Raw genomic sequence first — 53,426 nt, 5'->3', positions numbered from 1 at the left:
GCCGGTGGCTCCGGTGGGGCCTGCGGTGCCCGTGGCGCCCGTTCCCGCGGGTCCGGTCGCGCCCGTGGCGCCCGCAGGGCCCGTCGCCCCCGTCGCACCGGCCGGGCCGGTCGCGCCGATCACGCTGGCGCTGCAATTGCCGAGTACGCCGCCGGGGCCGTGGCACACCAGCGTCCCCTGCGAGGGCGCCGTGGCGAGACCCGGCACGGTCACGGTGCCCGACGCCTCGTCGACGCGCAGGCGGATCTGGGCCTTGTCGCTGCTGGTGACCGACAAACCGCCGTTGGGCGGAGGCGCGAGCACGATATCGGCCGCCAGGGCGGCGTGGGCGTGCAGTGCGCCCGCGCAGAGGATGGCGATGAAGCGCTTGCGTTGCGGAGGAAGAAAAGACATGGCGTCCCCGACGGAAGAATCGCCGGAGTGTAGGGAGGCCCGCAGCAAAATGCAGTTTTCTGTAATGCGTTGTATTAAGCTTTCTTTCAACGTTCCGAAAACGGCTCAACCGTAGGGCCAAACTCCACGGCTTCGGGCCTCGCCAGGTTCCCGGTCCGGCACGGGGCGTCCGTGCGCCTGCGCAGGCAAAAAAAAGCGAGGCCCGGACAGGGCCTCGCTGAAGACATGCGCCATCGGGCGCGCAGCGTCCGCGGCGCATCCGGCGGACGGTGTCTTGGGTACGGTCAGGCGCTCAGCTTCATCTGCCGGGGCGTGCCGGTCAGGTAGCCCACGGCGGAGCCGAACTTGTCCTTGTAGTTGGCGCGGATCAGCGGATCGAGCTGGTCCTTCACCTTGGAGTGGATGCTGCCCCAGTCACCGGCGTGCTGGAAGTTGCTCATGATGTAGGTGAAGCCGTTGATCTCGTCCACGGCGTGCAGGCCGGTGGATTCGCCGCCCGCGGGCACCGACATGACGCGCGAGAGCTGCTTCGTGTCCACGTTGTAGGCCCAGAGGAAGTTGTTCACGTGCTGGCTGCTGTCCTCGCCGATGAACAGCGTGCGCAGCTTCTCGGAGAACTTCAGGTTGTCCGGGTTGGCGATGTTGTTGGGGTTGGCCGTGTTGCCCAGGGCGTCGGCGGAGATGTCCTCGCCCGCCAGCAGGGCCTTGGTGTCCACGGGCATCCACTCGCTGTTGATCGCGTTGCCCTGGGTGTCCTTCTGGCCGCCGCGCAGGTTGAGCGCCATCACCGCGCCCGCCACGAGCTGCTTGGGCACCGAGATGCCGTTGCCCGGCACGTTGGCGGCGTTGCCGGCCACCATCGACGACTGCACGTTCTGCAGCGCCGAGTAGGCGACCTTGTCGCGGGCGTTGACGGTGGTGCCTTCCATCTTCGTGAAGCCCAGGCTCGCGCCGGCGAACGCGGCGTAGCGGTGGGTTTCCAGGAAGGCGGCGGCCTTCTCCATGCCGGGGTTGATCTTGATCCACTCGGTCTTGCCGTTGGCGACGATCTTCGTGTAGCCCGCGTCCTTCGGATCGGTGGAGGTCACGGACATGATGTCGGTCGGCTTGAGCGTGTTGGCCAGGTTCTCGATCTCCGCGCTGGTGGCCGAGCCGAGCTTGATCCAGGTGAGCGGGGCCGCCGAGTTCGCGGCCGGGTCGATCGAGAAGCCGGAGCCGACCTTGGCCGCGTACAGCGTGCCGGAGGACAGGTCTTTTTCCTTGTCGGCCACGAAGACGAAGTAGCCGCTGTTGGTGGCGTCGTCGCCCATCAGGGCCGTGCGCTGGTCGGGCATTACCTGCACCAGCTCATGGGAGATGCGGCCCATGCAGAAATGCTTCTTGATGGAGGCGGTGCCGTCCGCGTTCACCGTCACTTCGGGCATGTGGCCGTAGTGGTAGGGATTGGCGGCCGTCTCGCTGCCGTACAGGTTCTTGCTGTAGGCCTTGAACTGCGCGTTCGAGGCGGCGCTGAACGCATCGGGTTCGTACTCCTCGCTGGAGAGGTGCGTGCCCCAGGGCGACAGGCTGGCGCCGCAGGTGATCCACAGGCCGTGCACCTTGGAGGTGTCGACGTTGTGGTACTTCACGAGCGAGAGCTTGCCGGTGGCGGGGTCCTGGTCGAGCGAGAGCACCGCGATCGGGGAGGGCAGCTTGCCGTACATGTCGGTCTTGCCGTCCTGCGCCCAGGTGGTGTATTCGAACTGCACCACCGCGAACACGGGATTGCCCTTCACGCCGTCGACCTTGGCATTGGGCACGGTCAGCAGCGAGGTGCCGTCCGGCGAATCGGAGAAGAACTGGCGCTCCTTGCCGGCCACGGTCGCGTCGATGATGGGCTTGTTGTTGATGTCCACATAGCCGCCGGCCAGGATCGTGCCGCCCTTGCCGTCGGACACGCGGTCGCCCGTGACGAAGAAGGGCTGGTAGGCGAGCTGGTAGCTCTGCACCGAGTCGTCGCTGAACTTGACGTTCAGCGTGGAGCCGACGGTGGTCGTCGCCATCGCGGCGGGGTTGGACAGCGAGGGCGCGGCCATCGACGTGAAGCTGGCGGACGCGAAGGCGGGGTTGATGCCGCCGCTGCCGCCGCCGCAGGCGGCCAGCAGGGAAGCGGCGGATGCGCTGGCGCCCAGCGGCAGCAGCGGCACGCCGGCCAGGAATTGCAGGGCCTTGCGGCGGGAGGGCATCGGGGTGTGGGACATCGTGGATTCCGGGTGGGTCGGTCTGCGGTGCGGCGCCGCCGCCGTCGCCTTCGCGGGGAAGGCCGTGGGGCGGGCTCTCGATGGGCGGGCCGGGCGATGCCGTGCCTGCCTCCGGACCGGGATGCTAGGAACCCGTGATGACAGTGGTTTGACGGTTGCATGACGGCGCCGTGACGTGCGCCGTGGCGGCCCCGGGCCCGCTGCCCGTCAGGCCGCGGTCGGGCCCGCGCCTTCTTCCACGGCGGGCAGCCGCTCGGGCGGCTCGAAGCAGTCGCGGAACGAGAACACGACCGAAGTGAAGAACATGGCGGCCAGCAGCATCGCGGTGCCCACCATGATGCCCGCCGCGAGCGCCGAGCCCAGGCCCAGCAGCGCCAGCAGCGTCACCGCCACGCTGGCGGCGATCCCCGCACCCAGGAAGACGCCCGTCCATGCCAGGCCGTACACCGTGAACGCGCCGATGTTGCGCAGGCACGCCACGATGCTGAAGAACAGCGCCTTCACGGGCGGGACGCCGTGCCAGTGCACGAGGCCCGGCGCATGCCAGAACAGCAGCGACAGCGGCAGGTAGAGCGCCAGCGAGAGCCACATCGCCGCCTGGAACTGCGGCAGCTCCGCCACTGCGCGGGTGAGTTCCTCGCCGCCGAGGTAGACGCGCGCGAACTGCCCGCCGTCCAGCAGCGCCGAAATGCCCATGACGCCCAGGAAGCCCAGGGCGTAGAGCGCGCCCAGCAGCAGCATGGAGCGCAGCCGCTGGCGCCCGGTGCGGAACGCCACCAGCAGCAGCGCCGGCGTGGGGAAGCGCCCCTGCGTCGCGTCGCCGGCCGCCACCATCATGGCCAGCGTGGCCGAGGGCAGCAGGGCCAGCGCCACGGCCGGGCCCACGAGCGGCAGCAGGGTGGCGATCGACATCGCCATCATCGTCATGAAGAACAGCGCCGCGAGCGCCATGGGCTGGCGCCAGAACACGCGGATGCCGAGGCGGACCCATTCCAGGCCGGCGCGGGCGGGGACGATGTGCAGTTTCATGGCGGTGCGGTGTGCGGGGTTCTCTCACACCTTCTCAGATGCGAGGAGCCGGGCGCTTCGTGGAAGCAGTGGATGCTTGGGGCAGGTGGGCGGCGAAAGGGGTTTCGGCAGGCACGGGGCAAGCGGCATTCCACCGCCTGCGTGCTCTGGGGCATTGTCGCGCCGAAGCCACCTGGAGGCGCTGGATAACGCCGATTTCCGGGGGCTTGCGGAGGTCATGGTGGCGGCGAGGCCACACTCGGTGCGCGCGAAGGCGGAAAGGGCGCGGTGCCGGCTCAGCCGTCGATGCCGCCGCCCGCGCGCGCATGCAGCGGCCGCGCGATCCGCCCGCGCAGCACCCGCTCGAAATGCGTGGGGTCGTGCGGCGTGAGCAGGCTGGCCTCGCGCGGCAGGTGGAAGTCCCACAGCCGGGAGATCCAGAACCGCAGCGCGCCGGCGCGCAGCATGGCCGGCAGCAGGGCGCGTTCGTCGGCGGTGAGGGGGCGCACGGCCTGGTAGGCGTCCAGCAGGGCCGCGGCGCGCGCGGGCTCGTGCGTGCCGGTCGGCAGGTCGATGCTCCAGTCGTTCAGGCACACGGCCAGATCGAACAGCCAGGTGTCGGTCCCCGCGAAGTAGAAGTCGAAGAAGCCGGTGAGCGTCTCGCCATCGAACATCGCGTTGTCGCGGAACAGGTCGGCATGCACCGGCCCCCGCGGCAGCCCCGCGTACGCCGCCGAGGCCGCGACATGGTTCTGGTAGGCCAGCTCGGAGCGCAGCAGGGTGGCCTGCGCGGCATCGAGGTGGGGCAGCACCACGGGCACCGTCTCGTTCCACCAGGCCAGGCCGCGCAGGTTGGGCTGGCGGCGTTCGTAGTCGCGGCCGGCCAGGTGCATGCGGGCGAGCATGTCGCCCAGCGCGGCGCAGTGCACCGGTTCGGGCGCGAGCTGGCTCTTGCCCGCCAGCTTGTTGACCACGGCCGCGGGCTTGCCTGCCACCGTGTGGAGGATGTGGCCGTGCCGGTCGCCGCGCGGATCGGGCACGGGAATGCCCGCGCGGGCCAGGTGCTGCATCAGGTGCAGGTAGAACGGCAACTGCTCGGCCGTGAGGCGCTCGAACAGCGTGAGCACGTACTCGCCCTGGTCGCTGGTGAGGAAGTAATTGGTGTTCTCGATCCCGCCCTCGATCCCGCGCAGCGACACCAGGCTGCCCAGTTGCACACGGCGCAGCAGATCGCGCGCCTCTTTCTTGGAGACTTCGGTGAAAACAGCCATTGCCGGGCGACGGAAGCGTCAGAGGGGGAAGAAGAGGGGACGGGGAAGGGAAGAAGGAAGCGGCGAAGCGCGAGGGGGCACACGCTGCGGGCTGCGCGCCCGGTGCCGCGCGCGTGCGGGCGGGCGGAACCAGCCTGGGCGGCGCGGCGCGGGAGCGGGGCTGGCGCCCTCAGAACTTCATGACGTTCCAGACGCGCGGGCCGGTGATGGTTTCCGAGCCGTTGCGGCCGCCGGGCTGGGCGCGCGCGCCGTCGGACGGCTGCACCTCGTATTCGGGCATCGTGCTGCCGGCCTTGGGCTGCACCGTGATGCTCTGCGTCTGCCCGCCCACGCGCACCTCGTCCACGCGGCTGCCGCCGTCCTCGATGCGGATGCGTTCCACGCGCTGGTTCAGGCGGCCCGGTTCCGTGCCCGTGGCGCCGGCCTGGCCGTCCGCGGCCACCGGGGCCTGGGCCGGTGCGGCCTGCGGAGCGGGTGCCGGTGCGGCGGTCTGGGCGAAGGCCGGGGCGGAGGCCAGGGCCAGGAGGGAGAGGAGATGGGCGGCGCGCATGGGCGGATTGTAGGCCCGGGCGGGCGCCGGCGGCCGCCGGCGGGCACAATCCCGGACCATGAGCAAACCCAAGACCCTGGTGCTGGTGGACGGCTCCAGCTACCTCTACCGCGCCTTCCATGCGATGCCCGACCTGCGGGCGGTGCCCGGCGATCCGGCCAGTCCCGCCACGGGGGCCATCCGCGGCATGATCAACATGCTGCAGGCGCTGCGCAGGGACTACCCCGCCGACTACGCCGCGTGCGTGTTCGACGCGAGCGGGCCGACCTTCCGCGACACGCTCTACCCCGAATACAAGGCGCACCGCGCGCCCATGCCCGACGACCTGCGCGCGCAGATCGAGCCCATCCACGAAGTGGTGCGCCTGCTCGGCTGGCCGGTGGTCTGCGTGCCGGGCGTCGAGGCGGACGACGTCATCGGCACCCTGGCGGCCAGCGCGGCGCGCCAGGGCATCGACGTCATCGTCTCCAGCGGCGACAAGGACCTCTCGCAGCTGGTCGACGAGCACATCACCATCATCGACACCATGAGCGGCAAGCGCCGCGACGTGGCCGGCGTCACCGCCGAGTTCGGCGTGCCGCCCTCGCTCATGGTCGATTACCAGACCCTGGTGGGCGACGCGGTGGACAACGTTCCGGGCGTGCCCAAGGTCGGCCCCAAGACCGCCGCCAAGTGGCTGAACGAATACGGCTCGCTCGACGGCCTGCTGGCGCGCGCGGGCGAGATCAAGGGCGTGGCGGGCGAGAACCTGCGCAATGCGCTCGACTGGCTGCCCAAGGGCCGCGAGCTGGTCACCATCCGCACCGATTGCGACCTGGCCGGGCACGTGGAAGGCCTGCCGGCGCTCGACGGCATCACGGCCGGCGCGCTGGAGACGGCGCAGCTGCGCGAGTTCTACGAAAAATTCGGCTTCAAGGGGCTGGCACGTGCGCTGGAGGACACCACGCCCGCCAACGCCACGGCCACGCTGCCCGGTGCGAGCGGCGACCTGTTCGCCGACAGCGGCCCGACCTTCGTGGCCGAGGCCGCGCAGGGGCGCGAGGTGGCCTACGACACGATCCTCACCTGGGAGGAGTTCGACCGCTGGTTCGCCCGCATCCAGGCCGCGGACCTGGTCGCGCTCGATACCGAGACCAACTCGCTCGACGAACTGCGCGCCCGGATCGTGGGCCTGAGCTTCAGCGTGGAGCCCGGCGCCGCCGCGTACATTCCGCTCGCGCATTCCGGCCCCGACGCGCCCGAGCAGCTGCCGCTGGATACCGTGCTGGAACGCCTGAAGCCCTGGCTGGAGGATGCCGCGCGGCCGAAGCTGGGCCAGCACGTCAAGTACGACCGCCACGTGTTCGCCAACCACGGCATCGACGTGCGCGGCTATGCGCACGACACCATGCTGCAGAGCTATGTGCTGGAAGTGCACCGGCCGCACAACCTCGCGAGCCTGGCCGAGCGCCACACGGGCCGCTCCGGCATCAGCTACGAAGACCTCTGCGGCAAGGGCGCGAAGCAGATTCCGTTCGCGCAGGTGCCGGTCGACCAGGCCGCCGCCTATTCCTGCGAGGACTCGGACCAGACGCTCGACGTGCACCGCGTGCTGTGGCCGCTGATCGAGGCCGACGAGAAGCTCTCCGCCATCTACGCGCTGGAGATGGCCAGCAGCGAAGTGCTGTTCCGCATCGAGCGCAACGGCGTGCTGATCGACACGGCCACGCTGCAGCAGCAGAGCCACGACCTGGGCCAGCGCATCCTCAAGCTGGAGCAGGAGGCCTACGACATCGCCGGGCAGCCGTTCAACCTCGGCAGCCCCAAGCAGCTCGGCGAGATCTTCTTCGACAAGCTCGGCCTGCCGGTCGTGAAGAAGACCGCCACCGGCGCGCGCAGCACCGACGAAGAGGTGCTGGAGAAGCTCGCCGAGGACTACCCGCTGCCCGCGAAGATCCTGGAGCACCGCAGCCTCTCCAAGCTCAAGGGCACCTACACCGACAAGCTCGGCCAGCTGGCCGACCCGCGCACGGGCCGCGTGCACACGCACTACGCGCAGGCCGTGGCGGTGACGGGGCGGCTGTCGAGCAACGAGCCCAACCTGCAGAACATCCCCATCCGCACGGCCGAGGGCCGGCGCGTGCGCGAGGCCTTCGTGGCCCCGCCGGGCCGCGTGATCGCGAGCGCCGACTACAGCCAGATCGAGCTGCGCATCATGGCCCACCTGAGCGGCGACGACGCGCTGCTGCGCGCCTTCACCGAAGGGCTGGACGTGCACCGCGCCACCGCGGCCGAGGTGTTCGGCGTCTCGGTGGACCAGGTGAGCAGCGAGCAGCGCCGCTATGCCAAGGTGATCAACTTCGGGCTGATCTACGGCATGAGCAGCTTCGGCCTGGCGCGCAACCTGGGCATCGACAACAAGGCCGCGGCCGCCTACATCGACCGCTACTTCCAGCGCTACCCCGGCGTGAAGCAGTACATGGACGAGACCAAGGCCGCCGCCAAGACGCGCGGCTACGTCGAGACCGTCTTCGGCCGCCGGCTCTACCTGCCCGAGATCAACTCGCCCAACGGCCCGCGGCGCGGCGCCGCAGAGCGCGCGGCCATCAACGCACCCATGCAGGGCACCGCGGCCGACCTGATCAAGAAGGCGATGGTGGCCGTGCAGGACGTGCTGGACGCCGAAAAGCCCGGCGTGCTGATGATCATGCAGGTGCACGACGAACTGGTGTTCGAGTTGCCGGAGGAGGAAGCTGGCTGGCTGCGCACGGAGATTCCGCGGCTCATGGCGGGCGTGGCCGAACTCAAGGTGCCGCTGCTGGCCGAGGTGGGCATGGGGCCGAACTGGGAGAAGGCGCACTGACGGGGCCGTTAGAGGCCCGCGGTACTTGGCCGGGGAAGGAGGACTGTGCCACGGTCCCGGTGAATGGTCGGGCCTGGTATGGAAAGCGGTGAACGAGGCCTCTGTTTTGGCGGCCTGCGAGGGGCGCACCGTTCTACACTGGGATACGCTTCTCCCCGTTTGCTCCGATCACTGTCCTGGCACCATGCAACACACTCTCCGCGCTCTGGCGTTGTCCGCCCTGCTCCTGCCGGCATTCGCCGGCGCCGCCACGATCGTCAGCTGTCCATCGAGTCCCAGCACGACCGGCGACAACATCAGTCGTTCCTTCTATCTGCCCAACTACGGCGGCACCACGCTCGATACGGTGACGGTCAACTATGGCACGAATACCGGCGGCAGCTATACCGTCGCGCTCGAGGCACGGCTGAACGCCTTCGACGGCACGCTGGTCGGCACCGTGAACTCGACCGCCAACATCGCCGCGAACACGGCCGGCGGCACGCCCGTCACCTTCAGCTTCAACAATGCGGTGATTCCCGCCGGCTCCACGGTCACGTTCAAGCAGACCCTGGTCAGCGGCCCGGGCGCCCTGTTCATCAACACGGGCCAGGCACCGTGCACCGGTACCGTGACGCAGACCAACGGCTCCACGCCGCCGCTCGACTCCTCCCGCCGCGCGACCCTGGGCATCACGGTTGCCGGCAGTACCACGCCCGTGGGCGGTGGTGGCGCTGTGGCAAGCATTCCGACGTTGTCCGAATGGGGTGTGATTTTGATGTCCGGCCTGCTGGCCCTCTTCGGACTGGCCCGCACGCGCCGACGCTGACCTTGATCGGCGACGCCCGGCGGTGTGCGCAGGCAGCACGCTGTCTGTTGCCCTGCCGGGTTAGAATGTAAGTCTTTGTATATGCAGCTCCGTATCGGGAGCGGTTTGCGTGTGTCCCGTCGTTTCATCCCTCAGGAAATCCGCCCTGCAGACCAGGAGCAGCAACGCCTGACCGAGCGCCACCTGCAGGGCCGGCTGGCCGAGGTGGAGCACTACCTGTATGCCGTGCGCCGTGAAATCGACCAGGAGCTGCCAGGTTGCATTCCCACGTACCGCAAGCCCTATCCCTACGGTTGCTGCCTGGAGATCTCGGAGGCGTTCGAGAGGAAGCTGCGTGCGGCGGTGGCATCGGACGCTGGGCTGCCCGGCCTGGATGCCATCCGTGCCTTCATGCAGGAAGGCGGCCACGTCGGCAGCGTGTGGGGCGCGCTGCGCGAGCGCTACTTCCAGAACGCGTTCCAGTTCGGCAGCCTGTACGTCGACGTCTCCAACGACACGGTGGACGTGCGCAAGCCCGCCATCGAAATCCTGCCCATGGCCGAATCCGGCCTGCTGAACGTGTCCGACGTGGCGCATTTCGTCCGCATCGCGCGTGCCTATTGGGAAGGGGAGTACTACGTCAACGACGTGTGGCCGGCGCTGGCGCCGATCGCTCCGGTCGTGATGGTGGTGCCGGACCTGCAACTGGTCCGGTTCCCGACCGGCTCGGCCTACATGGTGGGCTTGCAGCGCCGCGACCGCTATCAGGCTGCCGAGGCCTACATCGCCGAAGGCCCGGCGCTTCCTGCCACGGCGCGCGAGGCACTGCTGGCCCGTCTCGCACCGCGCAGGAAGGTGGCCGACGCCCGCCAGGGGCGCGCGCTGGCCCGGGCCGCCTGCGCCTCGCTGCGCCGTGCGACGCCGCTCGAAGAGACGATGTGGCTGAACCGGCAGTGCGTGGAGTGGAGCGCGTTCAACCGGACCGCGTAATCCCCGGTGCTGGCGGGGCACCTGCCTGCCGGTGATCCTCTTTCCGGCGTGCCGTGTCTGTACTGCGTCAGTACACGTCGCCCAGCGGGCAGTCCGGCGCTGCCGGTTTGGAGAGGGGCAGGTAGTAGTAGGCCGCCGGCTGCCAGCGGCCCGGCCCCGCGGAGTCCGCGACGCGCACGTGCACGCCTTCGCCCGATACGCAATGGTCCACGCGCACCGACACCTTGCGGTCCGGCCACTGCAGGAAGAGCCGCTGGTCGGAGGCGCGCGTCACCATCGCCTTGCCCTGCACCGCCAGGCCCGTGAACGGCTCGTCCGGCGCCTGGGTGAACTGCGCGGCATGCTCGGCGGCGAGCTGCGAATCGTCCCCATCGAAGCGGAGGATGGACACGTCCCGCGCGGGCACCGCGGCCTGCGGGCGGACGCAGCATTCGGGCGCCTTGGCCGCGGGATAGAGCGGCAGGTAGTGCAGTTCGCCGCCCGGCGCCGCGTCGCCGGGCGCCAGCGCGACGCGGGCCGAGCCCGGGCTGGAGGCATCGACCACGCCCACCCGGGCGGAGAGCAGGGCGCCCGCGCGGGCGGGTGCCTCGGCCGTGTGGGCCGGTGCCGCCACCGGGGTGCGGGCCCGGGCGGCTGGCCGGGCGCGGGCCTTGGCGGAAGATGCCGGCTTGCCGGCGGATTTGGCGGAATTCTTGCCGGCCGTTTTGCTGGCGGTCTTGCCGGTGGTTTTGGCCGCCGTCTTGGTCGTCGTCTTGTTCGGGCTGGCGTGGGCCTCGCCCACTCCGGCGAGCGCCAGGGACAGCGCGATGGAGAGAATCGGCCCGGTCAGGGCTGCTGCGTATCGGTGTCGTCGTTCAGTGGCCATCATGGGGAAAAGAGGGAATGCAGGCGGGATTCCGCCGCCGTGGCGGAGGCGCCACCGGAAAGCTGAGGGCCGAGTATGCGGTGGAGTTCCTGAGGCGGCGGTAAAGATGTGCATACCGCGTGGATTCCGGAAAGCGCGACGGCGGCCCGACGACCTGTGAATATCCACCCCGCTGCCTGACCTTTTTACTCCCGGGGGCAGTCGGGCTGCACATCGGCGCCCAGGGGCAGGTAGTAATGGGCGGCGGGCTTCCACCGGCCCGCGCCCGTGTTCTCGGCGATCTTGACGTGGAGGCCCTCGGCGGCGAGGCAGTGGTCCACGCGGACCTGTTGCCTGCTGTCCGGCCACCGCAGCAGGATGCGATGGGAGGAGATGTGCTTCACCGTGGGCTTTCCCTGCACGGCCAGTCCCACGAACCCATCCCCCGGCGGCTGGGTGAAACGGGCCTCGCGCTCGGCGGCAGGTTCGGTGTCCGCGCGCTGGTAGCGCAGCAGGCGGGCTTCCTGCGGATCGACCGGCGCCTGCGGGCGAATGCAGCACTCCGTAGCTCGGCCTGCGGGCGGCGACAGGCGCAGAAACCCGTAGCGCAGCCGAAGGCGAGGACGGACACCAGCAGGTGCGCGGCGCGCGGAGTGAAGCGTGGCGCGAAAACCCTCGTCGCATGCGTCGGTGCGGTCGGGCAGAGGCAGTCGGCGGCGGGCAGTGTCATGGCCGGCGATTGTGCAGGCAGCTCCGGCAGTGAAAGACGGGGAAACGCTTTGATGCAATATTCCACCCTTCCTGACCACTGCCGTCTCGCCGTTCCATGCGCCTGCGCCACATCGAAGTCTTCAACGCCGTGATGCTCACGGGCAGCGTGAGCGCGGCCGCGCGGCTCATCAATGTCACGCAGCCCGCGGTGAGCCGGATCCTCGCGCATGCGGAACTGCAGCTCGGCTTCGCGCTGTTCCACCGGCACAAGGGGCGCCTCGTGCCGACGCGCGAGGCGCAGACGCTCTATCCGCACATCGAGCGGCTGTTCACGCAGCTCGATGAAGTGCAGCGGCTGGCCGGCAGCCTGCGCGGGCAGCAGCGCGAGGGCGAGCTGCACGTACTGAGCGTGCTGGCCCTGAGCCACGAGGTGATGCCGCGGGCGCTGCGGGCCTTCCATGCGCTGCATCCCGGCGTGCACGTCACCATCGACGCGCTGCACTCCCCGCAGATCGTCTCGGCCCTGGTGCTGCAGGAGGCCGACGTGGGCTTCGTGTTCTCGGCGCTGTCGCACCCGTCGCTGGAGCAGGAGACGCTCGCCGAAGGCGCCATGGTCTGCGTGGCGCCGCGCGGCCTGCTGGACGCCGCGGTGGTACGGGCGGGCGCGGTGCACCTGGCCGGTCTTGCCGGCGTGCCGGTGGTGCGGCTGGGGCTGAGCGATCCGCTCGGCACGATGGTGAGCCATGCCTGCCGCGAGGCCGAGGTCGGGCTGCAGTCGGCGATCACGGTGCAGACCTACCATGCCGCGCTGGCACTGGCGCACCACGGCCTGGGCGTGGCGCTGGTCGATGCCTGCACGGCGGCCTCCGCGGACCCGCAGCAGGTGGACGTGCTGGAGCTGCTGCCGCGCATCGCCGTGCCGGTGAGGGCGCTGCGCATGCCGCATCGCCCGGCATCCCTGCTCGCCGATGCGATGGTGCGCTGCATGCGCGAGGCCGTGCTGCAGACCCTGCAGAAGGGGCCGGCTCAGGCGGCGTGAACGGCGCCCGGTACGGCGGCGGCCCGCGGCTCCTGCGCCATCGCCTCCGCCAATTGCTCCGCGGTGCCGAACGAGAGCGTGAACCCCAGGGCGCCATGGCCCGTGTGCAGCCAGCCGTTGGCGGGCCCGCCCGGCTGGCGTCCCACCATGGGCAGGCCGGTGGGCGTCGCGGGGCGCATGCCCGTCCAGGGCCGCAGCGGCGCATCGGCACCCGGGTCGTGGCCGAACACCTCGGCGACGGACTGGCGCAGGCGGTCAATGCGGTCCTGTGGGATGCTGCGGTCGTCGCCCACGAGTTCCGCCATGCCGGCCACGCGCAGCCGGTCGCCCAGGCGCGCGAACACGACCTTGCGTGCCGCGTCGGTCACGCTCACGTGCGGGGCCCAGGCCGCATCGGCGGGCGCATCGAGCGTGAGGCTGTAGCCCTTGAGCGGGTAGACGGGCAGCCGCATGCCCAGCCGCGCGGCCCAGGCGGCGCTGGCACTGCCCAGGGCCAGCACGAAGTGGCCGGCCTCCATGCGCGCATCCTCCGTGTTGCCCGCGCGGCGCACCTGCACCGCGGCGATGCGGCCGTCGGCCCTGCGCTCGAAGCCGCGCAGCTGCGCGTCCAGCACGAAGCGCACGCCCCGCGCGGCCAGCAGCGCCTGCAGTCCTTCGCAGACCTTGCGGCAATCGGCCGCGCATTCGCTGGGCGTGTGGATGGCGCCCGCGATGCGGTCGGTGCCGTGGGCGAGCGCGGGCTCCAGCTCCACGCAGCGTGCGGCGGAGACGGACTCCTGCTCGCAGCCCCAGGTGCGCTGAAGCGCCATCTGCCGCTCCGCGGCGGCCAGGGCCTCGGGCGTGCGGTACACCACCAGCTTGCCCGTGCGCGTGAAGTCGCAGGCGATGCCTTCTCGCTCCAGCAGGCCCTCGAACGCCACGCGGCTGCGGGCGGCAAGCGCCAGCAGGGCGCCCGTGGTGCTGCGCGAGGTCGTGTCGTTGCAGGCCGCGAGAAAGGCCGCGCCCCAGCGCCACTGGTGCAGGCTCCACTGCGGCCGCAGCTTGAGCGGCGAATCCGGCGAGAAGAGGAGCTTGGGCAACTGCCCCCAGACCGAGGCGTCGGCCAGCGGCTGCACGTAGCTGTAGCTGAGCTGCGCGCCGTTGCCGCCGCTCGCGCCGCCGCCCGCCGGCCCCTGGTCGATCACCGTGACCTGCCAGCCCTGCCGCTGCAGCGCATAGGCGGTCGCCAGGCCCGCGATCCCCGCGCCCAGAATGCATGCATGCCTGTCCATTCCCATCGTTCGTCCCGTCCATTCGTTCGATGCCTGCCGGCACATCGGGGAGACTGTAGGGCGGGCCCCGGGGCTTGAACAATGCCGTTCGCCCGGGCGCCCATGCCTTCAGGTTATGCACTGGAATGGGGCCTGCAGCCCCGTTGTGGCATCGCAGGAACGGGCGCGGTTCTTGCTGGATATCAGGGTTGACCCGGGCATGGCATAACTTTCCGGCATGGGTTTGGCCTTGGAATGAATTGTTCAAGCCGGGGCCGTCTTCCTACAGTGCCTGCACCGTCGCGCCGCGCTGCGCGGGGGCCGAGCCGTCCGCTTTTTCCATCCAAGGAGTTCCCATGAAAACCACCCTCTGCTCCGCCGCGCTGCTCGCCTGCGGCCTGCTGGCCGGTGCCGCCGCCCAGGCCGATACCCTGAAGAAGATCGCGGACAGCGGCAAGATCACGCTCGCCTACCGCGAATCGTCGGTGCCCTTCAGCTACCTCGCCGGCGCCGGCACGCCCGTGGGCTTCTCGGTGGACATCTCCAATGCGGTGGTGGACGCGGTGAAGAAGAAGCTGAACAAGCCCGACATCAAGGTGGAGCTGCAGGCCGTGACCTCGCAGAACCGCATCCCGCTCGTCACCAACGGCACGGTGGACCTGGAGTGCGGCTCCACCACCAACAACACCGCGCGCGCCAAGGACGTGCAGTTCGCCGTCAACTACTTCTACACGGGCACGCGCCTGCTGGTGAAGAAATCCTCGGGCGTGAAGAACTACGCCGATCTCGCGAAGAAGACCGTGGCCAGCACCACCGGTACCACCAACGCCCAGGTGATCCGCAAGTACAACCGCGACAACAACCTCGACATGGACATCATCCTGGGCAAGGACCACAACGATTCCATGCTGCTGGTGGACACCGGCCGCGCGCTCGCCTTCGCGATGGACGACATCCTGCTCTTCGGCCTGAAGGCCAACGCCACCAACCCGGCCGAATGGGACGTGGTGGGCGATTCGCTGCAGGTCGAGCCCTATGCCTGCATGCTGCGCAAGGACGATCCGCAGTTCCAGGCGCTCGTCAACGGCGTGATCGGCGGCATGATGAAGTCGGGCGAGTTCGAGAAGCTCTACACCAAGTGGTTCCTCTCGCCCATCGCGCCCAAGAACCAGTCGCTGGGCCTGCCGATGTCCAAGGAACTGCGCGACAACCTCACGGCGCAGAGCGACAAGCCGGCCGTGTGACCGTGTGACCGGGACTTGCGCGGACCGGATCGCCGGGCCGCCAGGACCGCCGGTCACCGTGTGACGATGGGGAAGTTGCCGCTTTCCCGCCCAAGCAGGCCCAGGAGCCTGCGCAGGGCTTGGACATCGCCGCTCGCGCGAACGCCCGGTGCGGCAAGGGCCGTGTCGGGCGGAGCCGCACCCGACACCATCTGCAGGAAGGCCGGCCGGTCCATCGCCAGGCTGACCGTGGGCGCACCCCGTACCGCGCCGCGCCGGTGGTGGAGGACGGCGTTCTCGACCCAGAGGGCCCAATGCTCTCCACTGTCCGTCAATTCGAGATCGACGGCGATCTCGAAGCTCTCCGCAGCGGGGCCGTCGAGACGTGCCTCCATGGCTTCCAGCAGGCGTTCCGTGGGCACATGCGGCAGCATGTCGGCGAGCGCGATGCCGGAAGCGCGCGCGGGCGGCGGGCCCTGCCGCAGCTCCCGCGCGCCGACGAGGTAGAAGTTCCGCCAGGACGCCGACTCGGCCTGGTAGGCGAGCTGCTCGAAGGCGCGCGCCTGGAGTTCGCGCGCTTGCGTTTGGCCGGAGTCCGCGAGCACCACATGGCGCAGCAGTTCGGCGGTCCAGCGGTAGTCTCCGTCGGCATACGCCTGCCGGGCCTGTGCCATCGCGGCCTGCGGACCTCCGGCCAGCGCCACGTACCGCCGCGCGGCCTCCACGGGTGGCAGCGGATCCAGATGGGCGGGGTGGGCATCGAACCACCCGAGGTAGTACTGGAACACCGCGCGCACGTTGTGCTTCACCGTGCCGTAGTACCCATGCACCGCGAGCTGTGCGTCGAGGCTGCGGGGCAGCCGCAAGGTTTCGGCGATCTCCGCAGCGGTCAGCCCACGGTTCATTCCGCGTACGGTCTGGTCGTGGATGTACCGGTAGCTGTCGCGGTGCGCCTTGAGAAAGTCCACGATGCGCGCGTGGCCCCAGACCGGCCAGTGGTGCTGGTTGAACAGCACCTCGGCATCGCCCAGCTGGTCGATCATCATGTCGATGTGGTCTGCCCACTTGCGGGCGTCGCGCACCTTCGCGCCGCGCAGGGTGTAGACGTTGTGCAGGGTCTGCGTCACGATCTCCGCGCCCGCGAATGCCTTGCGGTCGGGCAGCGAGAACACCAGCTCGGCGGGCGCCTCGGCATCGGGCACGCTGTGGAACACGAATCGCACGCCGTCGAGCGTCAGTTCCTGGCGCGGCTGGTCGATGAGCAGCGTGGGTGCGAGGATGCCGGCGCGGCCCGCAGGAGACGCCTTTCCCAGGCCGTTGTCCACCAGTCCGGTTGCACTGCGCTCCAGGCCCGCGCCGTACATGTAGCCTGCCCGCCGTCCCATGGCCGGGCCCGCCATCAGGTTCTCGCTGGTGGCCTCCTCCATGAAGCCGGACGGCGCGACCACGGGGATCGAGCGCGCCCGCGCCTCGTCGGCCGACAGTAGCGCCAGCGCCCCTCCGAAATGGTCGACATGGCTGTGCGTGAAGACCATGGCTGAGATCGGCCGCTCGCCGAGGTGCTGGCGCGCGAAGGCCATGGCCGCCTGCGCCGTCTCGCGGACCGTGAGGGGGTCCACCACGATCCACCCCGTTCGGCCTTCGATCAGCGTGAGGTTCGAGAGGTCGAACCCGCGAAGCTGCCAGATGCCTTCACTGACCTTGAACAGGCCGGCCTGGCTGTTCAGCCTCGCCTGGCGCCAGAGGCTGGGGTTCACCGTGTCGGGCGCGGGGCCCTGCACGAAGCCGAAACTGTCGAAGTCCCACACCACGCGGCCGTCCGCCGCCCTGATCTGTCCGTGGGGCGCGGCGACCAGCCCCCGGAGGGCGTCGGCCATGGCTGCGCCGTCCTGCAGATCGTAGGTCCTGGCGACGGCGGCATTGTGCGCACGCGTCGCCTCGGTGGCCGTGCCGGACACCGGGGCTTCGGGAGTTTGCGCGGGTCCGGGGGGCGCGTTGCCGGCGCAGGCGGACAGGAGAGCGGCGGACAGTGCCGCTGCGAGCAATGGAGCGTTCATCGTGCAATCCGGAAAAGGCGGCGCTTAGACCGGTTCGAGCCCGATCTTCTTCATCATCGCGGCCGTCATGCGCATCTCTTCCTTGATGCTCTGCACGAATGCCGCCGGCCCCTGCACGTCGACCCATCCGCCTTGCTCCTCGAGCTTGGCCACGACGTCCAGGTTCTTCAGGGCTTCGGTGAATCCGCTGCTGATGCGCCCGACGACGGCCGCGGGGGTCTTGGCAGGCACGGATACGCCTCCCCAAGACGTGAGCTCGACGCCCGGAATACGCAGCTCTGCCAGGGTGGGGACGTCTGGAGCCTTGGAGTTGCGCTGGTTGCCCGCGACCGCCAGGGCCCGCAGCTTGCCTGCGTTGATCATGCCGTAGGCTGCAGCGAAGATCGGCATGCCGAAGGCCACCTGCCTGCCCAGCACCGCGTTGACCAGCTCGGAGGCGCCCTTGTAGGGAACGTGCATCGCCTGCGTGCCCGTTGCGCTGAGGAACAGCTCCACGCCCAGGTGCGACGGCGTGCCGATGCCGCCGGACGCGTAATCGACCTGGCCCTTTCCGGCCTTCAGCCGGGCCAGCAGGTCGTCCAGCGTGCGGATGTCCGACTCCGCGTTCACCACGAGCGCCACGTCGGAACGGGTCAGGCGCATGACGTGGTGGAAATCGTTCAGCGCGTCGTAGCCCGGCGCTTTGTAGAGGCACATGTTGGCCGCGAGCGGCGTGCCGGTGTAGAGCAGGGTGTATCCGTCGGGCGGCGCCGCCGCCGCGACGCGTGTGCCGATGTTGCCGCCGGCACCGGCCCGGTTCTCGATGACGATGGGCTGGCCCAGGATCGGGCCCACCGCCTCCGCCAGGATCCGCGCGCCCAGGTCCGGCCCGGTCGCCGGCAGGTAGGGCACCAGCCACTTGATCGGGCGGCTCGGGAATGCGGCCGGTGCCGCCGCCGCCACATGGGATGCCAGCGGCAGCGCGGCAGCCGCCAACGCCTTGCCGATCAGCTGGCGTCGATTGATCTCGTTCATGATTTTGTCTCCATCACCATCCGTCGAAGGGGGAATCCACTCAGCCCATCAGCTCCTTGGCGATGGTGTTTCTCTGGATTTCGCTGGTGCCGGTGAGCACGCGGTACATGCGGAGAACCCGGAACAGGAACTCCACGCGACTGCCCTGCACGATGCCTTCACCGCCGTGGATCTGTACCGCGCGGTCCGCGATCCGGAAGGCGGTCTCCGAGCAGAACAGCTTGGCCATCGCGCTTTCCGCCCGGCCTTCCACGCCGGCGTCCAGCTGGCGTGCCGTGTGCAGCATGAGGGCGCGCGCGGCGGCCAGTTCGGTGGCCATGTCCGCGAGCATGTGCTGGATGGCCTGGAACTGGCCGATCGCCCGCCCGAACTGCCTGCGCGCCATGGCATGGCCCAGGGCATCGCGCAGAGCCACCTGGGCCAGTCCCAGCATGGCGGGGCAATGCAGAAGCCGGTTGACGGTGATGCGCCCGAGCGCCAGGCCCAGTCCCCGACCCCGCTCGCCGATCAGGCAGGCTGCCGGGACGCGGGCGTTCTCGAACACGATGTCCCCCGTGCTCGACTGGCCCGCCATGGTTTTGTAGCCCGCCTCCACCCGCACGCCCGGCGCCCCCAGATCGACGAACAGCGCCGACACCTCCCGCTGCTCCGGGCTTTCCGCCGTGGAGCACACCAGGACGGCGAAGTCGGCGAAGGGTGACCCGGAGATGAAGCGCTTGCGGCCGTTGATGACGAAGCTGTCGCCCTCCTGCACGGCCAGCGTCTGCACTGCACCGGCATCGGAGCCGGCCTGTGCTTCGGTGAGCGCGAAGCAGATGGCCTTTTCCGCGCGTGCCACCGGCAGAACGAAGTGCTGCATCTGGTAGGGGGTGGCGAAGCGGGCGAGGGCCCCGACACGGGGCGGGCCGCTCAGCTCGCCCAGGACATGCGGTGCGAAGGGCGATCCCGTGGCGTAGATGGCCTCCTTGATCAGCGCCTGGTCCAGCACCGACAGGCCGAGCCCGCCCATCTTTTCGGGAAGGGTCATGCCGTAGAAGCCGAGCGCGTGCGAACGTTTCCACACCGCTTGCAGCAGCCCACGGCTCGCGCCCTCCTCATGGTTCACGCGATGCCCGCGTGCGAGATCGGCCAATTCGCCGTTCAGGAATTCGCGCAGGCGGCCGATGAGCTCCGCCGCGCGCTCCGAGCCTTCGAAGGAACCGTTGAACATCTGAAGAGGCTCGTGCCCCTGCACTTCGGCTTTCGTCACTTCCATGATCAATTCACCTTCCTGTCGTGGCCGGTCCAGTAGGGCGCCTGCACGGTCTTGCGCATCACCTTGCCGTTGGGGTTCTTGGGCAGGTCCGTCACGAACTCGATGTGCCGCGGCCGCTTGAAGCCGGCGAGCCGCTCGCGGCAGAAGGCGTCCAGCCGGCCGCGGTCCAGGCTGTGTCCTGGCTTGAGCACCACATGCGCAGCCACGGCTTCGCCCCACTTGTCGTCCGGGATTGCTATCACGCAGGCGTCCTGCACGCCCTCGTGCTGGTAGAGAACGGACTCCACCTCGGAGGGATAGACGTTGAACCCGCCGCTGATGACCATGTCCTTTTTCCGGTCGACGATGTAGACGTAGCCTTCTTCGTCCATCCGGGCCAGATCGCCGGTGTGGTAGCGGCCGTCCTTGAGCACTTCGGCCGTCAGATCGGGCGCGCGCCAATATCCGGCGAACACGTCCTCGCCCTGCACGACGATCTCTCCGACTTCTCCGGTCGCCACCTCCCGGCCGTCGTCGCCCACGATCCTGACATCGCATTCCAGCAGGGGGCGGCCGCAGGACGCCAGTCGCTCGGGGCGCGCTGCGCGCGCGAACAGGTGGTCTTCCACGCTCAGTGCGCAGACGCCCGACGTGGTCTCGCCCGCCCCATAGCCTTGTGCGAGCACCGGACCGAACACGTCCATCGCCTTGAGGATGCGCGCCGGCGCCATCGGCGCAGCGCCATAGCCCAGGCGCCTGAGGTCCGGCAGCGGCCGGTAGGAGCCTTCCAGTTCGGTCAGCAGCATGCTGATCATGGTCGGCACCATGAAGGTGTGCGTGATGCGCTCCGCCCGCATGTCGGCCAGGAACCGCCCCGGTTCGAAGCCCGAGAAGAGGCGTATCGTCATGCCGTTGCACAGTGCCGGCACGATCTGCATGCCGGAAGCATGGGTGATGGGGCCCACCAGGCCCAGCGACTGCCCTTCGCCGGATTCCGCGCGCATCAGGAACTTGCGCAGCTGCGCAAGGCGGTTGCCGAAGGTCTGCATGGCAGCCTTCAGTACGCCGGATGACCCGGAGGTGTAGTGCAGCACGGCCAGTTCATCGGCATGCACGGCGACGGGTTCGAACGCATCGCTGGCACGGGACAGGGCCTCCTCATAGCCTGTCGCGCCCGTGCCGTCGAGCAACAGCAATGGCGCAGGCGTGCCGCGCAGATGCGGACGGAAGCCCTCGGCGCGCTCCGCCGTGCTGACGATCACCGCAGCGTCGCTGTTGGCGGCGATCTCGCCCACCTCTGAAAAGGAGAGACGCGCATTGAACGGCGCCTTCACCAGGCCGGCCTTGTAGCAGGCGAGTTCGATCTCGACGATCTCCACGCAATTGGGGAGGTAGATGCCTACGCGGTCTCCGCGCTCCAGGCCCATGGCGAGCAGCGCGTTGGCCAGCCGGTTGGAGCGCCGCTCCAGCTCGGCGTAGGTCACGCTCCGGGCCGGGCTCCTGACGGCCACACGGTCTGCATGGGCCCTGGCGGCACGGGCCACGAGCGCGCCGACATTCGCGACGGGTCGCGAACCGGAAGAAAGGATAGGGGGGTGAATGGTCGTCTCCTGAATTCGTCGCGCTTCGAAGCGCGTGCCGATGGGGGCAATGTTTCAGAAAACGCGGGGGCACAGGAAATACCGATTTCTGATGCCGGGCCATCAATCGCATTGATGGCCATGTTCCCTGCCGCAACGGGCGGCGGGATTTGCTGGATCAGGCAGCCGTGCCTTCGGTGTGCCACTCGCGGCCCAGCCACTGCGCATCCCAGTGGCCGTGCTCGATCAGCCTGCGCACCTCATGGGCGATCGCATGCAGCACGACCTGCGCGGCCCGGCTCTCGGGCTTGCGCGACGAGGTGGCCAGGGTGTAGGTGCGCGCCAGTTCCGGGCGGACCATGCGCGCCAGAACCCAGCCGGGCCCGAGGTGTTTCGACTCGTGCAGCGAGCATGCCGGTGTCACGGTGAATCCTGCCCCGCACAGGTACAGCGAGCGGATCACGCGCGCCGAGTCATGTTCATGGACGATGTCGAGCGACACGTCCAGTTCCCTGGCAGCCTCCTCGACGTACCGGCGCAGGACGAAGCGGCGCGACTGCAGCACCAGCGGTTGCCTGAGCGCATCGCGCGCCGCGATCTCGGGAGGGCGCTGCGTCGCGCCTTTCCTGCGGCCGCGCGGGTGGCGGAGCAATGGCAGGACACGGCCTTCCGGATCGTGTCCGCAGAAATACAGGGCCTCGCGCGCGAGGGGCCGGCAGTGCAGGCCTTCCAGGGTGGGTGTGTCCACCAGGATCCCTATGTCCGCCTGGCGCTCCAGCATGGCGTGCTGCACGGTCAGGCTCAGGCCGTCGAGAACGAACACCCGGATCCGGGGATGCGACCGCTTCAGTGCAGCGAGAACCGGGCCCATGAGCAGGGACACCAGCAGCAGCGGCAGAGCGACGGTGACGGACCCTTCCGGGCCCGTGGGCAAACGGAGCACCCGGTCGCGAACGGCATCGGCATCGCTGAGCAGGCGCCTCGCGTCATCGTAGAGAAGCAGTCCGGCGGGTGTGGGCGTGACGCCCGCATGGGAGCGCTCGAACAGCTGGGCACCGAGTTCGTCTTCCAGCTTCTTGATCTGCGCGGTGAGTGCCGGCTGCGCGACATAGAGCGAGCCCGCTGCGCGGGACAGGCTGCCGGCTTCGAGCACGGCGATGAAGTAACGTAGCGTGCGCAGTTCCATGTGCGGTGAGCATATCCCCGATGCCGTCGCACGGTGGGAGAACCCGGGGTGCCCGGGCGCCGCGAACCGTGCCTATCCCCAGAGCGCGGGCTTGGCCACCATCAGGTAGTAGATCGCGAGCATCGCGATGAACGCAGGATAGCCCAGCGCCTCCCAGCCGCGCGCATAGCGGCGGTAATCCGGGGGCAGGCCGGTGCCGCGCTCGGCGGCGGTGCGCGCCATGTCCGCCATGCGCCACTGCAGCCACAGCACCGGCAGCCAGCACAGTCCCGCGAGCACGTAGAGGCCCAGTGACGCGGCGATCCACGGCGTGGAGATCGGCCAGCCGGCCATGTGGGCGAGGGCGAACCCGCTGACCGGCTGCACGATGCCGGCAGGCGTCGTGAACCAGGTATCGGCCCGCACCACGAGGCGCGACACCACGGCCTGCGCCTGCACGCTGCCGCTGCGGTTGGCGAAGAACAGGTAGAACGCCGAGCCGAAACCCGTGCCCACCAGCAGCACGCTGGAGAGGATGTGCACCCACTTGAGCACGAGGTACGTGTTCATCACCAACGCCTTCCGTCGGCGCGCCACAGCACCAGCAGGATCGCGGCGATGGGCAGGTTCTTGAGCAGCCGGCCGAGCGGATCGAGCCACAGCGTGGGGATCAGCACGGTGCCGGTCACCGTCATGGCGGCCATCAGCAGCAGCGCCGCGGCGTAGGCCGGCCGGCCCGGCCGCCACCACAGCCACAGGCCCACGGCCAGATCGGCGGCGATGCCCGCGGCGATGACTGCCTGCATCCAGGCCTCGCTCTGCAGCCCGGCGGCCACCAGCAGCTCGCGGCTCTGGCCGTGGAATTCCGCCAGGCTCGCGGCGGCGGTGCCGAGCCACACGGCCACGAGGCTCGCGCGCAGCCAGCGCTGCGCGTCGGGGGCCACGGCAGGGCGTGGCGTGTTCATGCCTGCCTCCATGCCCGGGCGACGAGGTCGCGGTAGGCGACCGTGTCGTGGCCCGCCAGCGCACGCAGCGGCGCCGCGTCCGCGGTGTTGTCGCTGCCGAGCAGGGCCAGGCTCTCGCTGCACCAGGGCGAGGCGGTGACGTGGTCGCCGAGGCGCGCGCTCCAGCGGCTCAGCACGTCCGGCAGCACCGCCACGTGCGCGGGCCCGTGCCCGCACTGCGACCGCAGGCTGGCGATGAGCCCGGCCATGGAGACCGCTTCGGGCCCCGCGCACTCGACGATGCCCTGGCGGGAGATGGCCGGGCCGAGAAGCGCCGCCACGGCATCCGCCAGATCCTGCACTGCGACGGGCTGCACGCGGGCCTGCAGCACGGCCCGCGGCAGCACCACCACGGGCAGCCGGGCCAGGTTCATGAAGAGCGCGGCACTCGCGCCGCCGCGGCCGAAGACGATGCTGGGCCGCAGCACGCAGGCGGCGAGGGCGGGAGTGACGGCCGTGGCCGGACGCCCGGCGAGGCCGAGCAGGAAGTCGTCGGCCGCGCGCTTGGTGCGGGCGTAGCGGGTTTCGCTGCGGTCCACGCCCAGGGCGGAGATCTGCACCACGCGCTGCACGCCGGCCTGTGCGCAGGCCTGGAACAGTGCACGGGGCGTGTCGCGGTGCAGCGCGTCGATCGGCCGTGCGGGGCTGTCGCGCAGCACGCCCACGGCGTTCACCACGGCATCGATGCCCGCGAGACGGGGCAGCCACGCGTCCACGGCGGTGTCGCGCGCGAAGTCCATGGGCACCTGCCCGGAGCGGGCGGCACCGTGGCGCGGCGAGACGCCCTCGTGCACGGTGTGGCCGTCGGTACGCAGCCGGGTGGCGATGTGCCGGCCGATGAAACCCGTGGCGCCGGTGAGGAGGATCTGCATGGAAGGCCTCTGGATGTGGTGGGAAGAAGGTGGCAAACCGCGTGCCGTGCGGCTGCTCAGAGATCGCAGCGGTCGCCCGGCGCGCAGCGCCGCAGCGCGGCCCGGCGGCTGGCACGCTCGAACAGCCCGCCGACGAGCCAGCGCGGCAGCCGGTAGCGGTTGCGCGCCAGCACGGGATAGAGCCGGTCGGCCAGCGCCCCCACCAGCGGCAGGCGCGTGGCCGCCGTCACCCATCCCAGCCCTACGGCCTCGTAGGCGCGGCGGAACACCTCCACGCCGCGCAGCACCCGGCCGTCCGCCGTGGTGCCGTGGATCACGGTGAGCAGTTCCTCGTGCGTGGCGCCCGGCGGCCCCGCGAACCCGGGCGACCAGACGTCCGCGAACCGCAGCAGGCCCGCGCGGTCGCGCAGGCGCAGGTTCGTCATCTCGGCATTGCAGAGCGGGCAGCGCGAGTCGTAGTAGAGGGTCAGCGGGTAGATCGCGTGCGGATCGGCGGTGGGGTTCATGGAAGGCTCCTGGAAGGATGGCGGTGGAAGGCTCAGGACATGGATGGCCGGCGGTTTTTAGGGATTTCTGTAGAGACTGAAATTTTCAGGGGTGGCGGGGCGATGGGGTGTGGGACGGGCGCTCAGTCCGCCGGCGGACGCGGCGCGGAGCTTTTCGACGCGCGCGCCGCGCCATCGTCGCCACGCACGAATTTCTGCACGCTCGCGCCGAGGCGCAGCACCTTCTCGAGCGTGGAGGGCGTGAGCCGCAGCATCTCGTCCGTCCAGAGATCGAGCGATTCCATGAGGCGCAGGGTTTCGCGGACGCGGTCCTGCGCATCGGGCGCTTCGTCGGCCAGCTCCGGGCGCGCGACCAGTTCGCGCAGCATGCGCACGGTGGGCTCGAACTCCCGCTCCTTGCGCTCGCGCACGACGGTGCGGAACAGCTCCCACACGTCGGAGGAGGTCTCGAAATAATCCCGCCGGTCGCCCAGCACGTGCGTGGCGCGGATCAGGTTCCAGTTGAGCAGCTCCTTCAGGCTGTTGCTCGCATTGGAGCGCGCCACGCCCAGGGTCTCGCAGATGTCTTCCGCGTGCAGCGGGCGGCCGTGGAAGAAGAGCAGGGCGTGGATCTGGGCGACGGTGCGGTTCACGCCCCAGGCGGTGCCCATCTCGCCCCAGTGGACGACGAAGCGGCGGGCGGTGTCGGAGAGCTGCATGGATCGAAGTCTATTGCTTCAGTAATTTCTGTCAACACAGAAATTCATGGTGCTGAAGGGGACCGCGCCGCGAGGATCCACGGAAGCCCGCGACTCGCTAGACTCGCTGCGGCACGCCTTCGGCATTCGCCGGTCCCTTCCGTGCCTCACCAAGGAGCCCCCCATGCAGCACGACGACCTCCGGAAAGATTTCGACGCCCTGGTGCCCGGCCGCACCACCGATGCCGGCGCCAGCCGCCGCACCGCCCTGCGCGTGGCGCTGGGCGCGGGATTCGGGGTGGGCTACGCAGCGGCGGCCCTGCCCGTCGCGGCGCAGACCGCGGTGCAGACGTCCGCCGACGGGCTCGTCGCGGGCAAGGTCGAGATCGACGTCGGTGGGTTCAAGCTGCCCGCCTTCCGCGCCGCGCCCGAGGGCAAGACGGGCCTGCCCGTGGTGCTGGTGATCCAGGAGATCTTCGGCGTGCACGAGTACATCGCCGACGTCTGCCGCCGATTCGCCCGGGCCGGTTACCTCGCGATCGCCCCCGAGCTGTTCGTGCGGCAGGGCGACCCGTCGCAGATCACCGAGGTGTCCAAGCTCATGAGCGAGATCGTCTCCAAGGTGCCCGATGCCCAGGTGATGGGCGACCTCGACGCCACCGTGAAGTGGGCGGGCGCCCATGGCGGCGACCTGGCCCGGGTGGGCATCACCGGCTTCTGCTGGGGCGGGCGCATCACCTGGCTCTACGCAGCGCACGGCCCGGTCAAGGCCGGCGTCGCCTGGTACGGCCGCCTCGTCGGGCAGGCGAGCGACCTCACGCCGAAGCACCCCGTCGACATCGCCGCGATCCTCAAGGCGCCGGTGCTCGGCCTCTACGGCGAAAAAGACAGCGGCATCCCCCTTGACACGGTTGATAAGATGAAAGCGGCCCTCAAGACCGGCTCCGCCGCCGCCAAGGCATCGGAGTTCGTCGTCTACCCGGACGCGCCGCACGCGTTCCATGCCGACTACCGGCCCAGCTACCGCAAGGAAGCCGCCGAGGACGGATGGAAGCGGACGCTCGCCTGGTTCAAGACGCACGGCGTGGGCTGATGCGCTCCGCGAGGAGCGCGTCCTTCGCAATAAGAGCGGCTCACGCGACCCAGCGAAGCGGTTCTGGCGAGGCGCCGCATCGCAGGCAGTACGAGCAGTACGACAAGATGCGGCAACGACGCCAGAAGGGTCGTGTGAGCCGCTCTCAAGCCCTTCGGGGCTTTTTTCTTTGGCGCCCGCGGGGCCGCCTGACTTCGAGAACTGGGCGCGTACAGCTATGACTTTGATCGCAATCCTCCTGGCCACACTGGCCGCGGGCATCGGCAGCGTGTGGGTGGCCGCATTGCTCATGCGGGCCGGCTGGGGCGACGGCCGCTCGGGCATCGGGCCGCAGCACCTGCTGAGTTTCGCGGCGGGTGCGCTGCTGGCCACTGCCTTCATGCACCTGCTGCCCGAGGCGTTCGAGAGCCAGGCCGGCGCGCACGAACTCTTCGCCACCCTGCTGGTGGGACTGGTGTTCTTCTTCCTGCTCGACAAGGCGGAACTCTGGCACCACGGCCATGAGCACGGCGTGGGGCCGGCCAATGACGAGGAGCGCGGAAGGCACGCACACCCGCACACCCATGCCCACGATCACGATCACGGGCATGGTCATGGGCACGGGCATGGCCACACGGAGCACGCACATGCCCAGGGCAACGGGCATGGTCACCGCGCCCCCGGCGGCTGGGCGCTGCTCACCGGCGACAGCGTGCACTGCTTCGGCGACGGCATCCTGATCGCCTCGGCCTTCCTCGCGGACCTGCGCCTGGGCGCGATCGCCGCGCTGGCGGTGCTGGCCCACGAAGTGCCGCACCACATGGGCGATCTGGTGGTGCTGCGCCAGTCGAGCGGCAACCGCCGCGCGGCCCTCGCCAAGGTGTCGCTGGCCGGCGCGGTGACGGCGCTGGGCGGCGTGGTGGGCTATTTCCTGGTGGGCGAGCTGCAGGACTGGCTGCCGTACTTCCTGGCGATCGCGTCCAGCAGCTTCGTCTACGTGGCGCTGGCCGACCTGATCCCGCAGCTGCAGAAGCGCCTGACCGCGGCCCAGACCCTGGCGCAGATCGCCTGGCTCGTGGCCGGCATGACCGTGGTCACCCTCGTCAGCGGCCTCGCGCATTCTCACTAGCGGCGCGCGGCGCTGCCTGCATGCGTTAAAGCGGTCAGCGGGGCTGGGCCAGCTTCTCGAAGTCGCGGTCCAGGCGGGCCAGGCTGCCGTCGATGCGGGCGCGCTGGGTGCCGATCCAGGCCGCCTGCTGCTCCAGCCGGGCTCGGGCGGAGGCCAGCATGCGGGCCATTTCGGCGGGCTGGGGGCCGCCGGCCGTCGCGCGGTGGCGGACGATGGCCACCGGGTCGAGCGTGGCGCGGAACTCCGCTTCGTCCATCGGCAATTGCGCGGGATATTCCGACCCGTGCACGGCTTCCGCGTAGATGCGGCGAGCCTCCGCATAGGGGAAGTCCAGCGGCTTGATGTCCTTGGCCTTGGCGTACTCCACCACCTCGGACGCGAAATGGTGTCCCACGCGGAACGGCAGCCGGTATTTGCGCATCAGCACGTCCGCCAGCTCCTGCGAGGCCGTCCAGTCGCTGTTGAGCTCTTCCAGCGCGCGCTGCGGGTCGATCACCAGGGCATTCAGGACGCGGTTCCACTGCTCGAGCACGCCGATCGCGCTCTGCACCATGGCGACGTTGTTGCGCGTCTCCTTCGGGTCCTGCATGCCGGGCGGGATGTTGTGGGCCTGGATGGCCGCGCCCATGCCGAGCGTGAGCGCCTGCGAGGCATCGCGCCGCGTGCCGTTGAGCAGGCCCGGGTTGCGCTTCTGCGGCATGGCGCTGGAGACGTAGGTGTTGCCGTCGCCCTCCTGCAGCAGGATCCACGGGCGCGGCTGTGCGTACTGCGTCATCACGTCTTCGACGAAGGTACCGGCATGCAGCGCGATCGCCATCACGATCGCACCGGCCTCCACCGGCTGGTCCACCGCCGACACCTGCGCCGCGTCGTAGGCGTTCTCCACCGTGGTGGAGAAGCCCAGGTAGCCGGCCATGCGCTGGCGGTCGAGCGGCCAGCTCGTGCCGTTGAGCACGGTGGTGCCCATGGGCGAGCGGTCGATGCGTGCATAGGCCTCGCGGATTCGCTGGGCGTCGCGGTCCAGGCCGCTCGCGAGCCCGAGCAGGTAGTGTCCGTAGCTGTTGGGCTGGGCCGCCACGCCGTTGGTGTAGTTGGGCACCACGGTCGCCTGGTGCCTGTCGGCGAGCCGCACCATGGTGGCGGTGGTCCGCTGCAGCGCATCGGCGAGCTTCAGCATCTCGTCGCGCAGGATTGCCGAGCGCACGGTCGAGAGCATGTCCTGGCTGGAGCGGCCGGCGTGCAGCAGCGTGATCTGCGGGCCCGCGGCTTCGATGAGCAACGGCTCGAAGGTGATCACGAGCCGAGGCCGCTTGCCGCCCGGCCGGTTGCCGTCGGCCAGCACCTTGCTGATGCCGGAATAAGCGATGGGGCCGAAGGATTTGTCGAGCAGGCCCTCGTCGGTGTTGATCACGGCCGAAGCCTTGTTGATCTCGCCGAGCCAGAAGAATTCGTCGCGGGGCGGCGTGGCCGGGGCCTTGGATGTGGCCGCCGGGGCGGTCGGTGCCGGGGTTGCGGCAGTGGACTGCGCGGGCGCGGTCTGCGGGGCTGCGGTGGGTGCGGCCGTCTGTGCATGGGCCATGCCGGCTGCGCAGAGCGCCGCGGCGCAGGCCAGGGGCCGCAGGATCGGCTGCATGCGGTGCAGGGGATGGCAGGCGAGGGTGTGAATGGTCGTCATGGTTGTCTCCTGGGTCGTAGTCGTTGTCGTGGGCAGGGAGGGGCAGGGCGTGCCCGGGCGGCAGAAGCCTGCGCGCCGGCCGTCCGCGTCAGCCCGCGAGCGCCTCGCGCACCGCCGCCACCTGCCGGCGCGACACCGCGAGCAGTTCGGGCAGCCCGTGCATGCGCACGGCCCAGCCTTCGCCTTCCACGGGGTCGTAGTGCTTCTCGATGGCGCGCAGCGCACGGCGTGCGACGAGCGCATTGCGGTGCACGCGCAGGAAGTGCTCCGGGTGGCGCGCCTCCAGATCGCTCAGGGCGCCGTCGAGCACGTAGCTGCGGGTGCCGGTGCGCACCGTGAGGTACTTGAGTTCGGCCTTCACGTAGACCACCTCGTGCAGCGGCACGCGCTCCGTGCGTCCGCGGTCCTGGATCAGCAGCACCTCGCCGGTATCGGCCGGCGGGGGCGGCGGTGCGCTCGGGGCCCACGGTTCCGCGGCGGCGCGCCGGGCCTTGGCCAGCGCCTGCTGCAGCCGCTCCTGGCGCACCGGCTTGGTGAGGTAGTCGGCCGCGTCCAGCTCGAAGGCGCTCACGGCATGGTCGGCATGCGCGGTCACGAAGACGATCGCGGGCGGGCGCGCGAGGCGGCGCAGCGCATGCGCGAGCGAGAGGCCGTCCTGGCCCGGCATGTGGATGTCCAGCAGCACGGTCTCGCAGGTGCGGCCGGCGGGGGTGCTCAGCCACTGCAGCGCTTCGGCGGCGTTCGCCGCTTCGGCGACGGTGTGCCCGCCGCCATCGGCCAGCAGCGTGCGCAGGCGGCTGCGCGCCAGGGCTTCGTCGTCGACGATCAGGATGTGCATGGATCGGAAGGAGAGGGCGCGGCGGCGCCGCGGGTGCGCCGCGTCATGCGCGCAGCGGCAGCGAAATGCGCACGCGGTACAGCCCATTGTGCATGCCCGCCGAGAAGTCGCACTGCACGTCGTGCAGCAGGCGCAGCCGGTCGCGCACGTTCGCCAGGGCGATGCCGTGGCCGCGCGGCGCGCCGCCGGGCCGCGGGCCGCCGGGCGGCACGGTGTTGGTGAGGGTGACCACGGCGCGGCTGCCGCGCAGCTCGGTCGTCACGCGCAGCTTGCCGCCCTGCGGCGCCGGCTCCACGCCGTGCTTGACGGCGTTCTCCACCAGCGGCTGCAGCAGCAGCGGGGGCAGTTGCGCGCCCCCGGTGCGCGGATCGATCACCCACTGCACGCGCAGGCGCTCGCCGAAGCGCACCTCCTCGATCGCGAGGTAGCGCCGCGCCAGCGCGATCTCTTCGGCCAGCGTCGCGGATTCGCCCTGTTCCACCAGCGCGTGGCGGAAGAGGTCGCTCAGGTCTTCCAGCAGCGCCTCGGCGCGGGCCGGCTCGTCGCGCACCAGGGCGATGGCGCTGTTGAGCGTGTTGAAGAGGAAGTGCGGCCGGATGCGCGACTGCAGCTCGCTCAGCCGCGCCGTGGTGGCCGCGGGCGTGCGGGCCCGCGCGCGCAGCAACAGCGCCGCCACGAGCACCGCCGACAGCAGCGCCCCGCTGGCCGCGCTCGCGAGCCACGGAGGTCCGTCCGGCACGCCGACCAGCACCAGCATGCCGCAGGCATAGCAGCCCGCCAGCGCGCCGATCAGCACGCCCGCGGCGCACTGCAGCGCCACCGACCGGCGCTGCAGCACGGTCTTCAGGCTGCATGCCGTGATCAGCCAGGCCAGCGTGGCCGGCAGCGCACCGCCCGTCAGCAGCGAGAGGCGGGCGAGCCAGGCGAGCGGGCTTTCCGCCCCGAACATCGCCCCCACGGCGAGCACCGTTTCCACGAACAGCACGGAGCGCAGCACCACGCCGACGTGGCATGCGTCGAAGACGAGCACTCGCCGCCCGAGCCCGTCGGACGGGGTTTCGGGCAGGGGCTGGGGCCGGGTCGATAAAATTTGCGTCTCTTGCATTGCGGCATCCGGGCGTTCCGGGTGACCGAAACCTCCGGATTATTGCCCTCCATGTCCTCCAGCCCCACCGCGCAACCCTCCCAAGACCAGCTCGCCACCAAGGCCCAGGCCTGGTCGGCCCTTTTCTCCGAACCCATGAGCGATCTGGTCAAGCGCTACACGTCGAGCGTGTTCTTCGACAAGCGCCTGTGGCAGGCGGACATCGCCGGCAGCCTCGCCCACGCGGAGATGCTGGCCGCGCAGGGCATCATCGGCCAGGAAGACCACGCCGCGATCCAGCGCGGCATGGCGCAGATCACCCAGGAGATCGAATCCGGCGCCTTCGAGTGGAAGCTCGACCTGGAGGACGTGCACCTGAACATCGAGGCGCGCCTGACCCAGCTGGTGGGCGACGCCGGCAAGCGCCTGCACACGGGCCGAAGCCGCAACGATCAGGTGGCCACCGACGTGCGCCTCTGGCTGCGCGGCGAGATCGACCTGATCGCCGATCTGCTCAAGGAGCTGCAGGTGTCGCTGGTCGACGTGGCCGAGCGCAACGTGGACGTGATCCTGCCGGGCTTCACCCACCTGCAGGTGGCGCAGCCGGTGAGCTTCGGCCACCACATGCTGGCCTACGTGGAGATGTTCGCGCGCGACGCCGAGCGCATGCAGGATGTGCGCCGCCGCGTGAACGTGCTGCCGCTGGGCAGCGCGGCCCTGGCCGGCACCACCTACCCGCTGGACCGTGAACGCGTGGCGAAGACCCTGGGCATGGTGGATGCGCATGGCGCGCCCATGGTCTGCCAGAACAGCCTGGACGCGGTGAGCGACCGCGACTTCGCCATCGAGTTCACCGCCGCCGCCAGCCTGTGCATGGTGCACGTGAGCCGGCTGTCGGAAGAGCTCATCATCTGGATGAGCCAGAACTTCGGCTTCATCCGCATCGCCGACCGCTTCACGACCGGCTCGTCGATCATGCCGCAGAAGAAGAACCCCGACGTGCCCGAACTGGCGCGCGGCAAGACCGGGCGCGTGGTGGGCCACCTGATGGGCCTGATCACGCTGATGAAGGGCCAGCCCCTGGCCTACAACAAGGACAACCAGGAAGACAAGGAGCCGCTGTTCGACACCGTCGACACGCTGAAGGACACGCTGCGCATCTTCGCCGAGATGGTCGGCGGCCAGCCCGACGCGGCCACCGGCAGGAAGCAGGGCGGCATCACCGTCAACCCGCAGGCCATGGAGCAGGCCGCGCAGAAGGGCTATGCCACCGCCACCGACCTGGCCGACTACCTCGTCAAGAAGGGCCTGCCGTTCCGCGATGCCCACGAGACCGTCGCCCATGCGGTGAAGGCCGCTACCTCGCACGGCGTGGACCTGTCGGAGCTGCCGCTGGCGGTGCTGCAGGGCTTCCACCCGGCCATCGAGAAGGACGTGTTCCACGCGCTGAGCCTGCGCGGCTCGCTCGAAGCGCGCAACACGCTGGGCGGCACCGCCCCGGCCCAGGTGCGTGCCCAGCTGGCGCGCCACCGCGCGCGCCTGGCCTGAGCCCGGCCGCACCCATTCCCGCGTTTGTCCGTTCCGGACCGGAGCCCCGCCATGACCCTTTCCCGCCGCCGCCTGCTCTCCCATGCCACCCTTGCCGGCGCCGCGCTGGCGTCGTCGGGCCTGCCGCTCGCGGCGCTGGCCCAGGGCGGCAAGACGCTGCGCATCCTCGTGGGCTTTCCGCCCGGCGGGGGCTCCGACGCGATCGCGCGCCTGCTGGCCGACAGGCTCAAGGACGTGCTCGGCGTGCCGGTCGTGGTGGAGAACCGGCCCGGCGCGGGCGGGCAGATCGCCGCGCAGGTGCTCAAGACCTCGGTGCCCGACGGCAATACGCTGTTCTTCACGCACGACCACACGATCTCGATCCTGCCGCAGGTGGTGAAGCATCCGGGCTTCGATCCGGCGCAGGATTTCATCGGCGTGGGCGGCGTGGCCACCTTCGTGAACGCGTTCGCCGTCTCCGGCGGCACGCCGGCCCGCAGCTTCGGCGACTACGTCGCCTGGGTGAAGGCGCAGGGCGGCAAGAGCGCGGTGGGGATTCCCGCGCCGGCCTCCACGCCCGAATTCCTCGTGAAGCTGGTCGGTGAGCGCTTCAAGCTCGACCTGGTGTCCGCGCCGTACCGCGGCAGCGCGCCGATGATGGGCGACATGCTGGGCAACCAGATCGCGGCCGGCGTCGGCTCGGTGCCCGACTTCCTGGAGAACCACCGGGCCGGCAAGCTGCGCATCGTGGCCGTGCTGGGCGAACAGCGGCAGGCCGCGCTGCCCGACGTGCCCACCTTCGGCGAACTCGGCCTGAAAGGCTTCGAGGATCTTCCCTACTACGGCTTCTACGCGCCGGCCGGCACGCCCGCGCGGGCCGTGCAGCAGTTCTCCGATGCGCTGGCCCAGGTGCTGGCGCGCCCCGACGTGCGCGAGCACCTCGTGGCGCTCGGCCTCACGGTGACGCCGATGACGCCGCAGCAACTGGCCACGCGCGAGCGTGCCTACACGCAGGCCTGGACGCGCATCATCCAGGCGAGCGGTTTCCAGCCGCAGTAGACCGGGCTCAGGCCCCCGGTTTGTAACGTCGCTGCGCTCAATTGTAAAAATTGTGTGCGCCGGGGAATGGTGGGCGGGAGAATCGCTCTCACGCAGTTGCACTTCCCGGAGCGCCGCTTCCATGCCCCTGAGCCCCTCCCGCTTTTCCTGCCGCGGCCGCGCTGTCGTGGCCGCAGCCGTGTGCTGCGCCGCGCTGCTGCCGGCCGCCGGCGCCTGGGCGACGCCCGTGCCCACGTCGGTGCCTGCGCCCGGTCCCGCGCCGGCCGCCGCTGAAACGGCCGCGCTGCCCGCGCCCTACGCGCGCTGGCAGTCGAGCATGGATGCCTTCGCGGCTGCGGACCAGGCCGGGCTGCCGCAGGCCGGCGGCGTGCTGTTCGTGGGCAGCTCGACCATCCGGCTCTGGACGGACCTGCGGGAAGACTTCCGGCAATTGCCCGTGGTGATCAACCGCGGCTTCGGCGGCTCGACCATGGCCGACTGCAATTACTTCGTGAAGCGCCTGGTGCTGCAGTACCGGCCACGCCAGGTCATCGTCTATGCGGGCGACAACGATCTGGCCGAAGGCCGCAGCCCGGCCCAGGTGCTGGAGAGCCTGCGCTCCTTCGCGGGCACCGTGCGCACGGAGCTGCCGGACACGCGCATCAGCTACGTCTCCATCAAGCCGAGCCCGCTGCGCAGTGCGCTGCTGCCGCGGATCCGCGAGGCCAACGCCCTGATCGCCTACTACCTCAGCGGCGTGCCCGGTACCGATTACATCGACATCTTCTCGCCCATGATGGCGGCCGACGGCCAGCCGCGCGCCGAGCTGTTCGGCCCCGACCGGCTGCACATGAATGCCGCGGGCTACGACCTGTGGCAATCGGCGATCCGGCCGTATCTGCAGGAGGTGCAAGCGCCGATGCCGCAGATGCGGGCGGATGCCGTGCCCGCACCGGCCTCTCCGGTCGTGGCAGGGCAGGGGCTGGTGGCCGGCTCGCGTCCCTGATCGTTCAGCGGCGCCCGAGAGCGGTTCACACGACCCAGCGAAGCGGTTCCGGCGAGGCGTCGCATCGCAGGCAGTACGAGCAGTACGGCAAGATGCGGCAACGACGCCGGAAGGGTCGTGTGAGCCGCTCCTACAGCGTTCTGGCGGTGGGGGTCAGGCTCTCGTGCGCTCGCGGCAGCTCGTCCTCGTCGTGGGTGAGCGGCGGCGGCTTTTCCGCGTAGGGCACGGGGGGCGGCGACGGGACCGTGTCGTCGTCGGGTTGCCTGTCCAGCCACAGCGTCACACGCGCCACGGCATAGAGCGCGCCGAAGCAGGCGGCCAGCAGGGCGATGTCCACCGGCCACGGGCGCTGGTAGTCCGCGCCGAACCAGCCCAGCACCAGCAGCACCACCACGAGGTGGGCGCAGAACACCGGCAATGAGGCACGGCCCAGCGTCTCCAGCCAGCGCATGCGCGGCAGGCGCGCCATCAGCGCCGGCCCGAACCGGATCGCCAGCACCAGCAGCGCGAACAGGTTGAGCACCCGCAGCGGGCCCAGTTGCCACTTGTCGAATGCCAGGTTCCAGGCCGGCAGGCCGTCGCCGAACGGCACCTGGCCGATGGCGTGGCGCCAGGCGAAGCCCGCCAGCGCCAGGACCACGGCTGCCCACACCGCCCAGCGGGGAAATGTGAAGGCGGGAGCGGCCGGATCGTTGCGCGAGGCCCCCATCCAGAGGCCCAGCACCCAGAGGAACTGCCAGCCCCACATCGAAAACGTGCCGGTTTCCTGGAAGGGGATGGGGTTCTTCACGACCGCGTTCGCGGCGTCGTACACCCATTGCGAGAGGCCGAACTGCGCGAGCAGCCACAGCAAGGTGCTCACGGCCAGCACCGGAGCCCAGCCGCGGCGCAGCCCCACCGACATCACCCAGGGGCTCGCGAGCATGAACAGCACGTAGATGGGCAGGATGTCCAGCAGCGGAGGCTCGTAGACCAGCAGCAGCCCGCCGATCAGGGCATCCAGCGGCTGCGCGAAGTAGAAGGTAAGCAGGCCCTTGATGGCGATCTCGTTCACCTCGACGCCGATGAAGGTGATGATGGTGAACAGGAAGAGCAGCGTGGCCGCCTGGCAGGCCCAGATCTTGGCGGCGCGGCGCAGGAAGGCATGGCGCATGGCGGGAACGCCGCGCCGTGCGGCGGTGCGCCCGTACACCATGCCCGCCATGTAGGCGGACAGCAGCACGAAGCCCTCCGCGGCCGAGACGTAGCCGAACGGCTGGCCGAGAGGGAGCGTGAGCCGGGTGGGAAGGTGCGTGACCGTCATCAGGACCAGCATCAGTCCGCGGACGGCGTCGATTTCCCAGCGGCGTTTGGAGGGGGTGTCGGGCATGGGCGGGAGCGCGCATGAAGGCGCCCCGCGATTGTGGGATGCGTCCCGCCGTGCCCGTGTAGGCCGTTTACAACTCAGCGTGGCGGCCGGTGGTGGGGGCCCTGCCGATGGGCTACGCTTTCGGGGTTTGCCTTTTGCCTTTGCCGCAGGCGCCCCGAGGGGCGCGCCACCGCACGCACATCCATGACAACAACAACGCAGCACATCGTCCGCACGGCATTCGCCGCCTTGCTCGGCTGGGGGGCGGCCAGCGCCGCGCAGGCCCTCTCCGTCGCCAGCTTCTCGCCGCAGGGCGAGGTGGCGCGCGTGCGGCAGGTGGTGGCCAAGTTCGACGCCGCCGCCGTGAACTTCGGCGATCCGAAGGCACCGGCGCCCTTCACGGTGGAGTGCGAGGGCGGCGATGCCGCGAAAGGCACCGGGCGCTGGACCGGCGAGCGCGAATGGGTGTACGACTTCGCGCAGGATCTGCCGCCCGGCACGCGCTGCACGGCCACGGCGAAACCCGGCTTCAAGTCCGCCGCGGGCGCCGCGCTCACGGGCACCACCCGCTACCAGTTCAACACCGGCGGGCCCTTCGTGCAGAGCGTGCGCCCCGGCACCTACCAGCCCATCGACGAGGAACAGTTCTTCCTGCTGCAGCTGAACGGCCCGGCCACGGTGGAGAGCGTGAAGGCCAACGTCTGGTGCGTGGCCGAGGACGTGGGCGAGCGCATTCCGGTGCGCATGATCGAGGGAGCCGACCGCGCCGCGCTGCTGCAGTCGCAGGGGCTGGAGAACGCCGCCAGGCAGGCGCCGCTGCGCTATGCCGCGCTCGCCTGCAACCGGCGCCTCACCTCCGGCACCAAGGTGCAGCTGGTGTTCGGCAAGGGCGTGGCCACGCCGAGCGGCGTGCAGAACACGGTGGAGCGCCGGTATGCCTACACGGTGCGCGAGCCTTTCAGCGCCGATTTCGGCTGCGAGCGCGAGAACGCACAGGCCGCGTGCCTGCCGATCCGGCCGATGCGCCTGTCCTTCAACGCCCCGGTGCCGCGCAAGCTCGCCGAGGCCATCCGCCTGAAGTCCGACAAGGAAACCTTCAAGCCGCGACTGGACGGCGAGGGCGATGGTGACACGGTGGTGACGGGCGTGCAGTTCATGCCGCCCTTCACGCCGCAGACCTCGCTGCGCCTGGAACTGCCCAAGGATTTCAAGGACGCCTCCGGCCGCACGCTGCGCAATGCGGACGGTTTTCCGCTGGCCGTGGCCACCGGCCCGATGCCGCCGCTCGCCAAGTTCGCCGCTGCGCCGTTCGGCGTGGTGGAGCGCTTCGCGGAAGGTGACAAGGGCCCGGCGCTGCTGCCGGTGACGCTGCGCAACGTCGAGGCCGATCTGCGCGTGCGCGGCCTGGCGCCCGGCGCGGCGCCGGCACCGGCCGGTGCGGCTTCTGCAGCCTCCGGCGCTACGGCCACGACTGCGCCCGCCGGCAAGGTGAGCACCCTGCAGCCCACGGCCGATGCGGACATCATCGCCTGGTACCGCCGGGTGCGCCGCTACGACGACTACCTCGTGCCGCGCGATGAAGCGCGCCGCGACGCGCGCGGCGCACTGCCGCAGGTGCTGCAGGACGAGGACAAGGGCAGCGTGCAGTCGCGCATGGTGTCGCTGCTCGGCGCGCAGCCCCAGGCCCGCACGCTGGACCTGCCCAAGCCCGCGAATGGCGATCCGCGTCCCTTCGAGGTGGTCGGCATCCCGCTGGCGGCGGGCTTCCACGTGGTCGAGATCGCCTCGCCGATGCTGGGGCAATCGCTGCTGGACCCGCGCCATGGCGCCGCGCGCACGATGTACGTGCGCACGACCGCGCTGGTCACCAACCTGGGCGTGCATTTCAAGCTCGGCCGCGAGAACGCCGCCGCCTGGGTGACGACGCTCGACAAGGGGCAGGTGGTGCCCGGCGCGCTGGTGCGCGTGTCGTCCTGCGACGGCCGCGAACTCGCCACCGCCAGGACCGACGCGCAAGGCATCGCCCGCTTCGAGGGCCTTTCGCCCGAGCCGCCGTCCTGCCCCGGCCGCGGCGGGCTGGAGGGCATGAGCGCCTACTTCGTGAGCGCGCGCGCCGCGGGGCCGGACGGCGTGCAGGACCTCGCCTTCACCTGGAGCGACTGGCAGCGCGGCATCGAATCGTGGCGCTTCAACGTGCCCACGAGCAGCCAGCCCGACCCCGACCAGATCGCGCACACCCTCTTCGACCGCACGCTGCTGCGCGCCGGCGAGACGGTGTCGATGAAGCACATCCTGCGCACGCAGAACCGCCAGGGTTTCGGGCTGCCGGATGCCCAGCCGCACACGCTCGCCATCACCCACGTGGGCAGCGGCCAGCAGTTCCCGCAGCCGCTGCAGTGGCGCCGCACGCCCACGGGGGGCCTGAGCGCAGAGAGCAGCTTCGCCCTGCCGCCCGCCGCCAAGCTGGGCGTCTACAGCGTCGAATTGCGCGGCGACGAGGATGGCCGCGGCCGCAGCTTCACCTCCGGCGAGTTCCGCGTCGAGGAGTTCCGCCTGCCGGTGCTGGAAGGCCGCATCGCGCCCGCGGACAAGAAGCCGCTGGTGCGCCCGCGCTCGGTGCCCACCGACGTGCAGGTGAACTATGTCGCTGGCGGCGCCGCGGCCAACCTGCCCGTGCGCGTATCGGCGCTGGTGCGCGGCAAGTCGCTGCAGTTCCCGGATTTCGACGCGTTCAGCTTCGAGCCGCCGCGCCGCAAGGGCGCCCAGCCCCAGGGCGCCTCGGGCGGTGACGACGAAGAACCCGCCGCCGGCGACGATGCCCGCGTGATCGCCGACAAGCTGGCCGTGACGCTCGACCGCAACGGTGCGGGCAAGGTGGCGATCGACAACATTCCGAATGCCCGCCGCGCGCAGGACCTGGTGCTCGAAGCCACGTATTCCGACCCCAACGGCGAGGTGCAGACCCTGCGCAGCACGCAGACCGTCTGGCCCGCCGCAGTGGTGGCCGGCATCAAGACCGAAGGCTGGGTCTCGGCCGCGCAGAAGATCCGCTTCCAGGCCCTGGCGCTGGGCCTGGACGGCAAGGTGCAGGAAGGCGTGCCGCTGCAGGTGCAGGCGATCGCCCGCATCACCACCACCAGCCGCAAGCGCATGGTGGGCGGCTTCTACAGCTACGACAACAAGACCGAGACCAAGGACCTGGGCACGGTCTGCACCGGCAAGAGCGACAACCGCGGCCTGCTGCTGTGCGAGACGAAGCTCGAAGAGGCCGGCGAGGTGGAACTGGTCGCTACCGCGCGCGACAAGGACGGCAACCAGTCCGAGGCGGCCGCGTCCGTCTGGGTCACGCGCCAGGGCGAGCTGTGGTTCGGCGGAGAAGACCATGACCGCATCGACGTGCTGCCCGAGAAGAAAAGCTACCAGCCCGGCGAGACCGCCCGGCTGCAGGTGCGCATGCCGTTCCGCCAGGCGACGGCGCTGGTGAGCGTGGAGCGCGAGGGCGTGATCGACATGCGCGTGGTGCAGCTGAACGGGCAGGACCCGACGGTGCAGCTCAAGATCGAGGAGGGCTGGGGCCCGAACGTCTACGTGAGCGTGCTGGCGCTGCGCGGCCGGCTGCGCGAGGTGCCCTGGTACAGCTTCTTCACCTGGGGCTTCAAGGCGCCGCGCGAGTGGTGGACGGCCTTCTGGTACGAGGGCAAGGAATACGTCGCGCCAACGGCCATGGTGGACCTCTCCAAGCCCGCCTACCGCCTGGGCCTGGCCGAGCTCAAGGTGGGCGCGAAGGCGCACCGCATCGAGGTGAAGGTGGCTGCCGACAAGGAAAGCTACGCGGTGCGCGGCAAGGCGCAGGTCATGATCAGCGCCACGCTGCCCGATGGCAAGCCCGCCGCGAATGCCGAGGTGGCGGTGGCCGCGGTGGACCAGGCCCTGCTGGAGCTGATGCCCAACACCAGCTGGAACCTGCTGGATGCGATGCTGCAGCGCCGCGCCTGGGGCGTGGAGACGTCTACCGCGCAGATGGAGATCATCGGCCGGCGCCACTACGGCAAGAAGGCCGTGCCCGCGGGCGGCGGTGGGGGCCGTGCGCAGACGCGCGAGCTGCTCGACACGCTGCTGCTGTGGCAGCCGTCGGTGCGGCTCGACGCGAACGGGCGCGCGCAGGTCACCGTGCCGCTGAACGATGCGCTCACCACCTTCAAGATCGTCGCGGTGGCCGATGCCGGCACGGGCCTGTTCGGCACGGGATCGACCAGCATCCGCGCCACGCAGGACCTGCAGATCATCAGCGGCCTGCCGCCGCTGGTGCGCGAGGACGACCAGTTCCGCGCCCAGTTCACGCTGCGCAACACCACCAAGGCGGCCATGAAGGTCGAGGTGGCGCCGCGTGCCACGCTGCTCACGCTGGACAAGCAGACGGTGGACATCCCCGCCGGCGAAGCCCGCGAGGTGGCGTGGAACGTGACGGCACCCCCACAGCTCGCGCAGACGCGCGCCGAGGCGATCCTCTGGGAGATCGAGGCGCGCGACACGACGCCCGGGGCCGGCGGCGCGCGCGACGCGCTCAAGGCCACGCAGCGCCTCGTGCCGGCGGTGCCGCTCACGGTGCAGCAGGCCACGCTCGTGCAGGTGGACGGCAGCTTCGGCATCGACGTGAAGCCGCCCGCGGACGCGATCCCCGGCCGCGGCGGCCTGAAGATGTCGCTGCAGCCCAAGCTCGCCGAGGGCCTGCCGGGCGTGCGCGACTGGTTCGCCAACTACCCGTTCATCTGCCTGGAGCAGAAGACCAGCAAGGCCGTGGGCCTGCGCGACGGCAAGCTCTGGCAGACCGTGGTGGGGCAGCTGCCCACCTACCTGGACGGCGACGGCCTCGCGAGCTACTTCCCGCCGCAGGCGGGCAGCGGCAACCGCGGCAGCGACACGCTCACCGCCTACCTGCTCGCGGCCACGCACGAGGCCTCGTCCCTCGACCCGGCCTTCGCGCTGTCTCCGGAAGTGCGCGCGCCGATGGAGCGCGGCCTGATCGCCTTCGTCGAAGGCCGCATCCAGCGCGACTTCTGGAGCCCGCGCAAGGACCTGGACATGCGCAAGCTCGCGGCGATCGAGGCGCTCTCGCGCTACGGCAAGGCCACGGGCCGCATGCTCTCGTCCATCACCGTGGCGCCCAACCAATGGCCCACGCACAGCGTGATCGACTGGCTGAACGTGCTGCGCCGCGTGCCCGATGCACCGCAGCGCGAGCAGCGCCTGGCCGAGGCCACGCAGATCCTCAAGGCGCGCCTGTCCTACCAGGGCACGAAGCTGGTGTTCAGCACCGAGCAGGACGACTACTGGTGGTGGCTGATGCAGAACGGCGACGTGAACACCGCGCGCCTGATGCTGGCGGTGATGGACGATCCGGCCTGGAAGGACGACATGGGCCGGCTGGCGAACGGCTTCATCGCGCGCCAGCAGGGCGGGGCGTGGCACACCACCACCGCCAACCTGTGGGGCGGCCTGGCGCTGGAGAAATTCAGCGCGAAGTTCGAGGCCACGCCGGTCACGGGAACCACCCGCGCCGCGATGGGCGGCAACACGGCCACGGTGGACTGGAGCAAGGTCGGCCGCGTGACCACGGCCAGCGCCGCCGGCGCGCCGCACCAGACGACGTGGTTCGGCGCCCCCGCCGCGCCCGGCAACCTCACCCACAACGGCATGTTCCTGCCCTGGAGCGCCGCGGGCGGCAAGGAGACGCTGAGCGTCACCCAGCAGGGCACCGGCAAACCCTGGCTCACGCTGCAGTCGGTGGCCGCGGTGCAATTGAAGGCGCCGTTCTCCGCGGGCTACACCGTCAAGAAGACGGTCACGCCCGTGGAGCAGGCGGTGGCGGGCCAGTACACGCGCGGCGACGTGCTGCGCGTGAAGCTGGAGGTGACGTCCACCGCCGACATGACCTGGGTGGTGCTGACCGATCCGATACCGGGCGGCGCCACCATCCTCGGCAACGGCCTGGGCCGCGATTCCGAGATCGCCACGCAGGGCGAACAGCGCGGCAGCGGCTGGCTGGCCTTCGAGGAGCGCAGCTTCGAGGCCTGGCGCGGCTACTACGAGTACGTCTCGAAGGGATCGCTCACGGCCGAATACACCGTGCGCCTGAACAACGTCGGCGAATTCGCACTGCCGCCGACGCGCGTGGAGGCGATGTACGCACCCGAGATGTTCGGCGAGACGCCCAACGCGCGCATGAAGGTGCAGGCGGCGAAATGACGGCGGATGCGCCTTCGATCCGCGCGATGGTGCTCCAGGACCATGCCGAGGTCCTGCGGCTCATGCAGGCCACGCCGGGTGTCTCGGTGCGCGATGCCGATGCGTACGATGGGTGGATCGCGGGCGACCGGCCGAACGCGTGAGCAGCCAGGACCTGGAACACGGCCCCGCCATGGCCCGGCGGGCCCTGGCGTTCAGCGCGCTTTTCCACCACCGGGTGGTGCGCTGGCCGCGCCTGGCGGCGGGCTGCCGGGCGGCGTCCACGTGAGCCAGTCGTCGCCGAACAGCTCCGCAGGGTGCTGCGTGCGCTCCGACCCGTTGCCGCACGCGAGCGCCTCGGTCGGGCAATAGCGGTCGCAACCCCAGCAGATCCGCTCCGGATGGGCGGGGTGTTCGGGAAATTTGCGCTGCATCGTGGGCGTGCCTCCTGATGCACCAGTGTGGGGCCCGCGCCGGGTATGCGGCTTGTGGTGCATCAAACCTGCCGTGCAGCCGGCGCCACGTGCCGGACCGAAGTCGACAGTGATGTAAGTTCCTTGCCTACAAATCGCATCAAGTTGTAAATTTAGTATCTCGGCAGTGCTTCCCATGACGGGTTGTTGCTGCGGAGGGACCGCAGCGGGTGCTGATGGTCGGCCCCTCGTCGTGCGCGGCATCGCTGTACGAAAGCGGATACTTTCATGAACATTTCCCATTGGCCCCTGGCACGCCGGCTGGCGCTGGCGTTCGGCGGCGTGATTGCGATCTTCCTGGTGGTGATCGGCGTGGCCATCACCAGCCAGAACCGGTTGAAGGCTGCCGGGGACATGAACATCCACACCTACAAGGTGCTGGAAGGCGCCCAGCAGATGATGCTCGGCGTGGTCAACATGGAAACCGGGGCGCGCGGCTTCCTGCTGTCGGGCAATCCGTCGTTCCTCGGCCCGTGGAACCAGGGCCGAGAGGCGTTCGAATCGGCATGGCAGTCGCTGCGCGCGCTCACCTCCGACAACCCGGAGCAGCAAAAGCGCCTGGAGGTGCTGCGCGCCCGGCAGGCGGATTTCGCCGCAGTGATGCAGTCGCTGCAGGCGATGCGCCGCGATGTGGATGCGGGCACCGTGCCGCTGGACGCCTTCGTGGCCGAATTCGGCCGGGCGCGCGACAAGGCCGCGATGGACGGCTTCCGTGCGGTGCAGGCGGAATTCTCCAAGACCGAGCACGATCTGCTGGAAGTGCGCATGGCCGAAGCGGAAGCCGCGCGCAACACGGCGCTGATGGTGGAAGTCACCGGCACCGTCCTGGCCGCGGTCGTCGCCGTGCTCCTGGGCCTCTGGGTGACGCGTTCCATCACCCTCCCGATCGGCCGTGCGGTGGAAGTGGCGCGGGCAGTGGCCGCCGGCGACCTGACGCAGCAGATCGAGGTGAAGGCGCGCGACGAGGTCGGGCTGTTGCTGGAGAGCCTGCGCGACATGAACGCGTCGCTCATCCGCGTGGTGTCCCAGGTGCGCCAGGGCAGCGAGTCGGTGGCATCGGCCAGCATGCAGATCGCGCAGGGCAATTCGGACCTGTCGTCCCGCACCGAAAGCCAGGCCAGCGCGCTGGAGGAAACGGCCGCATCGATGGAGGAACTGGGCTCCACCGTGTCGCAGAACGCCGACAACGCCCGCCAGGCGAACCAGCTGGCGCAGGCCGCCAGCGGCGTGGCGGAGCAGGGCGGGGTGGTGGTCTCGCAGGTGGTCGACACCATGAAGGGCATCTCCGACAGCTCGCGCCGCATCTCCGACATCATCAACGTGATCGACGGCATCGCGTTCCAGACCAACATCCTGGCGCTGAACGCGGCGGTGGAGGCCGCGCGGGCCGGTGAACAGGGCCGCGGCTTCGCGGTGGTGGCGGGCGAGGTGCGCAGCCTGGCGCAGCGCAGCGCCGGCGCCGCGAAAGAGATCAAGGAACTCATCACCGCCAGCGTGGAGCGCATCGAAAGCGGTGCGCAACTGGCCGACCAGGCCGGCAGCACCATGACGGAAGTGGTGGGCAGCATCCGCCGCGTGACCGACATCATGGGCGAGATCAGCGCGGCGAGCAGCGAGCAGAGCGCCGGGGTGTCTCAGGTCGGCGAAGCCGTCACGGAAATGGACCAGACCACGCAGCAGAACGCCGCGCTGGTCGAGGAAATGGCCGCCGCGGCCTCCAGCCTCCGGTCGCAGGCGCAGGACCTCGTGCAGGCCGTGAGCGTGTTCCGCCTGGATGCGACGCACACGGCCGCCCACGCCCCGGCTCCCGCGACCGCCGCGTCGGCCGCCGCGGACACCGCCGCCGCGCGTGCCGCACTGGCGGCCCGTGCTCCCGCACCGGCCGCGCGGCCGCAGCGCAAGGTGGCCGCCAGGCCGGCCGCGCCCGCACGGTCTGCGGCCCCGCGCGAACCGGCGGCCCCGCAGATCCACGGCATGGGGCCCAACCCGGCTCTCGCGGGCCAGGGCGCGCAGGGCGACTGGGAATCCTTCTGACCGGCATTCCCGGGCCGTAGCGGCGGGGCGCCGCTTCCTCCCGGGCCGGTTTCGGGCCGCCGCAGACTGTCCGCGGCGGCCTTCTCTTCGGCGCCATTGGTGGTAGCCTGCGGTCCGACATGTTCCGCCGCACTGCCGCCCGCACATCCGGGATCGCCTCCCGCTTTCGTACCGCCGTCCGGGGCCCGGCCACCGGCCCGTCGCTGCCGCTGCGCCCGCGTCTGCCGTTCGCTTCCGCGCTGCCGCTGACGCTTCTGCTGCTCGCGCTCTGCTTACCGCTGCCGGCGCGCGCGCTGCCGGGCTATGCCGAAGTGCGGGCCGATTACCGCCCCTCCGACACGCTGGTACTGTCGCGCGAAGGCGAGGTGCTGCAGCGCCTGCGCACCGACAACACCGTGCGGCGCGGACAGTGGACGGGGCTGGACGACATCTCTCCCGCACTGCGCGAAGCGCTGGTGCGCAGCGAGGACCGCCGCTTCTACGAGCACAGCGGCGTCGACTGGCGCGCCGTGTCCGCGGCCGCCTGGGGCAACCTGTGGAACCAGCGCACGCGCGGCGCCTCGACGCTGACCATGCAGCTCGCGGGCCTGCTGGACGGCGACTGGCGCCAGGGGCCGGGCGGCCGGACCGTGGCGCAGAAGCTCGGCCAGACGGTGGCGGCGCAGGTGCTGGAGCGGCGCTGGCGCAAGGACCAGATCCTGGAGGCGTATCTCAACCTGGTGCCGTTCCGGGGCGAACTGGTCGGCATCGACGCGCTCTCGCGCACGCTGTTCGGCAAGGCGCCGCACGGCCTGGACGACCGCGAGGCCGCCGTGGCCGCGGCGCTCGTGCGCGCGCCCAATGCCCAGCCCGCGCTCGTGGCCCGGCGCGCCTGCGGCGTGCTGCACAGCATGGGAACGGGGCCGGCCGCGCAGGGCGGCGGCGCAGGGGGCAAGGCGCCGCGGCCGGAGGACTGCGACGCGCTCGACCTGTTCGTGGCCGCGGCCCTGCAGCGCCGCGACTATGCGGCGAGCGAGGGCGATGCGCCGCATTTCGCGCGCTACCTGCTCGCGCGCACCGAGGGGCCGGCTCCCGCCACGGTGCGCTCCAGCCTCAGCGCGCCGCTGCAGCGCATGGCCGTCCAGTCGCTGCACCAGCACCTGCGCGAGCTGCACGGGCGCCACGTCGAGGACGGCGCCGTGGTGGTGCTCGACAACGCCACGGGCGAAGTGCTGGCCTGGGTGGGATCGTCGGGCCTGCTCAGCCAGGCCGGCGAAGTGGACGGAGTGACCGCCGCGCGCCAGCCCGGCTCCACGCTCAAGCCGTTCCTCTACGCGCAGGCGATCGCCCAGCGCCGCATGACCGCAGCCTCGCTGATCGAGGATTCGCCCGCCTACATTCCCACGGCCTCCGGGCTCTACATTCCGCAGAACTACGACCGGCAGTTCAAGGGCTGGGTGTCCGCGCGCACCGCGCTCGCCGCGTCGCTCAACGTGCCGGCGGTGCGCACCCTGGCGATGGTCACGCCCGATGCGTTCTTCCGCCAGCTGCGGTCGCTGGGCCTGCCGCTGCGCGAGACCGGCGACTACTACGGCTACAGCCTGGCGCTGGGCAGCGCCGAGGTGCCGCTCCTGCACCTGGCGAATGCCTACCGCGCGCTCGCCAACGGGGGCCGCGCCGGTCCGGTGGCGCTGCGGCCCGCCGCCGCGCACGCCGCTTCGGCCGCGGAACCGGCCATCGATGCGCGCGCCGCGTTCATCGTGGGCGACATTCTCTCCGACGGCAATGCACGCGCGCGCACCTTCGGCACCGACAGCGTGCTCGCCACGCGCTTCTGGACGGCCGTGAAGACCGGCACCAGCAAGGACATGCGCGACAACTGGGCGCTGGGCTGGTCGCAGCGCTACACGGTGGGCGTCTGGGTGGGCAATGCCGGCGGCGCGCCGATGCACGACGTGAGCGGCACCAGCGGCGCGGCGCCGGTGTGGGCCGAGGTGATGGGCTGGCTGCACCGCTCCGGCACGCAGGGCGGCGGGGCGCGCAGCCGTGCGCCCGCACCGCCGCCCGGGCTGGTGCGCGCCGCCGTGCGCTTCGGGCCCGAGCCGGACGGCACGCGCCTGATCGAGAGCGCGCGCGAGGAGTGGTTCATCGCCGGCACGCAGCAGCCGCTCTTCGCCGTCGATGGCGGAGCGTCCGGCGCCACCACCATGGCCGCACGGGGCCGCGCCCGCGCCGCGGCCGGCGCGGCTGCGGGCGATGGGAGCCTCGATGGCCAGGACGGGCTGCAGGCGCCCGCGCCGCGCATCCTCTCGCCCGCGCCGGGCACGATCGTGGCGCTCGATCCGGACATCCCTCCCACCCGCCAGCGCCTGCGGTTCACCGCCGGCGGAGGCGGCACGGCCGCCGACGTGCGCTGGCGCATCGACGGAAAGGAGCGCGGGCGCGGCGCGGAATGGTCCTGGCTGCCCTGGCCGGGCCGCCACCGCATCGAACTGGTGGATGCCGGCGGGCGGGTGCTCGACACGGTTCCCGTCGAAGTGCGCGGCGCGGGCGTCAAATCGATGACCCCGTGAACCTCCCGTACGCCCCTGTCCCCTTGCCATGAACGCCGTCGCTCCGTTGCTCTTCGTCGTCATCTGGTCCACCGGCTTCCTCGTGGGCCGGGGCGTGTCCGCGCATGCCGATCCGTTCTGGTTCCTGGCGGCACGCTTCGTGGGCGTGGCGACGCTGTTCGCCGCCGCCGCGTGGTGGGCGCGCGTGGAGTGGCCGCGCGGGCCGCGGCGCGTTCTGCTGCACCTGGCCGCGGGCGCGCTCATGAACGGGCTCTACGTGGGCCCGAGCTGGTGGTCGATGTCGCGCGGACTGCCGGCGGGCGTGATGGCGCTCATCGGCGCGCTGCAGCCGCTGTTCACGGCGCTGATCGCCGTGGCCGTGCTGCGCCGCCGTCTGGGCGCCAGCACCTGGGCCGGCCTCGGGCTGGGGTTCGGCGGCGTGGCGATGGTGCTCTGGCCGCGCCTGTCCGCCAGCGCAGGCGCGGCGGCGCTGGGGCTGCCCGTGCTGCTGGCCGCTGCCGGCAGCATCCTCGCGCTCACCGTGGGATCGATGGTGCAGAAGTCGCCGCTCGCCGCCGGCGACCTGCGCAGCGCCAGCGCGGTGCAGAACCTGGGTTCCATCGCCGTGCTGTTGCTGATGGCCGTGTGCCTGGGCGAGCCGCGCTGGGACGGCTCGCCGCTGCTCTGGGGCTATCTCGCCTACTCGGTGCTGGTGCTGTCGATCGGCGGCACCTCGCTGTTCATCTGGCTCATGCGCCGTGGCGAGGCCACGCGCACCGCGGCGCTGGTGCTGGCCGTGCCGCCGCTGTCGGCGCTGCAGGCCTGGGCCATCTTCGGCGAGACGCTCAGCGCGCTGCAGGTGGTGGGCTTCGCGGTCGCCATCGCGGGCGTCGCGCTGGCCCGGCGCTGAGACCGCGCGGGCCGGCCATGCAAAAAGCCTCAACGTGCCGGAAAAACCATCAGTACCTGCGGCGCCGATCCGCCGGTACGATGGTCCCGCGCCCGCTGCCCGCCGGGGCCGCGCGCCCCAGAACAACGACCAGGAGCCTTTCCCGTGACCGACCTGTCCCGCATCACCTGCATCGAAGACCTGCGCACCGTCGCGCGCCGCCGCGTGCCGCGCATGTTCTACGACTATGCCGATTCAGGCTCCTACACCGAGAGCACCTACCGCGCCAATTCGGAGGATTTCCAGGCGATCAAGCTGCGCCAGCGCGTGGCGGTGAACATGGAGAACCGCACCACGCGCACGAAGATGGTGGGGCAGGACGTGGCCATGCCCGTGGCGATTGCGCCCACAGGCCTCACCGGCATGCAGCATGCCGACGGCGAGATCCTCGGGGCGCGCGCCGCGCGGGCGTTCGGCGTGCCGTTCACGCTGTCCACCATGAGCATCTGCTCGATCGAGGACGTGGCCGAGCATGCCGGGCCGGGCTTCTGGTTCCAGGTGTACGTGATGCGCGACCGCGATTTCGTCGAACGCCTGATCGACCGCGCCAAGGCCGCGGGCGTCTCGGCGCTGCAGGTCACGCTCGACCTGCAGATCCTCGGCCAGCGCCACAAGGACATCAAGAACGGGCTCTCCACGCCGCCCCGGCCCACGCTCGCCAACCTGCTCGACCTCGCGACCAAGCCGCGCTGGTGCCTCGGCATGCTGGGCACGAAGCGGCGCAGCTTCGGCAACATCGTGGGCCATGCCAAGGGCGTGGGCGATCTGTCCTCGCTGTCGTCGTGGACGGCCGAGCAGTTCGATCCGCGGCTGAACTGGCGCGACGTGGAGTGGATCAAGCGGCGCTGGGGCGGCAAGCTCATCCTGAAGGGGATCATGGATGCGGAAGACGCGCGCCTGGCGGTGGATGCGGGCGCCGACGCGATCGTGGTCAGCAACCACGGCGGCCGCCAGCTCGACGGTGCGCCGTCGTCCATCCACGCGCTGCCGGGCATCGTGGATGCCGTGGGCCGCGACATCGAGGTGTGGATGGACGGCGGCATCCGCGGCGGACAGGACGTGCTCAAGGCCTGGGCGCTGGGCGCGCGCGGCACGCTCATCGGACGCAGCTTCCTCTATGGGCTGGGCGCGTTCGGCGAGGCCGGGGTGACACGGGCGCTGCAGATCCTGCAGAAGGAACTCGATATCACCATGGCCTTCTGCGGCCACACGGACATCCACCGCGTGGACCGGTCCATCCTGCTGCCCGGGACGTTCCCCGCCTGACACCTTCGCGCCTCCACTGTCGCGTATGTTTGATGCAAAAAGTATCTTGAATATCGATATGTTGTTGATTGCAGCAGGTTGACTTACAGGGAAAACCCTTTGTTTGCCTAAAATTGGTGCAGCAGCGCTCACTTTCGGAGCGCTTTTGCACTTTTTTGGGGCGCGCCGGGTGTTGTTTTGGCACTTGCGCTTTGGGAAGGTGGCTCCCATCGACCAAAGACTGCTCCCATGACCGCCTGGATCGGAAACCTGAAGTTCTCCCGCAAGTTCGTACTGATCGGGTGCATCGCCTTCGCGATGTTCCTGCTGCCCACCGTGCTGCTGGTGCGCACCACGCTGGCCGACGTCGACACGGCCATGCGCGAACGCGACGGGCTCGCCCCCGCGCGGGAAACGCTCAAGCTGGTGCAGCTCACGCAGCAGCACCGCGGCCTCTCCGCCTCGCTGCTCGGCGGCAACGAGTCGGCGGCAGCGCCCCGGCAGGCCAAGCAGGCCGAGGTGGAGGCGTCCCTCTCCCGTACCCGGGAGGTGCTGGTCGGTCTGGGCGACGCCGCGCTGGACCAGCGGCTCGACCGCATCCGCGCCGAATGGAGCACGCTCGCCGCGGGCGTCTCGGGCAAGAGCGTGCGCGGGACCGACAGCAACCGGCTGCACGTCGCGCTCATCGAGCGCGAACTCGGGCTGATCGACGACGTGGCCAACAGTTCGGGCCTCGCGCGGGACACCGACATCCGCACGCACTACCTGCAGAAGGCCGTGCTCGGCCAGTTGCCGCAACTGACGGAAGCGCTCGGGCAGATGCGCGCCCGCGGCGCGCTGGTGCTCGCGCGCGGCGAGGTGGCGCCGGAAGAGCGTGCGCGCATCGAGGGCCTCTCGGACCGGGTCCGCCAATACTACGGCGAGGCGCGCAAGTCGCTGGAGCTGGCGGCCGGCGGCCACCTGCCCGCGTCGGTGGAGAAGGCCCGCGACGCCGCGCTCGCGGCGGCCGAGGAGGGCTTCAAGCTGGCCGACGAGAACATCGTGCGCGCCGAGGCGCTGCGCATGCCTTCGGCCGAATGGGTGGCGCGCATGACGCGGATCATCGACACCCAGTTCGAACTGGTGGCGGTGTCGTTCGACGTGCTGCAGGAGTCGCTGGATGCGCAGATCGCGCAACTGCGCCGCGGCCTCGCCCTGCTGTGCGCCGCGCTGGTGGTGCTGCTGGCGGTGGGATCGTGGGTCATGGTCATGGTCACCCGCTCCACCACCCGTTCCATCGGCGAGGCCGTGCGCCTGGCCGAGGCCGTCGCCGAAGGCGACCTCACGGTGCGCGTCGAGCCCCGGGGCCGCGACGAGGTGGCGCGGCTGCTGCACGCGCTCGCGGCCATGACGGCCCGGCTCGGCACCGTGGTGGGCACCGTCCGCCTCAACGCGGAGAGCGTGGCCAGCGCCAGCGTGCAGATCGCCCAGGGCAACACCGACCTGAGCCAGCGCACCGAGAGCCAGGCCAGCGCGCTCGAACAGACGGCCGCCTCGATGGAAGAGCTGGGCTCCACGGTCCGGCAGAACGCCGACAACGCCCGGCAGGCCGATCAGCTCGCGCGGGACGCGGCCGGCATCGCCACGCAGGGCGGGGTGGTGGTGCAGCAGGTGGTGGAGACGATGCGCGGCATCCACGGCAGTTCGGCGCGCATCGGGGACATCATCGGCGTCATCGACGGCATCGCGTTCCAGACGAACATCCTGGCGCTGAACGCGGCCGTGGAGGCCGCGCGCGCGGGCGAGCAGGGCCGGGGCTTCGCGGTGGTGGCCGGCGAGGTGCGCAGCCTGGCGCAGCGCAGCGCCAGCGCGGCCAAGGAAATCAAGGAACTCATCACCGCCAGCGTGGCGCAGGTCGGCACAGGCACCGCGCTGGTGGACCAGGCAGGCTCGACCATGGGCGAGATCGTGGAGTCCATCCGCAAGGTGAGCGGCATCGTCGGCGAGATCAGCTCGGCCACCGTCGAGCAGAGCGAGGGCGTCGCCCAGGTGGGCGAGGCCGTGAGCCAGATGGACAACGCCACCCAGCAGAACGCCGCGCTGGTGGAGGAGAGCGCCGCCGCGGCCAGCAGCCTGAGATCGCAGGCGCAGCAGCTCGTGGACACCGTCGCCATGTTCCGGCTGCACCCCGGCGCCTGAGCCTCCCGCGCTCCACGAACGAAAGCCCCGGGAGCATCCGCCTCCGGGGCTTTTTTCTTTTCTTCACGCCCGGCCGCGCCGGGCAGGCGCCGGTCAGGCCGCGCGCCAGAAGATGTAGTCGGCCTGGTACTTCACCACCTGCTTCTGGCCGGCGTTGGCCGCCGCGCACGGCATGGCGGGCGCCACGCCGCCCTGGGTGGCCACGCGCTGGATGTACGACACGCCCTGCATCGCGCCCATGCCGGTGGCGGGGTTGGCCTTCACCAGCTGCAGCGGGATGTTGCCGGTGCCCGCGGGCGCCACGGCCACCTGCGTGGCGGTCACCTTGGAGCCGTCACTGCTCTCCCAGGTGGCGGGCGGGCCGAAGTAGCGGCCGACCATGCCGCCCTTGCGGTCCATGAGCTTCGCATCCGGTCCGACGAACACCCATTCATAGTCGCTCGGCATGTCCTTCTTCGCGCGGCATTCATAGGTGATCTCACCCTTGCCCACGGTTTCGAGGGCCACCTTGTGGCCCGCGGGCACCTGCACGGCCGAGGGCAGCGACGATTGCGAGAACGGCGCCATGGGGGCGCTGTCCATGTGGCTGCAGGCGGCAAGGGCCAGGGTGGCGGCGATCGCGATGGGAAGATGGACTCGCATGGAAACACTCCTTGGTTGTGTGTGGAAAAGGAAACGCAAGCGCACGGGAAACCGGACACCGTGCGGCCGGAACCCTCCGGACCAGCCGTCCCCGCGCTGTGGCGCGGCCTCCCGGTCTGTTGTCCATTCTGCTTTCCGGGCGGGGTCACCTCCTGTACGCGGGCCGCGCCGGACTGGATTCAGATCCGCGCGATTTCCCCTGGATGACCCGGCGCCGCGCGGGGGCTTGTATCCGGACGCGGCCGGCGCGCGTATCACGTTCCATGGCGGCGCGCACGGCCCGGAAGCTCCGCCTTTCCCTCACAATCGGCGGATGGGCACGCCTTGCACGGATCAGGAACTGATGGACCTCATCGAACGCGTCGCGCGGCGCGACGACGCCGCGCTGAAGCTTCTCTACGACCGCGCAGGCTCGCGGCTGTACGGTGTCGCGCTGCGCGTCGTCGGCCAGCGCGAGGCGGCCGAGGACGTGCTCCAGGAGGCGTTCCTCGCCATCTGGCGCACGGCCGCGGGCTACCACGCCACGCTCAGCCCGCCCCTGGCGTGGATGGGCATGATCGTGCGCAGCCGCGCGCTCGACCACCTGCGACGCCGCGTCTCCGACCGCGCGCACCTCACGCAGGAGTTCGACGACGCGGTGGCCCAGACCCTGCAGGGCGGCGATCCCACGCCCGCCGACCTGACCGAGGCGAGCCAGGAAGCCACGGCGCTGCACCAGTGCCTGGGCCGGCTCGAGAACCGGCAGCGCGAGGTGGTGAGCCTGGCCTACCTGCGCGACATGAGCCACGGCGAGCTGGCCGAGCAGTTGCAGCTGCCCCTGGGCACCGTGAAGACCTGGATCCGGCGCAGCCTCGAGAAACTGCGCGACTGCATGGCGCGCTATGCGTGATGCGCCCGCGAACGACATGGACATGAAGGCAGGCCCGCCATGGATCTGAACCGCCACCCCGAATTGCTGGAGCGCCTGGCCGCGGCCTACGCGCTCGGCACGCTGCGCGGCGGCGCGCGCCGCCGCCTCGAAACCCTGGCCCGCGAGCACGCCACCGTGCGCGCGGCCGTGCTGGTATGGCAGGGCCGCTGGGCCGGCCTGACCGAACTGCAGCCCGAGCAGGAGCCCCCGCCCGCCGTCTGGGTGCGCATCCGCAACCTCGTCGATGCCGAGCAGGCGCGCGAGG

41 protein-coding genes and 2 pseudogenes are annotated in these 53,426 nt (G+C 70.5%); 19 read left to right on the top strand and 24 right to left on the bottom strand.

Features of this window, described 5'->3' with window-relative positions; translation table 11 throughout:
• From Q9R47_RS21950 to Q9R47_RS21930, 5 genes and pseudogenes are all read right to left on the bottom strand, one after another.
• A pseudogene (locus Q9R47_RS21950) lies at window positions 1-393 on the bottom strand (hypothetical protein); the annotation flags it as partial.
• A gap of 284 nt (window positions 394-677) precedes the next feature.
• On the bottom strand, window positions 678-2,633 hold the full coding sequence (locus Q9R47_RS21945) for an alkaline phosphatase PhoX (protein ID WP_311235239.1): 1,956 nt from the start codon (window positions 2,631-2,633) through the stop codon (window positions 678-680).
• A gap of 207 nt (window positions 2,634-2,840) precedes the next feature.
• The gene (locus Q9R47_RS21940; RefSeq protein ID WP_311235238.1) at window positions 2,841-3,662 is read right to left on the bottom strand and encodes a BPSS1780 family membrane protein; all 822 of its coding nucleotides are present in this window, start codon (window positions 3,660-3,662) and stop codon (window positions 2,841-2,843) included.
• A gap of 275 nt (window positions 3,663-3,937) precedes the next feature.
• Window positions 3,938-4,912 carry a homoserine kinase gene (locus tag Q9R47_RS21935; RefSeq protein WP_311235237.1) on the bottom strand — a complete coding sequence of 325 codons (975 nt, stop codon included), beginning with the start codon at window positions 4,910-4,912 and terminating at the stop codon, window positions 3,938-3,940.
• A 169-nt stretch (window positions 4,913-5,081) separates the two neighbouring features.
• Entirely contained in the window at window positions 5,082-5,462 is a 381-nt protein-coding gene (locus tag Q9R47_RS21930; protein ID WP_311235236.1) for a hypothetical protein, read from the bottom strand.
• 58 nt (window positions 5,463-5,520) lie between these two features.
• On the opposite strand from Q9R47_RS21930, the gene polA reads away from it, so the two are divergent.
• From polA to Q9R47_RS21915, 3 genes are all read left to right on the top strand, one after another.
• The gene (gene polA / locus Q9R47_RS21925; protein WP_311235235.1) at window positions 5,521-8,304 is read left to right on the top strand and encodes a DNA polymerase I; all 2,784 of its coding nucleotides are present in this window, start codon (window positions 5,521-5,523) and stop codon (window positions 8,302-8,304) included.
• Window positions 8,305-8,488: 184 nt separating this feature from the next.
• Entirely contained in the window at window positions 8,489-9,112 is a 624-nt protein-coding gene (locus Q9R47_RS21920; protein WP_311235234.1) for an IPTL-CTERM sorting domain-containing protein, read from the top strand.
• A gap of 111 nt (window positions 9,113-9,223) precedes the next feature.
• On the top strand, window positions 9,224-10,081 hold the full coding sequence (locus Q9R47_RS21915; RefSeq protein WP_311235233.1) for a hypothetical protein: 858 nt from the start codon (window positions 9,224-9,226) through the stop codon (window positions 10,079-10,081).
• Between the two features lie 67 nt (window positions 10,082-10,148).
• On the opposite strand, the gene Q9R47_RS21910 is transcribed toward Q9R47_RS21915, so the two are convergent.
• Complete coding sequence (locus Q9R47_RS21910) at window positions 10,149-10,949, bottom strand: hypothetical protein (RefSeq protein WP_311235232.1); 801 nt, start codon at window positions 10,947-10,949, stop codon at window positions 10,149-10,151.
• 182 nt (window positions 10,950-11,131) lie between these two features.
• A complete protein-coding gene (locus Q9R47_RS21905; RefSeq protein ID WP_311235231.1) occupies window positions 11,132-11,329 on the bottom strand; it encodes a hypothetical protein in 198 nt (65 codons plus the stop codon).
• A gap of 422 nt (window positions 11,330-11,751) precedes the next feature.
• Here Q9R47_RS21905 and Q9R47_RS21900 point away from each other — a divergent pair, with 422 nt between their 5' ends.
• Window positions 11,752-12,675, top strand: coding sequence for a LysR substrate-binding domain-containing protein (locus Q9R47_RS21900; RefSeq protein ID WP_311235230.1), 924 nt, complete (start codon window positions 11,752-11,754; stop codon window positions 12,673-12,675).
• Here Q9R47_RS21900 and Q9R47_RS21895 read toward each other — a convergent pair.
• Window positions 12,663-13,952 carry an FAD-dependent oxidoreductase gene (locus tag Q9R47_RS21895; protein ID WP_311235229.1) on the bottom strand — a complete coding sequence of 430 codons (1,290 nt, stop codon included), beginning with the start codon at window positions 13,950-13,952 and terminating at the stop codon, window positions 12,663-12,665. The genes Q9R47_RS21900 and Q9R47_RS21895 overlap by 13 nt on opposite strands.
• Before the next feature lie 329 nt (window positions 13,953-14,281).
• On the opposite strand from Q9R47_RS21895, the gene Q9R47_RS21890 reads away from it, so the two are divergent.
• Window positions 14,282-15,169 (top strand): amino acid ABC transporter substrate-binding protein, encoded by an 888-nt coding sequence (locus Q9R47_RS21890; RefSeq protein WP_311235228.1) that lies wholly within the window; start codon window positions 14,282-14,284, stop codon window positions 15,167-15,169.
• A gap of 53 nt (window positions 15,170-15,222) precedes the next feature.
• Here Q9R47_RS21890 and Q9R47_RS21885 read toward each other — a convergent pair whose 3' ends face one another.
• The 10 genes from Q9R47_RS21885 to Q9R47_RS21840 all read right to left on the bottom strand — a co-directional run bounded on the left by Q9R47_RS21885 (window position 15,223) and on the right by Q9R47_RS21840 (window position 25,278).
• Window positions 15,223-17,205, bottom strand: coding sequence for an alkyl sulfatase dimerization domain-containing protein (locus tag Q9R47_RS21885; RefSeq protein WP_311235227.1), 1,983 nt, complete (start codon window positions 17,203-17,205; stop codon window positions 15,223-15,225).
• 24 nt (window positions 17,206-17,229) lie between these two features.
• Window positions 17,230-18,219: a tripartite tricarboxylate transporter substrate binding protein gene (locus Q9R47_RS21880; RefSeq protein ID WP_311235226.1), complete on the bottom strand. Its 990-nt coding sequence runs from the start codon at window positions 18,217-18,219 to the stop codon at window positions 17,230-17,232.
• A gap of 40 nt (window positions 18,220-18,259) precedes the next feature.
• A complete protein-coding gene (locus tag Q9R47_RS21875) occupies window positions 18,260-19,474 on the bottom strand; it encodes an acyl-CoA dehydrogenase family protein (RefSeq protein ID WP_311235225.1) in 1,215 nt (404 codons plus the stop codon).
• A gap of 2 nt (window positions 19,475-19,476) precedes the next feature.
• Complete coding sequence (locus Q9R47_RS21870) at window positions 19,477-21,042, bottom strand: AMP-binding protein (RefSeq protein WP_404977201.1); 1,566 nt, start codon at window positions 21,040-21,042, stop codon at window positions 19,477-19,479.
• A 169-nt stretch (window positions 21,043-21,211) separates the two neighbouring features.
• Window positions 21,212-22,219 (bottom strand): LysR family transcriptional regulator, encoded by a 1,008-nt coding sequence (locus Q9R47_RS21865; RefSeq protein WP_311235224.1) that lies wholly within the window; start codon window positions 22,217-22,219, stop codon window positions 21,212-21,214.
• Window positions 22,220-22,291: 72 nt separating this feature from the next.
• Window positions 22,292-22,768, bottom strand: a complete 477-nt coding sequence (locus tag Q9R47_RS21860) for a DUF2269 domain-containing protein (RefSeq protein WP_311235223.1) — start codon at window positions 22,766-22,768, stop codon at window positions 22,292-22,294.
• The gene (locus Q9R47_RS21855) at window positions 22,768-23,163 is read right to left on the bottom strand and encodes a DoxX-like family protein (protein ID WP_311235222.1); all 396 of its coding nucleotides are present in this window, start codon (window positions 23,161-23,163) and stop codon (window positions 22,768-22,770) included. Before Q9R47_RS21855 ends, Q9R47_RS21860 begins: the two co-directional genes overlap by 1 nt.
• On the bottom strand, window positions 23,160-24,074 hold the full coding sequence (locus Q9R47_RS21850) for an NAD-dependent epimerase/dehydratase family protein (protein WP_311235221.1): 915 nt from the start codon (window positions 24,072-24,074) through the stop codon (window positions 23,160-23,162). The genes Q9R47_RS21855 and Q9R47_RS21850 overlap by 4 nt, the downstream gene beginning before the upstream one ends.
• A gap of 56 nt (window positions 24,075-24,130) precedes the next feature.
• Window positions 24,131-24,580 carry a DUF393 domain-containing protein gene (locus Q9R47_RS21845; RefSeq protein ID WP_311235220.1) on the bottom strand — a complete coding sequence of 150 codons (450 nt, stop codon included), beginning with the start codon at window positions 24,578-24,580 and terminating at the stop codon, window positions 24,131-24,133.
• A 122-nt stretch (window positions 24,581-24,702) separates the two neighbouring features.
• On the bottom strand, window positions 24,703-25,278 hold the full coding sequence (locus tag Q9R47_RS21840; RefSeq protein WP_311235219.1) for a MarR family transcriptional regulator: 576 nt from the start codon (window positions 25,276-25,278) through the stop codon (window positions 24,703-24,705).
• A gap of 163 nt (window positions 25,279-25,441) precedes the next feature.
• On the opposite strand from Q9R47_RS21840, the gene Q9R47_RS21835 reads away from it, so the two are divergent.
• Together Q9R47_RS21835 and Q9R47_RS21830 are read left to right on the top strand one after the other, a co-directional pair.
• On the top strand, window positions 25,442-26,350 hold the full coding sequence (locus Q9R47_RS21835) for a dienelactone hydrolase family protein (RefSeq protein WP_311235218.1): 909 nt from the start codon (window positions 25,442-25,444) through the stop codon (window positions 26,348-26,350).
• 217 nt (window positions 26,351-26,567) lie between these two features.
• On the top strand, window positions 26,568-27,458 hold the full coding sequence (locus Q9R47_RS21830) for a ZIP family metal transporter (protein WP_311235217.1): 891 nt from the start codon (window positions 26,568-26,570) through the stop codon (window positions 27,456-27,458).
• Window positions 27,459-27,492: 34 nt separating this feature from the next.
• Here Q9R47_RS21830 and Q9R47_RS21825 read toward each other — a convergent pair whose 3' ends face one another.
• From Q9R47_RS21825 to Q9R47_RS21815, 3 genes are all read right to left on the bottom strand, one after another.
• On the bottom strand, window positions 27,493-29,037 hold the full coding sequence (locus Q9R47_RS21825; RefSeq protein ID WP_311235240.1) for a lyase family protein: 1,545 nt from the start codon (window positions 29,035-29,037) through the stop codon (window positions 27,493-27,495).
• A gap of 184 nt (window positions 29,038-29,221) precedes the next feature.
• Entirely contained in the window at window positions 29,222-29,971 is a 750-nt protein-coding gene (locus tag Q9R47_RS21820; protein ID WP_311235216.1) for a LytTR family DNA-binding domain-containing protein, read from the bottom strand.
• Between the two features lie 43 nt (window positions 29,972-30,014).
• On the bottom strand, window positions 30,015-31,076 hold the full coding sequence (locus tag Q9R47_RS21815) for a sensor histidine kinase (protein WP_311235215.1): 1,062 nt from the start codon (window positions 31,074-31,076) through the stop codon (window positions 30,015-30,017).
• 51 nt (window positions 31,077-31,127) lie between these two features.
• Between Q9R47_RS21815 and argH the strand changes: the two genes are divergently transcribed.
• The 3 genes from argH (at window position 31,128) to Q9R47_RS21800 (ending at window position 34,626) form a co-directional block, all read left to right on the top strand.
• Window positions 31,128-32,603, top strand: a complete 1,476-nt coding sequence (gene argH, locus Q9R47_RS21810; protein ID WP_311235214.1) for an argininosuccinate lyase — start codon at window positions 31,128-31,130, stop codon at window positions 32,601-32,603.
• Between the two features lie 51 nt (window positions 32,604-32,654).
• Window positions 32,655-33,641, top strand: coding sequence for a Bug family tripartite tricarboxylate transporter substrate binding protein (locus tag Q9R47_RS21805; protein WP_311235213.1), 987 nt, complete (start codon window positions 32,655-32,657; stop codon window positions 33,639-33,641).
• A gap of 121 nt (window positions 33,642-33,762) precedes the next feature.
• On the top strand, window positions 33,763-34,626 hold the full coding sequence (locus Q9R47_RS21800) for an SGNH/GDSL hydrolase family protein (protein WP_311235212.1): 864 nt from the start codon (window positions 33,763-33,765) through the stop codon (window positions 34,624-34,626).
• A 130-nt stretch (window positions 34,627-34,756) separates the two neighbouring features.
• Here Q9R47_RS21800 and Q9R47_RS21795 read toward each other — a convergent pair whose 3' ends face one another.
• Complete coding sequence (locus Q9R47_RS21795; RefSeq protein ID WP_311235211.1) at window positions 34,757-35,995, bottom strand: OpgC domain-containing protein; 1,239 nt, start codon at window positions 35,993-35,995, stop codon at window positions 34,757-34,759.
• A gap of 183 nt (window positions 35,996-36,178) precedes the next feature.
• Here Q9R47_RS21795 and Q9R47_RS21790 point away from each other — a divergent pair, with 183 nt between their 5' ends.
• Both Q9R47_RS21790 and Q9R47_RS21785 read left to right on the top strand, forming a co-directional pair.
• Window positions 36,179-42,220, top strand: coding sequence for an MG2 domain-containing protein (locus tag Q9R47_RS21790; protein WP_311235210.1), 6,042 nt, complete (start codon window positions 36,179-36,181; stop codon window positions 42,218-42,220).
• Window positions 42,217-42,363, top strand: a complete 147-nt coding sequence (locus Q9R47_RS21785) for a hypothetical protein (protein ID WP_311235209.1) — start codon at window positions 42,217-42,219, stop codon at window positions 42,361-42,363. Before Q9R47_RS21790 ends, Q9R47_RS21785 begins: the two co-directional genes overlap by 4 nt.
• 51 nt (window positions 42,364-42,414) lie before the next feature.
• Here Q9R47_RS21785 and Q9R47_RS21780 read toward each other — a convergent pair whose 3' ends face one another.
• Window positions 42,415-42,633, bottom strand: coding sequence for a DUF3079 domain-containing protein (locus Q9R47_RS21780; protein ID WP_160049170.1), 219 nt, complete (start codon window positions 42,631-42,633; stop codon window positions 42,415-42,417).
• Between the two features lie 267 nt (window positions 42,634-42,900).
• On the opposite strand from Q9R47_RS21780, the gene Q9R47_RS21775 reads away from it, so the two are divergent.
• The 5 genes from Q9R47_RS21775 (at window position 42,901) to Q9R47_RS21755 (ending at window position 51,609) form a co-directional block, all read left to right on the top strand.
• Complete coding sequence (locus tag Q9R47_RS21775; RefSeq protein WP_311235208.1) at window positions 42,901-44,706, top strand: methyl-accepting chemotaxis protein; 1,806 nt, start codon at window positions 42,901-42,903, stop codon at window positions 44,704-44,706.
• 119 nt (window positions 44,707-44,825) lie between these two features.
• Entirely contained in the window at window positions 44,826-47,258 is a 2,433-nt protein-coding gene (gene pbpC / locus Q9R47_RS21770; RefSeq protein ID WP_311235207.1) for a penicillin-binding protein 1C, read from the top strand.
• A 28-nt stretch (window positions 47,259-47,286) separates the two neighbouring features.
• A complete protein-coding gene (locus tag Q9R47_RS21765; protein WP_311235206.1) occupies window positions 47,287-48,147 on the top strand; it encodes a DMT family transporter in 861 nt (286 codons plus the stop codon).
• Between the two features lie 144 nt (window positions 48,148-48,291).
• Window positions 48,292-49,452, top strand: coding sequence for an alpha-hydroxy acid oxidase (locus Q9R47_RS21760; RefSeq protein WP_311235205.1), 1,161 nt, complete (start codon window positions 48,292-48,294; stop codon window positions 49,450-49,452).
• Window positions 49,453-49,680: 228 nt separating this feature from the next.
• Window positions 49,681-51,609 (top strand): methyl-accepting chemotaxis protein, encoded by a 1,929-nt coding sequence (locus Q9R47_RS21755; RefSeq protein ID WP_311235204.1) that lies wholly within the window; start codon window positions 49,681-49,683, stop codon window positions 51,607-51,609.
• 93 nt (window positions 51,610-51,702) lie between these two features.
• Here Q9R47_RS21755 and Q9R47_RS21750 read toward each other — a convergent pair whose 3' ends face one another.
• Entirely contained in the window at window positions 51,703-52,251 is a 549-nt protein-coding gene (locus Q9R47_RS21750) for a DUF3455 domain-containing protein (RefSeq protein ID WP_311235203.1), read from the bottom strand.
• Window positions 52,252-52,564: 313 nt separating this feature from the next.
• Here Q9R47_RS21750 and Q9R47_RS21745 point away from each other — a divergent pair, with 313 nt between their 5' ends.
• Together Q9R47_RS21745 and Q9R47_RS21740 are read left to right on the top strand one after the other, a co-directional pair.
• Window positions 52,565-53,140 carry a sigma-70 family RNA polymerase sigma factor gene (locus tag Q9R47_RS21745; protein ID WP_311235202.1) on the top strand — a complete coding sequence of 192 codons (576 nt, stop codon included), beginning with the start codon at window positions 52,565-52,567 and terminating at the stop codon, window positions 53,138-53,140.
• Between the two features lie 39 nt (window positions 53,141-53,179).
• A pseudogene (locus tag Q9R47_RS21740) lies at window positions 53,180-53,426 on the top strand (RNA polymerase subunit sigma-70); the annotation flags it as partial.

This window comes from Acidovorax sp. PRC11, from assembly GCF_031844105.1.
In the GTDB taxonomy this organism is placed as follows: Bacteria; Pseudomonadota; Gammaproteobacteria; order Burkholderiales; family Burkholderiaceae_C; genus Paracidovorax.
Note: the sequence above shows the minus strand (reverse complement) of the source record. Positions and strands in the feature narration are given on the sequence as shown.

What these genes read in the sequence shown, in the direction of transcription:
- Q9R47_RS21845 (WP_311235220.1), bottom strand. Translation starts at nt 24,580, where the DNA reads ATGAACCCCACCGCCGATCCGCACGCGATCTACCCGCTGACCCTCTAC.
- Q9R47_RS21900 (WP_311235230.1), top strand. Translation starts at nt 11,752, where the DNA reads ATGCGCCTGCGCCACATCGAAGTCTTCAACGCCGTGATGCTCACGGGC.
- Q9R47_RS21840 (WP_311235219.1), bottom strand. Translation starts at nt 25,278, where the DNA reads ATGCAGCTCTCCGACACCGCCCGCCGCTTCGTCGTCCACTGGGGCGAG.
- Q9R47_RS21860 (WP_311235223.1), bottom strand. Translation starts at nt 22,768, where the DNA reads ATGAACACGTACCTCGTGCTCAAGTGGGTGCACATCCTCTCCAGCGTG.
- Q9R47_RS21890 (WP_311235228.1), top strand. Translation starts at nt 14,282, where the DNA reads ATGAAAACCACCCTCTGCTCCGCCGCGCTGCTCGCCTGCGGCCTGCTG.
- Q9R47_RS21805 (WP_311235213.1), top strand. Translation starts at nt 32,655, where the DNA reads ATGACCCTTTCCCGCCGCCGCCTGCTCTCCCATGCCACCCTTGCCGGC.
- Q9R47_RS21750 (WP_311235203.1), bottom strand. Translation starts at nt 52,251, where the DNA reads ATGCGAGTCCATCTTCCCATCGCGATCGCCGCCACCCTGGCCCTTGCC.
- Q9R47_RS21795 (WP_311235211.1), bottom strand. Translation starts at nt 35,995, where the DNA reads ATGCCCGACACCCCCTCCAAACGCCGCTGGGAAATCGACGCCGTCCGC.
- argH (WP_311235214.1), top strand. Translation starts at nt 31,128, where the DNA reads ATGTCCTCCAGCCCCACCGCGCAACCCTCCCAAGACCAGCTCGCCACC.
- pbpC (WP_311235207.1), top strand. Translation starts at nt 44,826, where the DNA reads ATGTTCCGCCGCACTGCCGCCCGCACATCCGGGATCGCCTCCCGCTTT.
- Q9R47_RS21780 (WP_160049170.1), bottom strand. Translation starts at nt 42,633, where the DNA reads ATGCAGCGCAAATTTCCCGAACACCCCGCCCATCCGGAGCGGATCTGC.
- Q9R47_RS21825 (WP_311235240.1), bottom strand. Translation starts at nt 29,037, where the DNA reads ATGGCCCATGCACAGACGGCCGCACCCACCGCAGCCCCGCAGACCGCG.
- Q9R47_RS21755 (WP_311235204.1), top strand. Translation starts at nt 49,681, where the DNA reads ATGACCGCCTGGATCGGAAACCTGAAGTTCTCCCGCAAGTTCGTACTG.
- Q9R47_RS21945 (WP_311235239.1), bottom strand. Translation starts at nt 2,633, where the DNA reads ATGTCCCACACCCCGATGCCCTCCCGCCGCAAGGCCCTGCAATTCCTG.
- Q9R47_RS21935 (WP_311235237.1), bottom strand. Translation starts at nt 4,912, where the DNA reads ATGGCTGTTTTCACCGAAGTCTCCAAGAAAGAGGCGCGCGATCTGCTG.
- Q9R47_RS21920 (WP_311235234.1), top strand. Translation starts at nt 8,489, where the DNA reads ATGCAACACACTCTCCGCGCTCTGGCGTTGTCCGCCCTGCTCCTGCCG.
- Q9R47_RS21745 (WP_311235202.1), top strand. Translation starts at nt 52,565, where the DNA reads ATGGGCACGCCTTGCACGGATCAGGAACTGATGGACCTCATCGAACGC.
- Q9R47_RS21880 (WP_311235226.1), bottom strand. Translation starts at nt 18,219, where the DNA reads ATGAACGAGATCAATCGACGCCAGCTGATCGGCAAGGCGTTGGCGGCT.
- Q9R47_RS21815 (WP_311235215.1), bottom strand. Translation starts at nt 31,076, where the DNA reads ATGCAAGAGACGCAAATTTTATCGACCCGGCCCCAGCCCCTGCCCGAA.
- Q9R47_RS21930 (WP_311235236.1), bottom strand. Translation starts at nt 5,462, where the DNA reads ATGCGCGCCGCCCATCTCCTCTCCCTCCTGGCCCTGGCCTCCGCCCCG.
- Q9R47_RS21855 (WP_311235222.1), bottom strand. Translation starts at nt 23,163, where the DNA reads ATGAACACGCCACGCCCTGCCGTGGCCCCCGACGCGCAGCGCTGGCTG.
- Q9R47_RS21850 (WP_311235221.1), bottom strand. Translation starts at nt 24,074, where the DNA reads ATGCAGATCCTCCTCACCGGCGCCACGGGTTTCATCGGCCGGCACATC.
- polA (WP_311235235.1), top strand. Translation starts at nt 5,521, where the DNA reads ATGAGCAAACCCAAGACCCTGGTGCTGGTGGACGGCTCCAGCTACCTC.
- Q9R47_RS21830 (WP_311235217.1), top strand. Translation starts at nt 26,568, where the DNA reads ATGACTTTGATCGCAATCCTCCTGGCCACACTGGCCGCGGGCATCGGC.
- Q9R47_RS21895 (WP_311235229.1), bottom strand. Translation starts at nt 13,952, where the DNA reads ATGGGAATGGACAGGCATGCATGCATTCTGGGCGCGGGGATCGCGGGC.
- Q9R47_RS21835 (WP_311235218.1), top strand. Translation starts at nt 25,442, where the DNA reads ATGCAGCACGACGACCTCCGGAAAGATTTCGACGCCCTGGTGCCCGGC.
- Q9R47_RS21800 (WP_311235212.1), top strand. Translation starts at nt 33,763, where the DNA reads ATGCCCCTGAGCCCCTCCCGCTTTTCCTGCCGCGGCCGCGCTGTCGTG.
- Q9R47_RS21885 (WP_311235227.1), bottom strand. Translation starts at nt 17,205, where the DNA reads ATGAACGCTCCATTGCTCGCAGCGGCACTGTCCGCCGCTCTCCTGTCC.
- Q9R47_RS21775 (WP_311235208.1), top strand. Translation starts at nt 42,901, where the DNA reads ATGAACATTTCCCATTGGCCCCTGGCACGCCGGCTGGCGCTGGCGTTC.
- Q9R47_RS21875 (WP_311235225.1), bottom strand. Translation starts at nt 19,474, where the DNA reads ATGGAAGTGACGAAAGCCGAAGTGCAGGGGCACGAGCCTCTTCAGATG.
- Q9R47_RS21910 (WP_311235232.1), bottom strand. Translation starts at nt 10,949, where the DNA reads ATGATGGCCACTGAACGACGACACCGATACGCAGCAGCCCTGACCGGG.
- Q9R47_RS21765 (WP_311235206.1), top strand. Translation starts at nt 47,287, where the DNA reads ATGAACGCCGTCGCTCCGTTGCTCTTCGTCGTCATCTGGTCCACCGGC.
- Q9R47_RS21820 (WP_311235216.1), bottom strand. Translation starts at nt 29,971, where the DNA reads ATGCACATCCTGATCGTCGACGACGAAGCCCTGGCGCGCAGCCGCCTG.
- Q9R47_RS21790 (WP_311235210.1), top strand. Translation starts at nt 36,179, where the DNA reads ATGACAACAACAACGCAGCACATCGTCCGCACGGCATTCGCCGCCTTG.
- Q9R47_RS21940 (WP_311235238.1), bottom strand. Translation starts at nt 3,662, where the DNA reads ATGAAACTGCACATCGTCCCCGCCCGCGCCGGCCTGGAATGGGTCCGC.
- Q9R47_RS21785 (WP_311235209.1), top strand. Translation starts at nt 42,217, where the DNA reads ATGACGGCGGATGCGCCTTCGATCCGCGCGATGGTGCTCCAGGACCAT.
- Q9R47_RS21865 (WP_311235224.1), bottom strand. Translation starts at nt 22,219, where the DNA reads ATGGAACTGCGCACGCTACGTTACTTCATCGCCGTGCTCGAAGCCGGC.